The 57,671-nt window shown below is 31.6% G+C and carries 47 protein-coding genes (2 of these 47 only partly in view); 33 read left to right on the top strand and 14 right to left on the bottom strand.

Features of this window, described 5'->3' with window-relative positions:
• The 5 genes from ACNG5D_RS06835 to ACNG5D_RS06855 all read left to right on the top strand — a co-directional run.
• Window positions 1–192 carry the end of a class I SAM-dependent rRNA methyltransferase gene (locus tag ACNG5D_RS06835; protein WP_418182751.1) on the top strand. 1,038 nt of this gene lie to the left of the window's left edge, so 192 of the gene's 1,230 nt are visible here — the last part of the coding sequence; its start codon lies off the left edge, out of view; it ends in the stop codon at window positions 190–192.
• Between the two features lie 118 nt (window positions 193–310).
• Complete coding sequence (locus ACNG5D_RS06840; RefSeq protein WP_418182752.1) at window positions 311–3,988, top strand: efflux RND transporter permease subunit; 3,678 nt, start codon at window positions 311–313, stop codon at window positions 3,986–3,988.
• 2 nt (window positions 3,989–3,990) lie between these two features.
• Entirely contained in the window at window positions 3,991–5,724 is a 1,734-nt protein-coding gene (locus ACNG5D_RS06845; protein ID WP_418182753.1) for an efflux RND transporter periplasmic adaptor subunit, read from the top strand.
• A gap of 83 nt (window positions 5,725–5,807) precedes the next feature.
• The gene (locus ACNG5D_RS06850; RefSeq protein ID WP_418182754.1) at window positions 5,808–6,755 is read left to right on the top strand and encodes an NAD(P)H-dependent flavin oxidoreductase; all 948 of its coding nucleotides are present in this window, start codon (window positions 5,808–5,810) and stop codon (window positions 6,753–6,755) included.
• Window positions 6,756–6,803: 48 nt separating this feature from the next.
• Window positions 6,804–7,409 carry an MSMEG_1061 family FMN-dependent PPOX-type flavoprotein gene (locus ACNG5D_RS06855; RefSeq protein WP_418182755.1) on the top strand — a complete coding sequence of 202 codons (606 nt, stop codon included), beginning with the start codon at window positions 6,804–6,806 and terminating at the stop codon, window positions 7,407–7,409.
• Here the strand turns inward: ACNG5D_RS06855 and ACNG5D_RS06860 are convergent, their stop codons facing one another.
• Window positions 7,410–8,270 carry an AraC family transcriptional regulator gene (locus tag ACNG5D_RS06860; RefSeq protein ID WP_418182756.1) on the bottom strand — a complete coding sequence of 287 codons (861 nt, stop codon included), beginning with the start codon at window positions 8,268–8,270 and terminating at the stop codon, window positions 7,410–7,412. It lies immediately after the preceding gene.
• 158 nt (window positions 8,271–8,428) lie between these two features.
• Between ACNG5D_RS06860 and ACNG5D_RS06865 the strand changes: the two genes are divergently transcribed.
• A complete protein-coding gene (locus tag ACNG5D_RS06865; protein WP_418182757.1) occupies window positions 8,429–8,776 on the top strand; it encodes a YciI family protein in 348 nt (115 codons plus the stop codon).
• Window positions 8,776–10,029 carry an RNA polymerase sigma factor gene (locus ACNG5D_RS06870; protein WP_418182758.1) on the top strand — a complete coding sequence of 418 codons (1,254 nt, stop codon included), beginning with the start codon at window positions 8,776–8,778 and terminating at the stop codon, window positions 10,027–10,029. Before ACNG5D_RS06865 ends, ACNG5D_RS06870 begins: the two co-directional genes overlap by 1 nt.
• Here the strand turns inward: ACNG5D_RS06870 and ACNG5D_RS06875 are convergent.
• A complete protein-coding gene (locus ACNG5D_RS06875; RefSeq protein ID WP_418182759.1) occupies window positions 10,015–10,590 on the bottom strand; it encodes a GNAT family N-acetyltransferase in 576 nt (191 codons plus the stop codon). The genes ACNG5D_RS06870 and ACNG5D_RS06875 overlap by 15 nt on opposite strands.
• The gene (locus ACNG5D_RS06880; RefSeq protein ID WP_418182760.1) at window positions 10,591–11,226 is read right to left on the bottom strand and encodes an alpha/beta hydrolase; all 636 of its coding nucleotides are present in this window, start codon (window positions 11,224–11,226) and stop codon (window positions 10,591–10,593) included.
• Window positions 11,227–11,278: 52 nt separating this feature from the next.
• Here ACNG5D_RS06880 and ACNG5D_RS06885 point away from each other — a divergent pair, with 52 nt between their 5' ends.
• From ACNG5D_RS06885 to ACNG5D_RS06905, 5 genes are all read left to right on the top strand, one after another.
• On the top strand, window positions 11,279–11,701 hold the full coding sequence (locus ACNG5D_RS06885) for a PaaI family thioesterase (RefSeq protein ID WP_418182761.1): 423 nt from the start codon (window positions 11,279–11,281) through the stop codon (window positions 11,699–11,701).
• Window positions 11,702–11,703: 2 nt separating this feature from the next.
• On the top strand, window positions 11,704–12,825 hold the full coding sequence (locus tag ACNG5D_RS06890; protein ID WP_418182762.1) for a chorismate-binding protein: 1,122 nt from the start codon (window positions 11,704–11,706) through the stop codon (window positions 12,823–12,825).
• Between the two features lie 47 nt (window positions 12,826–12,872).
• Window positions 12,873–14,633 (top strand): 2-succinyl-5-enolpyruvyl-6-hydroxy-3-cyclohexene-1-carboxylate synthase, encoded by a 1,761-nt coding sequence (gene menD / locus ACNG5D_RS06895; protein ID WP_418182763.1) that lies wholly within the window; start codon window positions 12,873–12,875, stop codon window positions 14,631–14,633.
• A gap of 97 nt (window positions 14,634–14,730) precedes the next feature.
• Entirely contained in the window at window positions 14,731–15,069 is a 339-nt protein-coding gene (locus tag ACNG5D_RS06900; RefSeq protein ID WP_418182764.1) for a DUF2853 family protein, read from the top strand.
• A gap of 134 nt (window positions 15,070–15,203) precedes the next feature.
• Window positions 15,204–16,034, top strand: a complete 831-nt coding sequence (locus tag ACNG5D_RS06905) for a CvfB family protein (RefSeq protein WP_418182765.1) — start codon at window positions 15,204–15,206, stop codon at window positions 16,032–16,034.
• Here ACNG5D_RS06905 and ACNG5D_RS06910 read toward each other — a convergent pair.
• Window positions 16,026–16,454, bottom strand: coding sequence for a hypothetical protein (locus ACNG5D_RS06910; RefSeq protein ID WP_418182766.1), 429 nt, complete (start codon window positions 16,452–16,454; stop codon window positions 16,026–16,028). The genes ACNG5D_RS06905 and ACNG5D_RS06910 overlap by 9 nt on opposite strands.
• Before the next feature lie 412 nt (window positions 16,455–16,866).
• On the opposite strand from ACNG5D_RS06910, the gene mnmE reads away from it, so the two are divergent.
• Window positions 16,867–18,285, top strand: coding sequence for a tRNA uridine-5-carboxymethylaminomethyl(34) synthesis GTPase MnmE (gene mnmE / locus ACNG5D_RS06915; protein ID WP_418182767.1), 1,419 nt, complete (start codon window positions 16,867–16,869; stop codon window positions 18,283–18,285).
• An 88-nt stretch (window positions 18,286–18,373) separates the two neighbouring features.
• Here the strand turns inward: mnmE and ACNG5D_RS06920 are convergent, their stop codons facing one another.
• On the bottom strand, window positions 18,374–18,985 hold the full coding sequence (locus tag ACNG5D_RS06920; RefSeq protein WP_418182768.1) for an HmuY family protein: 612 nt from the start codon (window positions 18,983–18,985) through the stop codon (window positions 18,374–18,376).
• A gap of 11 nt (window positions 18,986–18,996) precedes the next feature.
• Complete coding sequence (locus ACNG5D_RS06925; RefSeq protein ID WP_418182769.1) at window positions 18,997–19,290, bottom strand: hypothetical protein; 294 nt, start codon at window positions 19,288–19,290, stop codon at window positions 18,997–18,999.
• A 52-nt stretch (window positions 19,291–19,342) separates the two neighbouring features.
• Here ACNG5D_RS06925 and ACNG5D_RS06930 point away from each other — a divergent pair, with 52 nt between their 5' ends.
• The 6 genes from ACNG5D_RS06930 (at window position 19,343) to ACNG5D_RS06955 (ending at window position 24,353) form a co-directional block, all read left to right on the top strand.
• Window positions 19,343–19,510: a hypothetical protein gene (locus ACNG5D_RS06930; protein ID WP_418182770.1), complete on the top strand. Its 168-nt coding sequence runs from the start codon at window positions 19,343–19,345 to the stop codon at window positions 19,508–19,510.
• Window positions 19,511–19,570: 60 nt separating this feature from the next.
• Window positions 19,571–21,334 (top strand): CocE/NonD family hydrolase, encoded by a 1,764-nt coding sequence (locus ACNG5D_RS06935; RefSeq protein WP_418182771.1) that lies wholly within the window; start codon window positions 19,571–19,573, stop codon window positions 21,332–21,334.
• A 143-nt stretch (window positions 21,335–21,477) separates the two neighbouring features.
• On the top strand, window positions 21,478–21,753 hold the full coding sequence (locus ACNG5D_RS06940; protein WP_418182772.1) for a hypothetical protein: 276 nt from the start codon (window positions 21,478–21,480) through the stop codon (window positions 21,751–21,753).
• Window positions 21,754–21,792: 39 nt separating this feature from the next.
• Window positions 21,793–22,488, top strand: a complete 696-nt coding sequence (locus ACNG5D_RS06945; protein WP_418182773.1) for a hypothetical protein — start codon at window positions 21,793–21,795, stop codon at window positions 22,486–22,488.
• Between the two features lie 221 nt (window positions 22,489–22,709).
• Window positions 22,710–23,411: a DUF6624 domain-containing protein gene (locus ACNG5D_RS06950; RefSeq protein WP_418182774.1), complete on the top strand. Its 702-nt coding sequence runs from the start codon at window positions 22,710–22,712 to the stop codon at window positions 23,409–23,411.
• A 3-nt stretch (window positions 23,412–23,414) separates the two neighbouring features.
• Window positions 23,415–24,353 carry an alpha/beta fold hydrolase gene (locus ACNG5D_RS06955; RefSeq protein WP_418182775.1) on the top strand — a complete coding sequence of 313 codons (939 nt, stop codon included), beginning with the start codon at window positions 23,415–23,417 and terminating at the stop codon, window positions 24,351–24,353.
• Between the two features lie 154 nt (window positions 24,354–24,507).
• Here the strand turns inward: ACNG5D_RS06955 and ACNG5D_RS06960 are convergent, their stop codons facing one another.
• From ACNG5D_RS06960 to ACNG5D_RS06970, 3 genes are read right to left on the bottom strand one after another with little or no spacing between them, the layout of a single operon-like run.
• The gene (locus ACNG5D_RS06960; protein WP_418182776.1) at window positions 24,508–24,822 is read right to left on the bottom strand and encodes a hypothetical protein; all 315 of its coding nucleotides are present in this window, start codon (window positions 24,820–24,822) and stop codon (window positions 24,508–24,510) included.
• 14 nt (window positions 24,823–24,836) lie between these two features.
• The gene (locus ACNG5D_RS06965; RefSeq protein WP_418182777.1) at window positions 24,837–25,535 is read right to left on the bottom strand and encodes a LytR/AlgR family response regulator transcription factor; all 699 of its coding nucleotides are present in this window, start codon (window positions 25,533–25,535) and stop codon (window positions 24,837–24,839) included.
• Window positions 25,532–26,410 carry a sensor histidine kinase gene (locus tag ACNG5D_RS06970; RefSeq protein ID WP_418182778.1) on the bottom strand — a complete coding sequence of 293 codons (879 nt, stop codon included), beginning with the start codon at window positions 26,408–26,410 and terminating at the stop codon, window positions 25,532–25,534. The genes ACNG5D_RS06965 and ACNG5D_RS06970 overlap by 4 nt, the downstream gene beginning before the upstream one ends.
• Window positions 26,411–26,867: 457 nt before the next feature.
• Here ACNG5D_RS06970 and ACNG5D_RS06975 point away from each other — a divergent pair, with 457 nt between their 5' ends.
• The 4 genes from ACNG5D_RS06975 (at window position 26,868) to ACNG5D_RS06990 (ending at window position 31,251) form a co-directional block, all read left to right on the top strand.
• A complete protein-coding gene (locus tag ACNG5D_RS06975) occupies window positions 26,868–28,124 on the top strand; it encodes a S41 family peptidase (protein WP_418182779.1) in 1,257 nt (418 codons plus the stop codon).
• 1 nt (window position 28,125) lies between these two features.
• The gene (locus ACNG5D_RS06980; RefSeq protein ID WP_418182780.1) at window positions 28,126–29,178 is read left to right on the top strand and encodes a WD40 repeat domain-containing protein; all 1,053 of its coding nucleotides are present in this window, start codon (window positions 28,126–28,128) and stop codon (window positions 29,176–29,178) included.
• A 119-nt stretch (window positions 29,179–29,297) separates the two neighbouring features.
• Window positions 29,298–29,882, top strand: coding sequence for a GNAT family N-acetyltransferase (locus tag ACNG5D_RS06985; protein WP_418182781.1), 585 nt, complete (start codon window positions 29,298–29,300; stop codon window positions 29,880–29,882).
• A gap of 106 nt (window positions 29,883–29,988) precedes the next feature.
• Window positions 29,989–31,251 (top strand): alpha/beta hydrolase-fold protein, encoded by a 1,263-nt coding sequence (locus tag ACNG5D_RS06990; RefSeq protein WP_418182782.1) that lies wholly within the window; start codon window positions 29,989–29,991, stop codon window positions 31,249–31,251.
• Window positions 31,252–31,306: 55 nt separating this feature from the next.
• Here ACNG5D_RS06990 and ACNG5D_RS06995 read toward each other — a convergent pair whose 3' ends face one another.
• The 5 genes from ACNG5D_RS06995 to ACNG5D_RS07015 form a co-directional block, all read right to left on the bottom strand.
• Entirely contained in the window at window positions 31,307–32,011 is a 705-nt protein-coding gene (locus ACNG5D_RS06995; RefSeq protein ID WP_418182783.1) for a LytR/AlgR family response regulator transcription factor, read from the bottom strand.
• A complete protein-coding gene (locus ACNG5D_RS07000; RefSeq protein WP_418182784.1) occupies window positions 32,004–33,125 on the bottom strand; it encodes a sensor histidine kinase in 1,122 nt (373 codons plus the stop codon). The genes ACNG5D_RS06995 and ACNG5D_RS07000 overlap by 8 nt, the downstream gene beginning before the upstream one ends.
• Before the next feature lie 103 nt (window positions 33,126–33,228).
• Complete coding sequence (locus ACNG5D_RS07005) at window positions 33,229–33,657, bottom strand: nuclear transport factor 2 family protein (protein ID WP_418182785.1); 429 nt, start codon at window positions 33,655–33,657, stop codon at window positions 33,229–33,231.
• A gap of 50 nt (window positions 33,658–33,707) precedes the next feature.
• Window positions 33,708–34,868: an aminotransferase class I/II-fold pyridoxal phosphate-dependent enzyme gene (locus ACNG5D_RS07010; protein WP_418182786.1), complete on the bottom strand. Its 1,161-nt coding sequence runs from the start codon at window positions 34,866–34,868 to the stop codon at window positions 33,708–33,710.
• A gap of 84 nt (window positions 34,869–34,952) precedes the next feature.
• Window positions 34,953–36,020, bottom strand: a complete 1,068-nt coding sequence (locus ACNG5D_RS07015; protein ID WP_418182787.1) for a helix-turn-helix domain-containing protein — start codon at window positions 36,018–36,020, stop codon at window positions 34,953–34,955.
• 196 nt (window positions 36,021–36,216) lie between these two features.
• Between ACNG5D_RS07015 and ACNG5D_RS07020 the strand changes: the two genes are divergently transcribed.
• The 10 genes from ACNG5D_RS07020 to ACNG5D_RS07065 form a co-directional block, all read left to right on the top strand.
• Window positions 36,217–37,101, top strand: a complete 885-nt coding sequence (locus tag ACNG5D_RS07020; RefSeq protein WP_418182788.1) for an ABC transporter ATP-binding protein — start codon at window positions 36,217–36,219, stop codon at window positions 37,099–37,101.
• A gap of 3 nt (window positions 37,102–37,104) precedes the next feature.
• A complete protein-coding gene (locus ACNG5D_RS07025; RefSeq protein ID WP_418182789.1) occupies window positions 37,105–40,671 on the top strand; it encodes an ABC transporter permease/M1 family aminopeptidase in 3,567 nt (1,188 codons plus the stop codon).
• Between the two features lie 278 nt (window positions 40,672–40,949).
• Complete coding sequence (locus tag ACNG5D_RS07030; RefSeq protein ID WP_418182790.1) at window positions 40,950–41,396, top strand: hypothetical protein; 447 nt, start codon at window positions 40,950–40,952, stop codon at window positions 41,394–41,396.
• Between the two features lie 275 nt (window positions 41,397–41,671).
• Window positions 41,672–42,997, top strand: coding sequence for a hypothetical protein (locus ACNG5D_RS07035; RefSeq protein WP_418182791.1), 1,326 nt, complete (start codon window positions 41,672–41,674; stop codon window positions 42,995–42,997).
• Window positions 42,998–43,134: 137 nt separating this feature from the next.
• Window positions 43,135–44,577: a T9SS type B sorting domain-containing protein gene (locus ACNG5D_RS07040; protein ID WP_418182792.1), complete on the top strand. Its 1,443-nt coding sequence runs from the start codon at window positions 43,135–43,137 to the stop codon at window positions 44,575–44,577.
• Between the two features lies 1 nt (window position 44,578).
• A complete protein-coding gene (locus ACNG5D_RS07045; RefSeq protein WP_418182793.1) occupies window positions 44,579–47,236 on the top strand; it encodes a PorP/SprF family type IX secretion system membrane protein in 2,658 nt (885 codons plus the stop codon).
• A gap of 305 nt (window positions 47,237–47,541) precedes the next feature.
• Window positions 47,542–55,797: a T9SS type B sorting domain-containing protein gene (locus ACNG5D_RS07050; RefSeq protein ID WP_418182794.1), complete on the top strand. Its 8,256-nt coding sequence runs from the start codon at window positions 47,542–47,544 to the stop codon at window positions 55,795–55,797.
• Window positions 55,798–55,820: 23 nt separating this feature from the next.
• Window positions 55,821–56,804, top strand: a complete 984-nt coding sequence (locus tag ACNG5D_RS07055) for a PorP/SprF family type IX secretion system membrane protein (protein ID WP_418182795.1) — start codon at window positions 55,821–55,823, stop codon at window positions 56,802–56,804.
• A gap of 175 nt (window positions 56,805–56,979) precedes the next feature.
• A complete protein-coding gene (locus ACNG5D_RS07060) occupies window positions 56,980–57,438 on the top strand; it encodes a hypothetical protein (RefSeq protein WP_418182796.1) in 459 nt (152 codons plus the stop codon).
• Window positions 57,439–57,554: 116 nt separating this feature from the next.
• Window positions 57,555–57,671 carry the 5' end (the start) of a TonB-dependent receptor gene (locus ACNG5D_RS07065; protein ID WP_418182797.1) on the top strand. The gene runs 2,121 nt beyond the window's last position, so the window shows 117 of its 2,238 coding nt (coding positions 1–117); the start codon lies at window positions 57,555–57,557; its stop codon lies off the right edge, out of view.

A 57,671-nucleotide genomic window follows, 5' to 3' on the forward strand; every position in this document is an offset into this window, starting at 1 on the left:
GGATTGTTGGTGCTAGCATCTTGTTCTTCTAGAGTTTTATCTCAGCATTTTTTTGATATTAATAAAAACATTTTAAATGATGCTTCTCGTGGTTATAAAATTATGCTTAAAACAGGGCATGACATAGATCATCCTATAGGTTTTCCAGAAGGAGCTTATTTAAAATGCGGGTATTATAGGTTTAATAATTAAATATTTGCAAATTATTATTAGTAATTTGACGAATAAAAACTACTGTTAAGTACTATTTTTTGATTTTTATGAGGTAATAGATTTAATTTGTTATTGAATTTAAGTAAGGTTAAAAAAAGTGTTGAACAAAAGCGTTAAATATTTAATTGATAATAAGCAAGTCATAGTTTTTGTTATATTTTTCTTAACAATTTTTGGAATACTAACTTCTCCTTTTAGTTCTAAAAATGCTCTTTTATCAAATTATAAGCTTTCGGTAGATGCCATTCCAGATTTAGGAGAAAATCAACAAATTGTTATTACAGAGTGGGGAGGTCAATCACCAGAAGATATTGAAGATCAAATTACATTTCCTCTTACCTCTAATTTATTAGGAATACCAGGAGTAAAGTCGGTGAGAAGTAATTCCATGTTAGGTGTTTCAATGATTTATATCATTTTTCAAGATGATATTGATTTTTATTGGTCGCGATCTAGGATTGTTGAAAAATTAAACGCTATTCCTTACAACCTTTTACCAAAAGGTGTGCAACCAAAATTAGGGCCTAATGCTACTGCTTTAGGTCAGGTTTTTTGGTATACACTTGAAGGAAGAGATCCTAATGGCGAAGTTACTGGAGGATGGAATTTAGAAGAACTTCGTACTATTCAGGATTTTTACGTTAAAAATAGTTTAAATGCCATTTTAGGTGTTTCAGAAGTTACTTCTATTGGAGGGTTTGTTAAGGAATATCAAATTGATGTAGATCCAGAATTGATGCATCAATGGGGTGTTACTCTAGAGCAAGTTGTTGTAGCAATAAAGAATAATAATCGAGATGTTGGAGCTCAAACTATTGAAATTAATAAAGCTGAATATTTTGTTCGTGGTTTAGGTTATATTAAATCTATTAAAGATATTGAAAATGCTAGTATTTTGTCCAATGATTTTACTCCTATACGAATTAAAGATGTAGCAAAGGTAATAATGGGACCTGCCCCACGCCGAGGTGTTTTAGATAAGGGAGGTGCAGAAGTTGTGGGAGGTGTTGTAACGGTGGCAAATGGAGAAAATCCAATGGATGTTACTAATAGTATTAAAGAAAAAATAAAAAAAATAAGTATTGGCTTACCAGAGAAAATGCTTAGTGATGGTACAATATCTAAGTTAGAAATTATTCCTTTTTATGATCGTTCAAAACTAATTAAAGCCACTTTAAATACATTGAGTACCGCATTGTGGTTAGAAGTTTTAATAACCATAATTGTGGTTGTTATTATGCTTCGAAATTTAAAAGTAGCTTTTTTAATATCTGGGTTATTACCATTAACAATTTTAACAGTTTTTATTATAATGAAACTGTTTAGTATCGAAGCAAATATCGTTGCGCTTTCAGGAATTGCAATAGCTATAGGAACTATAGTAGATATGGGTATTATATTATCTGAAAATATTATTAGATATCAACAAAAACATCCGAAAATGTCTATTAAGAGTATTGTAATAAATGCAACTAAAGAGGTGTCAGGGGCTATTATTGCTGCAGGATTAACAACAATAATAAGCTTTATTCCTGTATTTACATTAACTGGAGTTGAAGGGAAATTATTTATACCTTTAGCTTTTACTAAAACTGTAGCATTATTTTCGGCAGTATTGATAACCTTATTTATAATACCTCCATTAGCTTCTGTTGTATTGAAGAAGAATATTAGGAGTAAAAAGTTCATTTCAGAAATTTGTGTGTCTATTTTAGGGGTAATAGCATTGTTTTTAGGATTTTGGGTTGGAGGTCTATTTTTATTTTTTGGACTATTAGCAATAGCTTTATATAAAAAACAAATAAATACTTACCAATATAAAATTATGACACTTGGTAATGTAATATTAATGGTTGCTTTATTGTTAGCAATGCATTGGCGTCCTTTAGGTTTTAGTATTAGTTGGTTTGGAAACTTGTTATTCGTTGTTTTTCTTCTAATATTAATTTTGCTCCCTTTTTATGTTTTTATTAGATATTATCATAAAATATTGAGTTGGGTTTTGGAACATAAAAAAATTTCAATTAGTATACCTTTATTAGCAGTTTTTTTTGGGTTCTTTATTTTTCTTAATTCCGGAGAAGAATTTATGCCTAGACTGGAAGAGGGTGACTTCCTTTTGATGCCTACTTCATTACCTCATGCTGGTGTTTCAGAAAACATTGAAATACTTAAAAAGTTGGATGTAGCAGTTGCAACGCTTCCAGAAATAGAATATGTTGTTGGAAAAGCGGGAAGAACTTCTTCGGCATTAGACCCTGCACCAATGTCTATGTTTGAGAATTTAATTTCTTATAAATCAGAATATATTTTGGATGAAGATAACAATCCAATAAAGTTTAAAGTCAATGAGAAAGGAGAATTTGAAACTAAATCGGGAATAGCAGTTCTTCCTGGGTCTGGCATAAAAACTAGAGAATTGATAGTAGATGAATCAGGTGAATATTTCAGAAATTGGAGGAATCACATTAAAAATGAAGATGATATTTGGAAAGAAATCACAAAAGTAACACAATTACCTGGAGTTACATCTGCTCCTAAACTTCAACCTATCGAAACTAGATTGGTTATGTTACAAACCGGAATGCGAAGCCCTTTAGGAATAAAAATAAAAGGACAAAATTTAAAAGATGTAGAAACATTTGGGTTAGAGTTAGAAAGAATTTTAAAAAGAACTAAAGGGGTTAAAGCAAGGTCAGTTTTTGCAGATAGAGTCACAGGTAAGCCATATCTTTTATTTGATATAGATCGAGATAAAATAGCAAGGTATGGTTTATCTGTAGAGAAAATACAAAGTATAATAGAGGTTGCTGTAGGTGGTAAAATAATTTCAAAAACAATAGAAAACAGAGAGAGTTACGGAATTCGAGTAAGGTATCCTCGAGAACTTAGAAATTCTCCTAAAGATTTAGAAAAAATTTATATTGATTTGCCAAATAAGACATCAGTTCCTATAAGTAATTTTGTTACAATTCTCTACAAAAAAGGGCCACAAAGTATAAAAAGTGAAGATGGTTTTCTTGTTAGTTATGTAATTTTTGATAAAGTAGACAATTTATCTGAAGTTTCATGTGTAACTAAAGCTAAACAAGAAATAAACAAACAAATTAAAGCTGGTAATTTAGAGATTCCAAGCGGAGTAAATTATGAGTTTAGTGGTACTTATCAAGACCATTTGCATGCTCAAAAAACACTTAGTTTTATTATTCCTGTTTGTTTCTTAATTATTCTACTTGTACTTTATTTTCAATTTAAGTCTATTACAACATCATTAATTGTATTTTCTGGTGTTCTAGTAGCATTTGCTGGAGGTTTTATATTAATTTGGTTTTATGGACAATCTTGGTTCATGAATTTTAATTTCTTAAGTGTTAATTTTAGAGAATTATTCCACATAGATACTATAAATTTAAGTGTTGCTGTTTGGGTTGGATTTATAGCTTTGTTCGGTATTGCTACTGATGATGGAGTTATTATGGCGACTTATTTAAAGCAAGCTTTTGAAAAACAAACAAACCAGAATATCTCTGAAATTAGAGCAATTGTTATTAAAGCAGGCAAAAAGCGTTTACGTCCATGTTTAATGACAACTGCAACAACTATTTTAGCTTTATTACCTATTTTAACCGCTTCAGGTAAAGGTGCTAGCATAATGTTACCAATGGCTATACCTTGTTTAGGAGGTATGTTAATGGCATTAATTACATTATTTGTTGTTCCTTTATTATTCTGTTGGAAAAAAGAATTGAGTTATAACCGATTAAGAACAAAATAAAAATGACACGGAAAATAGTAACATATGTAGTTGTTTTATTAATAGGGGTACTTTTGGGATATCTGTTTTTTGGATTATCTGATTCAGCAGTTTCTTATCAAAAACAAACCGTATTAGGTAGTAAAGGAAGTTGGACCTGTTCAATGCACCCAAAAATTCAAAAAGATAATGAAGGTAAATGCCCTTTATGTGCGATGAATTTAATTTATGTTTCAAAACAGAATACTTTACTTTCAGATTCTCAGTTTAAAATGTCAAAAGATGCTATATCTTTAGCAAATATAGAAACTACTACTATAGGTTCAAGTATAGTAAAAGATGCTATAATAAAGCTATCTGGAAAAATAAAAACGAATCAACAAACCGATGGTGTGCAAACTTCTTTATTTAATGGAAGAGTAGAGCGGTTTTATTCAAACTATGTCGGAAAGAAGGTTTTTAAAGGACAAAAATTAGGAGTAATCTATTCACCAGAATTATATTCAGCTCAAGATGAGCTTTTAAGTTCATTAAAATATAGAAAAACACATAAAAATTTATTTACTGAAGCAAGAAACGCAGATGGTCTTTGGAAAGTTTCAGATGCAGAAATAGATTTGATGCTTGCTAAAAAAAAGCCAATGTTTAACTTCAATTTATACGCTGATGTTTCAGGAACAATTACAGAGACATTTGTTAAAGAAGGCAAATTTTACAAAGAAGGACAAATCTTATTTAAAACTTCAGATCTTCGAACAGTTTGGGGGATTTTTGATTGTTATGAAAACCAATTAAAAGGTGTGAAAATTGGTGATAACATCCAAGTTTTAGTAAAAGGTTTAAATCCAAACATAATAAATTGTAAAGTAGATTTTATAGAGCCTATAATTGATGACGTAAAGCGTACTATGGCTCTTCGTGTTATTATGGATAATAAAGAAGGTTTGTTAAAACCAGGTATGCTTATATCTGCTATATTAAATTTAGATGTCTTAGATAACAAAACAATAAGAGTACCAAAATCAGCTGTTTTATGGACAGGAAAACGCTCTATAGTTTATAAAAAAATATTTAATAATGAAGAACCTATTTTTGAAATGGTAGAAGTAGAGCTAGGGCAAGAAATAGGAGATTATTATGAGATTACAGAAGGAGTGTCTATGGGTGATGTAATAGTAGTCCAAGGTGTATTTACTATTGATGCAACAGCTGAACTTAGTGGAAAAAGATCAATGATGTCTATCAATACTATTCAGGCTAATAATATAAATTCTGATACCAACTTAATGAAAAAGAGGTTAGATGTGGCAGTATCAAAAATCAATTTAAGTAATAGCTCTAAAGATAATTTTCTAACAGTATTAGAATATTACATTAAGCTAAAAGATGCTTTAATTAAATCAGATTTCGATAATGCAAACAAAAAATCAATAGCATTAGAAAATAAGATAAAAAGTATGTTAGAGTTAGAAAATCATCAAACGAAAGAACTTAATACTCTTAAATTAAATTTAAATAAAATAACTAATGCCAAGACTATAAAAGAACAAAGAAGGGCTTTTAAATTTTTATCTAAGAATATGGTTTCCATCACATCAAAAATAAGTAATTTAACAACTAGAGTGTTTGTTCAATATTGTGATTGTGTTGATGATTTCACAGGAGGGAGTTGGTTAAGTTTTGATAGTAAAATTTTAAACCCATATTTTGGTAATGCAATGCTTGGTTGTGGTAGAGTAGAGCAAGTACTTAATTAACTTTATATTTTAATTATTTAATTTTTTTTATTATGCACGCATAATAAATTATTGATTATATTTGCTAAAATCAATTTTAAGTCATGACTACTAAACTTACCCAACTTTTAAATATTAAATACCCAATAATTCAAGCCCCCATGTTTTTGGTTTCTAACGTTAGTATGGTTAATGAGGCCATGTGTGGAGGAATTGCAGGTTGTATTCCAGCATTAAATTATAGAACACTAGATGAATTACGAACCGCATTACGCGAATTAAAAGCCGTAAAGCCAGAAGGAGGGTCTTTTGGTTTTAATTTAATTGTAAACAAATCGAATGTTAAGTATAAAGGACAGTTAGAAGTAATTTGCGAAGAAGGTTGCGATTTTATAATTACATCTTTAGGAAGCCCAGAAGAAACTATAAACCAAGCACATAAAGCAGGCATTAAAGTGTTTTGTGATGTAACCGATTTAAAATTTGCTAAAAAAGTAGAAGGTTTAGGAGCCGATGCCATTATTGCTGTAAATAATGAAGCTGGTGGCCATCGAGGTAATGTATCGCCAGAAGCCTTAATAAAAGAGTTAAGTACTCATTGTAATATCCCAGTTATATCTGCAGGAGGAGTTGGGTGTAAGACCGATATTGATAATATGTTAAGTTATGGTGCCGAAGGCGTATCTGTAGGAAGTCCTTTTATAGCCTCTACAGAAGCAGCAGTTACAGAAGAGTATAAGCAAGCTTGTGTTGATTATGGCGCAAAGGATATTGTTATGACAGAGCGTATTTCTGGTACACCTTGTACAGTAATTAACACCCCTTATGTGCAAAAAATAGGTACAAAGCAAACATGGTTAGAGTCTGTTTTAAATAAAAACAGGAAGCTTAAAAAATGGGTTAAAATGATTCGTTTTTCAATAGGTATGAAAGCCACAGAAAAAGCAGCTACAAAAGCTACCTATAAAACGGTTTGGGTAGCTGGACCAAGTATAGAGCACACAAAAAAAATATTACCAACAAAAGAGATTATAAATCGTTTGGTAAGTTAATTTACTTTGTTTTATCACTAAATTTGGCTTGTAATAAAGTTTTGTGATATGAAAATAGAAAATGAGTCTCAGCTTCGAGAATTATACGGATATCCTAAAGGGCGAGCAAAAGATAAAGTGCTTAGTTATATTGAAAAACACGCCTTAAACTTTATAGGAAAGTCTCCATTTTTAACACTAGCTACATCTAATAAAACAGGAAAAATGGATGCCTCGCCAAGAGGAGGCATTCCAGGTTTTGTTAAAGTTATAAATGTAAATACGCTTGTAATACCTGATGCTAAAGGAAATAATAGGGTAGATAGTATTTGTAATATTATTGAAACTGCTAGAATAGGTTTACTGTTTTTTATTCCAGGTATAGATGAAACTTTACGCATTAATGGTAGTGCTTATTTATCTACAAACACCGAGTATATAACGTTGTTTAATAATGAGCAAAATCCTCCAAAAGCTTGTATTATAGTGTCTGTAGAAGAAGCATTTTTACATTGTGCAAAAGCGTTTATGCGCTCAAATTTATGGGATGCATCTGCACAAATTGATAGGGATTTGTTTCCAACAATGGGGCAAATGCTTAAAGATCAATTAGGCACACATGAAACTCCAGAAACTAGAGCAGCCATGATAAAACGCTATAATAAAGATTTGTAATTATTTAATAGGAATGTAAAATTCTGTTTTTAGTTTTTCTTCGGCAACTCGGTCTGGGTGGCTTATGTAACGTTCTCGTGTTGGTTCTTCACGAAGTTCGTACTCGCTATTTAAAAGCCAATCATTAAAAATGTAATTATAAACATCGGCAAAATTTTTGTACGAGCCTTGGTATAAAAACATAGCAAATTTTCCTCCTTTTAAAGTTTTTACTCCAATATCTCCAACAGGTTTAGCATTTTTATGAATTATTAAACAAGCATCATACCTTATTTTTTCTTCATCGGTAACCTTAGGGTCGTCGTGTGGTAAGCCTATCATTTGTATGCCTTTTGTAAAAAGTTTTTGAACTTTTACTTGCCCCCAAAGTTTTTCCCAAGCACTAGCATAATTTAAGGTTTGGTAAGCTCCATGCATACGATAATATAAGCATAGTTTATCATTTTCTTCTATAATTTTAGCTTTCTTAATATTTAAAGTCGTTTTCATAATGTTTGTTTTTTGAAATGTGTATGATTTGTTTTTTCTATATTCTGAAGGTGAAATTTTAAAATGATTTTTAAATGCTTTTGATAGAGACGAAGGCGTTTCAAAACCAACACGGTAAGCAATAACTTCAATATTATCAGTCGAGTATCTAATCATTTTGGCAGCAGTTTCTAATCGTGTTCTAGCAATATATGCGCCTATAGGTTCGCCTAATAAAGCTCTTGTAATTCTATGAAAATGAAAAGGAGAAAAATTAGAAAATTCTGATAAAGTTTTAATATCTATCTTATTGTCTAAATTATTATGAATATACTCCAGAATAACAGCTAAACGCTCTTTATAAAATACTTTATTTGTCTTTTCTGATTTCATATATTATAATTAGATGTCTCAAAAATAGATATAAATTAAATCTAAGACTTTTCCATTCTTGCTGACTTATTATTATTTTTATAAAGTATTTAAAAATATTGTCCCCATAAGTTTTTGGAAGACGTCTTAATAGTATAAACAAATAAATTTTAAAGATTATGAAAAATTTTATGATGATTTTTGTTGGTAAAGAATATGCCGACTTAGGGCTATCTCCAGAAAACATGCAAGGCAGAATGGAAAAATGGTTTGCTTGGGGAGACAAAATGGAAAAGGCAGGAATACTTAGAGGAGGAGAAGCATTAACACCTCAAATAAGACGAATAACTGGCGAAAATAGAACGGTTACCGATTTAACCTCTGCAGAAGTTAAAGAGATAATAGGAGGCTACTATTTAATTACCGCAAACAACTTTGATGAAGTTCAAGAGATTGCTAAAGATTTTCCAGATTACGATCTAGGGAATACTGTAGAAATTAGAGAAGTTATGGTTTTCGATCAATAATGGAGCACAAACTCATAGACCATCTGTTTCGCCATCATAGTGGAAAGATGGTCTCTGTTTTAATTCGAATATTTGGATTATCTAATTTAGATATTATTGAAGATGCTGTTCAAGATACATTTATAAAAGCAAGTATTGTTTGGCGAACTAAACGACCTGAAAATCCAGAAGCATGGCTTACACAAGCTGCTAAAAATAGAGTCGTTGATATTTTTAGAAAGCTTCAAACTGAAAAGCGAAATAGTCCTCATTTATCTCAAGGAATTCATACCATAGCAATACATGAACTTTTCTTAGATGACGAAATTGATGACGCGCAATTACGAATGATTTTTACTGCATGTCATCCAAGTTTAAGTGCAAAAGTTAGAATTGCATTTGCGTTAAAAACGGTTTCTGGTTTTAGTAGTAAAGAAATAGCATCGGCGCTTTTAACAAAAGAAGAGACCATAAAAAAGCGTTTAACTCGAGCACGTCAATCTATTCAAGTCAACAAAATTAAATTTAGTATTCCGCAAGGCAAAACTTTAAAAGCACGTTTGTCTAGTGTTCTTGAAGTGTTATACCTTATTTTTAATGAAGGATTTCATTCTAATTCTAAAAAAAATCTAGTAAGAAGTGATTTGTGTGGAGAAGCCATGCGCTTGTGCCAATTAGTTATTAAGCACAAACAAATGGGAACTCCAGATGCATATGCATTATTCGCGCTTATGTGTTTTCATTCTTCACGATTAAATGCTAAAATTAACTCAAATAACGAAATCTTAGATTTAAAGCAACAAGATAGAAGCCAATGGCATTTTCCGCTTATAAAATTAGGAAACTCAATGATGAATAAAGCTGTTGAAACAGATCAATTCTCAAGTTATCATTTTGAAGCAGCTATTGCTGGAGAACATATGCGCTCAGGAAGCTTTGAAGATACAAATTGGGATAAAATACGGGATTGGTATGAAGCATTATATAAAATTAATCCAATGCCTTCGTACGTGTTGACGCTTGCTGTAATATCTATTCAAGTTGAAGATTATAGTAATGCAAAAGTGTATTTTAATAAATTAAATCCTGAAGATTTGCAACAAAGAATATATTTATATTACGGAGCGAAAGCAGATTATTATGCTGCTACCAATAATTTTAAAAAGGCAATTATATTTATTGATAAAGCATTAGAAACTGTAATTAATTTATCAGAAAAAGAATATCTTCAAAAGAAAAAAGAAAAATTAATTGACAGATTAAAACTTATCTAAGAGTTTAGGTTTTAATTCTGGCCACTCTTCTTTTAAAATACCATAACAGCATGTACTACGTTTAAAACCATCAAGCATTAAAGTGTCTTTGCGTAAAATACCTTCAAGCGTACCGCCAATTTTTTCAACGGCTTTTCTAGAGGCTATATTTCTTTCGTCAATTCTAAACTCTACTTTATCAAAATTTAAAGTTTCAAAAGCATATTGAAGCATTAAAAATTTCATGTTTGTATTTAATCCTGTGCCTTGAAACGATTTACCAATCCATGTCCAACCAATATGTAAAACTTTATTGTGCCAATGTATAAGTCCAAAGCGGGTACAACCAGCATATGCATTGGTTTGTTTATCAAAAATTATAAAAGGTATAGCAGTTTTATGGTTATAGGCATTTATAGCCGTTTGTACATATGTTTTTAAACTATTAGGTGTATTAATTTTATTGGGTGAGTATTGTATTAAATTATCTTGTTTGGCAATTTCTAAAAGATGTATGTAATTCTCTAAATTTAAAGGAGAAAGTTTAACACGATTGTTTTCAAGGGTTGGTGTTTTAAGCATTTATACTAGGTTGTTTATTAAATTTATATTAACTTCATGTTTACCATCAAATAATTCAATATTTAAATTATTACTAAATAGTTCTGAAGCTTTTTTAGTTTCGCTTTTTAAACGCGCTTCAGTTATATATTCATCTTTATTACCACAAATTAAAGTGACTTTGGCTTTTAAAAAAGAAAAATCATCAGTTTGTAATTCTTTAGGAATACCGCCAGAATGTAAAATTAATTGAGCACATTGTAATTGGCGTTTTGCAACATAGCGCATTGCCACACTTACACCTTGCGAGTACCCAAACACAATTAAATTTATATTTTCTGGAATTTTTTCGGCTTTAAAAACAGCATCAAAATTACGCATAACATTCTCGGTATCTTTAATCGTGTTTTCTTTAGTAAGCCAACTGGAACCAACATGTTTAAAACCGGGTTGTATGTAATATTTACTAGCCGCTTGTGGGGCAATAATATAATTTTCGGTAGCATTTAATCCTTTAAAATATTTTAAAAAATACCGACTTAAATACCCCATGCCATGGCAAACAAACCAAATATTTTTGGTAGCGTTAGTAAGTGTGTTTAAAGTCGAGTAGGTATTGGTTATGGTATACGATATTTCTTTTTCTTCTAAACTCATTTACGCTTATGTTTTGTACTTTTGTTAGCAATTTTAAAAATACATTAAATCTATGCAAATATCTAAAAAAGACCTCTTAGAAAAATTTAAAGTTATGGCAAAAAACACGTTGTTAGAAACTTTAAATATTGAAATGGTTGATTTTGGAGACGATTTTTTAATTTTAAAAATGCCGGTAAACTCCAGAGTGCATCAACCAGATGGCGTTTTACATGGCGGCGCTACAGTAGCCTTAGCCGAAACTACGGGTAGTTTTGCAGCCCAATTGTTTTTAGAAACTAACAATTTTTTTGTTCGCGGAATAGAAATTAGTGCAAACCATGTAAAGAGTATACGCGAGGGTAATGTATTTGCTAAAGCTATCTTTATACATAAAGGAAGAACAACCCAATTATTCGAAATTCGTGTTACAGATGATCATGATAATTTAATTTCGTTATGTAAATTAACCACTATTTCGTTACCTAAAAAATAAGAATGACTTCAAACAATTTTTTCGAGTGTATTGAAGCGCATTATAAAAATAAGCTTCCTTTTGTTGTATATAGTAAACCTAATAATGATGAGATTTGTGCGCGTTTACAACAAGACTCTAGTTTAAATTATGCAACAACTTTTACCGAAAGTGGTTTTGTGTTTTCGCCATTTGATGATATTAATAAAACCGTTTTAATTTCAGAAGATAAATCAAAATATATAACCTGTGCTGCGTTTAACACATCACTCGAAAAAAATGTAGAAAACATTCAGCTTAATTCAGATTTAAGTAAAGCTAAAGCTTTTCATATTAATTTAGTAAAACAAGGAATACATTCTATTAAAACCTCGAGCTTAAAAAAAGTAGTACTATCAAGACAAGAAACGTTAAGCTTATCTCAAACAAATCCCATATTAATTTTTAAAAGTCTTTTAAAAGCTTATAAATTGGCATTTGTATATTGTTGGTATCATCCAAAAGTTGGGTTATGGCTAGGAGCAACCCCAGAAACATTAATAAAAATTGAAGGCCCTAAGTTTTCGATAATGGCATTGGCAGGTACACAAGATTATAACGGTAGTTTGAATGTGGTTTGGCAAAATAAAGAAAAACAAGAACAACAGTTTGTAACAGATTTTATAATTAACAACTTAAAACCCTCGGTAGAAAATTTTAAAGTATCGGATACCGAAACAGTTAGAGCAGGAAATTTAGTGCATTTAAAAACTATAATTTCGGCACAGCTAAAAGAAAAAGCATCGTTAAAGCATATCGTCGAGGCTTTGCATCCAACACCAGCAGTTTGTGGCGTACCAAAGCAAATAGCAAAGCAATTTATATTAAAGCATGAAAATTACAATCGCGAGTTTTATACCGGATTTTTAGGCGAATTAAATAATGAAAAAACAATTGCTCCACGTACAAGTAAGCGTAATATTGAAAACAGAGCTTATGCAATAAAACGAAAAAGCACTCAGCTTTATGTTAATTTAAGGTGCATGCAACTTAAAGATAAAGAAGCCATTATTTATGTTGGAGGCGGAATTACCAAAAGTTCTAATGCCAATAGTGAGTGGGAAGAAACCGTATCAAAATCATTAGTAATTAAAAACGTTTTATAATTTTTTTAGCCTGTTTTTAAGTATTTTTGAGCATAGAAAAAGATTACATGACTTACCCAAAAATTCCACTAGCACAAACCGTAATTCAGCTTTGTAAAGCCAAAGGCATAAAACACATTGTAATTTCTCCAGGAAGTAGAAACGCACCTTTAACTATAGGTTTTACGCATGATAGTTTTTTTAAGTGTTACAGTATTGTTGATGAGCGTTGTGCTGCTTTTTTTGCTTTAGGTATAGCACAACAATTGCAAGAACCCACCGCTGTAGTTTGTACTTCTGGAAGTGCATTGTTAAATTATTATCCAGCAATATCTGAAGCTTTTTTTAGTAATATTCCACTAGTAATTTTATCTGCAGACAGACCAAAACACCTTGTTGGAATTGGTGATGGGCAAACCATTAACCAGAAAAATGTATTTGAAAACCATATTTTATATTCTGCAAATTTAAAACTAGATATAAAAGATGAAAAACAAGTGCCAAGCCATGAAGAACTTCCAATTTTTAAAAACTTAGAAGATAAGTTTGAACGCTTATTAGGTTTACAAAAAGACATACAAACACATAATGAAGAAGAAATTAATACTGCCATTAATTTAGCAAACTACAAAAATGGCCCTGTGCATATTAATATTCCGTTTGATGAACCCTTATACGAAACAGTTGATAAACTTAGTGTTTCTCCTAAGGCAAAAGAAACAAATGTAAAATCTGAAGATATAGAAGATTATTTATTACAATCTTGCTTTGAAGATTGGAATGAGTCCTCAAAAAAAATGATATTAGTTGGGGTTAATGGGCCAAACTTAGTAGAACAAAAATATTTAGATGAACTAGCCGAAGACGATAGTATAATTGTGCTTACCGAAACAACATCAAATATACATCATCCAAGTTTTTTTTCAAGTATAGATAAATTAATAGCACCGCTTACACATGAAGAAAAAAAACAACTACAACCCGATATTTTAATAACCTTTGGAGGGCTAATAGTATCAAAAAAAATTAAGCAGTTTTTACGAAAATACCAGCCAAAGCAGCATTGGCACATAGATTCTAAAATAGCAAACGATACGTTTTTCTGTTTAAATAATCATTTTAAAAAAACGCCAAACCAATTTTTCGAAGCCTTTTTACCTAGAGTTACACATTATGTAAAAAGCAATTATAAGCTTACATGGACAGCAGTAAAGCAGCACAGAATAAAAAAGCACAAAGCATATTTAGAACAAATTCCGTTTTCAGATTTTAAAGTATTTAGTAATGTTATAAAAACAATTCCTAAAAACTATATATTGCAATCTGGAAATAGCTCAGCAATTCGTTACACACAATTATTTAAAATAAATAAAAGTATAGACGTATTTTGTAATAGAGGCACAAGTGGTATAGATGGAAGTACATCTACAGCCATTGGTTGTGCAGTTGCTAATAATAAACCTACAGTTTTAATAACTGGCGATTTAAGTTTTTTTTACGATAGTAATGCCTTATGGAATAATTATATTCCTAAAAACTTTAGAATTATTGTAGTAAATAATCAAGGCGGTGGTATTTTTAGAATTCTGCCAGGACATAAAAACACCGATAATTTTGATACTTTTTTTGAAACAAACCATAATTTAACAGCAAAGCCTTTATGCGATATGTATGGCTTTAAATACGAATCTGCTAATAACGAAGCTAACCTGAAAACAATTTTAAATACTTTTTACTTAAATGAAGATAAACCAAAATTGTTAGAAATTTTTACTCCTAAACGTATAAACGATGAGGTACTTTTAAACTACTTTGAGTTTATTAAGTAACATGTGACTTGTCTAGTTTTGTTGTGTCTAAAAAATAGTTATCTTTAGAACGGTTATCAATTTAAAATTATTTTCTAACACATTAAACGAAATCATTATGAGTAAAAGAGATGAGCTTATTGCAAAATATGCTGCAGATTTAAAAGACAAATGCGGAGTAAACGCAGATATGGATTTATTAACTAAAGTAACAATTGGTTGTGGACCATCAATTTACAATGCAGATGCTTCAACAGTTTCTGGTTCTGACGAGTCTGAGTTAGCTACCGTAAAAAACAACTTTTTAATTAAAAAATTGGGTTTAAGTGATAGTGCTAAGTTAGATGAAGGCATAGCATCTGTAATGGAAACCTATGGTAAATCTAACCGTAACAAATACAGAGCAGTAGTTTATTATTTACTTACTAAACATTTTGGAAAAGAGTCTGTTTACTAGTAATTAGTCTATATAAAACATTAAAACGTTACTTGTTAGTAACGTTTTTTTTTGCTGAAAATAAATGTGAAATATATTAAAACTAGGGTGGTTTTAAGCTTAACTTAACATATAAAAAATGTTACCTTTGTGGCATGATTAAATTAGGAGAAATAAATACATTAGAAATACTTCGAGAAACCGACCATGGAGTTTATTTAATTGATAATGAAGATAACCAAGTGTTATTACCAAATAGATATGTGCCAAAAGATTTTAAAATTTGGGATAAACTTGATGTGTTTGTGTATTTAGATAATGAAGAACGCCCAGTAGCAACTACAGATATGCCATATATTAAGCGTGGCGAATTTGCATTGTTAAGATGTAATCAAGTTACAGATTATGGAGCCTTTTTAGATTGGGGCTTGGTAAAAGAGCTATTTTGCCCTTTTAAAGAACAAGCATTTAAAATGAAACCAGGCGGATGGTATCTAGTGCATTGTTATTTAGACTCTAAAACCGAAAGATTAGTGGCTTCAAGTAAAACTAATCGTTTTTTAGATAATAAAGAACTTACTGTGAAAGCTTTTGAAACGGTAGATTTAATAGTGTCCCATCCATCCGATATTGGAATGAATGTTATTGTAAATAAAAAACACATGGGGCTTATTTACAAAGACAGTATTTTTAAAGATTTAAGTATTGGCGATAAAATTAAAGGCTTTGTTAAAAAAATACGACCAGGTAATAAACTTGATATAACCTTAGGTAAGGTTGGATATAGAAATATTGAGCCTAATGCCGATAAAATTATGCTACACTTACAAGACAATAGTGGTTTTTTAAATTTAACCGATAAATCTACTCCAGAGGCAATTAAGGACCAGCTACAAATGAGTAAAAAGAACTTTAAAAAAGCTATAGGTACGTTGTATAAAAAACGTTTAATTAATATAAAACCAGACGGTATTTATTTAGTTTAAAGTAAATGAACTACGCTTTATTATTTTGTTATTAACACCGTTAAAGGCTTCATTAATGGTGTCGTAATCTACTTTTTCCGAAATGCAAAAATCGTTTTCCATTTCTGCATTCATTTTACTACCCAAATCATGACCAACCACACCATAAGCATATAGGTTTTTTGCTTTTTTTCTAAATAAAGGTGTTTCAATTAGGTTTACAGAGTACGAATTAATTCTGTTAGCTACCACACCGTAAGGCGTAGAGTTTCCAAAGTAAGAATTAAGTTCGTTAATAATTAAAGAAGCGTTACTCATATCAAAATGTACACCTTCGTTAAGTTCTACAACAGCTAGGTGTTTAAAAAAGAATATGTTGCCCAAACGACTTTCTACAGATTTTATAATTTGATTAGAAAAATCAGACTCTATTATTTTCATTTTAAATTCAAATTTATACCCCGTTGCTCTAGGTAGATTTAAGTTTGTTTTGCTAAACTTTTGTTTATGTGACACATATAAGTTAAATAAGTCACTTTTTTTATTAAAAAAACGCCCGCAAAGATACTGTACATAAGTAAAGTATATATGTTAATTTTTATTTAGTTATAATTATTATGAAAAATGTTGTTGTATTAAAGAGAATATCATTAATTGTATGCTTGTTGGTTTATATTCATATCATATAAGCATTTTTTTTCTTGTTTTGTTATGTTTTATTCATCTAATTACTCGATAAATAAATCTTCATTTTTGTTAATTTTATATATAATAGGGGTATTTAAAACCTTATTACGGTGTTTTGTAATATAAGTTGTTACATATATCATTTACTAATTAGTATTTTTGTGGCATGATAAATCAAGATACTATAGTCGCATTGGCAACGCCATCGGGAGCTGGTGCAATAGCAGTAATTAGACTCTCAGGGAAAGATGCTATAGCAATAGCAGATTCGTGTTTTAAATCGGTTGTTTCTAATAAATTATTGTGTAATCAAAAAACGCATACCATTCATTTAGGGCATATTATAGATTCAGGACGCACCATTGATGAGGTACTAGTATCTGTTTTTAAAAACCCTAATTCTTATACAGGAGAAGATGTTGTAGAGGTGTCTTGCCATGGTTCAAATTACATTCAACAAGAAATTATACAATTGTTTGTTAGAAAAGGATGTAGAATGGCTACTGCAGGCGAATTTACTTTACGAGCTTTTTTAAATGCTAAATTAGATTTATCGCAAGCCGAAGCGGTAGCCGATTTAATTTCTAGTGACAATGAAGCATCTCATCAAATAGCAATGCAGCAAATGCGGGGAGGTTTTTCATCTGAAATTGCCAAACTTCGCGAAGAACTTTTAAACTTTGCTTCTTTAATAGAGTTAGAACTCGATTTTGCTGAAGAAGATGTTGAATTTGCAGACAGAACCCAATTTAAAGAGCTAATAGAGCGTATAAGGTTTGTATTAAAACGCTTAATAGATAGTTTTGCTGTAGGTAATGTAATTAAAAACGGAATACCTGTGGCTATTGTAGGTGAGCCTAATGTAGGGAAATCTACACTTTTAAATGCATTGCTTAATGAAGAACGAGCTATAGTTTCGGATATTGCTGGTACGACCAGAGATACTATAGAAGACGAAATAAGTATAGGAGGTGTAGGTTTTAGATTTATAGATACCGCTGGTATTCGTGATACTAAAGATGTGGTAGAAAGTATAGGTATAAAAAAGACGTTTGAAAAAATAGAACAGGCTCAAGTTGTTGTATATCTTTTTGATGCCGCAGATTTTAAAACCAATAGTTCGAAATTTAAAGTTGAAATAGAAAAAATTAAAAATAAGTATCCGCAAAAACCACTTTTAATAATAGCTAATAAAATTGATACGCTTACAGAAGAAGAAGTTCAATTTTTAGATAATGAACTAGCTATGATTTCTAATATAAGTGAAAGGTCTTATGGGCAGTTACTATCAGCAAAGAAAAATATTGGAGTAGAGGAGCTTAAAAATAACCTTTTAAGCTTTGTAAATACAGGAGCATTAAGAAATAATGATACTATTGTAACTAATTCTAGACATTACGATTCGTTATTAAATGCTTTTGAAGAGATTGAAAAAGTTAAACATGGTTTAGAGTCTGGTTTGTCTGGCGATTTAATGGCTATAGATATTCGTCAAGCTCTATATTATTTTGGTGAAATTACAGGTGAAATTACTAATGATGATTTATTAGGTAACATATTTGCTAATTTTTGTATCGGGAAGTAATTTTTTAATAAAAAAACTTAGTTGCTTCTAAAAATAGAAAAGAGGCTTTATTAGCCTCTTTTCTGGAATTAACTAAAACAAAATGAGTTTAAAAAGTAGTTTCGCCCTCATTTGGATTATACACATAATTAAACGTATAGTATTGTGAGTCTTTATCTGTATCTGAGTCTTTATAATAGCTCAAAATTTCAAATTTAGCATACTTGCCATTATTCGTTTTAACAACAATAATTTTTCCTGTTATAGGAGAAATTAAATGATTACTTGGATTATAATCATACCAACCATTTCCAGAACCAGTAGTTATAGCTAAACCATTAGTAGAGTCGTCTTGTTTTAACAAAGAAGTGTTAACATTTTCAACACCACTTAAGGATCCATTTGTGATGTAAATTTCTGCATTTCCAGTTCTTGCGGGTTGATCGTCTGCAGTAGCCGAACCTCCATTTACCAAAATAGTAGTTCCTCTAAAGGCAACATCCCAATTATCTGTAGTTGTAGTGCTACCAGTTTCAAATGAGAACCTCACATAGTCACCCGAAACTGTAGGAGGATTAGTTGAGTAATCTGATGTTTGCTCTGCTTGCAGGTTAACCACTTGCATAGACTCTACAGGTAATAGCTTTGGGGCGTCATCATCGCTACAAGAGAACATTATTATTGATAGTATTGCTAATGATAAAAATTTAAAAGATTTCATAATATATATAATTAAAAATTAAAATTAAGTTTTGCATAAAAAAGTCTTCCCGAAATATTGCTAATATTTTGGGTGTCTTTAAACCCAAAAACATTATCAACACCAATTCCAAGCACATAATTTTTATAAAATGTTTTATTAATAGCTATATCCCATATGGTATAGCCTTCAACAAACTCATCGTATTTATCTAAATATAAGTTGTTGTTACTGTCAAAAAGACCATATTTACTTCTATAAGTTCCTCTTAAATTGGTGTTGAATTTAAGCTTAGGGCTTGTATAGGAAAGTTTAATATTTGCCATATGCCTAGATCTATTATATAACCAAGAGGTAACTGTAGAAGCAGGTGCTTTTATGGCTTATACGATTGAGTATAAAGGTAGTATTACTAATAATAGAGGATTAAATGCTAGAACAGATGATGTGGGGATCTATGCTCCAAAAATTAAAAACTTTATCTATATGACTCAAGATCAAGATGGCTTTTCTTATACAGAAGAATTAATTGAGTACTCAAAATAAGGTAGTCACAACATGAAAATAATTCAAATTAATAAGTTTCTGTTTTTTCTGCTGCTAGTAGTGTTGTCATCTTGTAATTCTATAAAAGAAGAACAGCAAGAAGAAAGAATTGTAAATAGAGAAGGAAAAGAATACTTGGTGCAAGATTCTTTATTAATCACCACACGAGATGGTGCAAAAATATCAGCCATCGTTGTTAGAAAAAAAGCTAATACAAAGCCACAACCAGTTATATTATTCCATACAATATATACGCGTAAAGATGATATTAATAGAGCCTTTGAAGCAGCCGATAAAGGTTATGTAGGAATCGTGTCTTATACTAGAGGAAAAAACTTAAGTCCAGATAAAATAGTGCCATATAAGCATGAAGGCAACGATGTTTACGATGTTATTGATTGGATTACAAAACAAACATGGAGCAATGATGAAGTTGGTATGTATGGCGGTAGTTATGTAGGTTTTGTACAATGGGCTTCAATGAAAGAAAAGGTGCATCCTGCTTTAAAAACTATTGTACCATCAGTAGCTGCGGCACCTGGTATTGCTGAGCCTATGGAAAATGGGGTGTATTTAAATTTTCATTATCCTTGGTGGCATTATGTAACCAATAATAAAACGTTGGATACGGTTTCTTACTTCAACGGAAAGCGTTGGAATGATTTGAATTTCGATTTTTATAATAAAGGCATCGCTTATAATAAATTAGACAGTTTAGATGGCACACCAAATCCAGGATTCAATCAAAAATTAAAGCACCCAACATTTGATGACTATTGGAAAGGTATGTCCTTGTATAAAGAAGATTTTTCGAGAATAAATATTCCAATTTTAAGTACAACAGGGTATTATGATGGCGGACAATTTGGTGCGATGTACTATTTGAAGTCACATTATAAATTCAATAAAAATGCGGAGCATTATCTTGTAATTGGGCCATATTCTCATTTTGGAGCGCAAGAGCTTCCTGAAAAGGATATTTTAGGATATACCATAGATCCAGTAGCGCAGATAAATATTAAAAACATCATCTTTGATTGGTTTGATTACATCTTTAAAGGCGCTGAAAAACCAGCATTATTAAAAGATAAAATCAATTATCAAGTAATGGGAGCTAATACATGGAAACATGCGTCATCATTAGATAAAATTGCTTCTGAATCATTAAGATTTTATTTTAACAAACAACGTTCTGGTGTTGCTTTTAAATCAACTTACAATACAGGAAACTTAGGAATTAATAAACATTTTAGCTTGTCAAACAACCCTGATTCAACAGCGTATTTAGAGCAAAAGATTGATTTTGCGGATCGTAGTCAGTACTCTTGGAGTTTAAGTGGTGATAGAAACATAGTAACAGAAACATTAACTGTAGGAGAAGGATTTTCTTTTGCAACTGAACCCTTTGAAGAAGATGTAGAATTGAGTGGTTCTGTGACAGGAATATTGAATGTATCCATCAATAAAAAGGATTTCGATTTAAACGTTTTAGTCTACGAACAAACAGCAGATGGTGAATTCTTTAGTTTAACAATTCCTTTTACAACCAGAGCAAGCTTGTCTAAAGATATTGCAAAAAGAAACTTGCTTATACCTAATGCGAAGACTTCAATACCTATTAATAATTTCAGAATGACAAGTAAGAAAATAAAAAAGGGTAGTAGAATAGTGGTTATGCTCAATGGCATTAAACATCCTTTTGCACAAATTAATTACGGCACAGGAAAAGACGTGAGCCAAGAAACAATTGTTGACGCTAAAGAACCATTAATTATTAAATGGTATAATGACAGTTTTATCAATATCCCGATTAATAAGTACTGATTTTAAAAACAGAACTTTTGCACCATAGCTTTAAAATAGTTTTGTAAAACAATAAATCAAGTAAGTCATCAATCAAATGAAACGCTTAAAATGAATCTATTAAAAATAAGGCAATCTCATTTTTTTTGTTAATTGTTTTGATATTGTCTTTTAGTGCGTATACGGTTAAAGAAAACAGTACAAGAACTAATAGACTATTACATAGAGAAGATGTTTATCTTGGTCAAAAGCCACCAGGTTTAATCCCTAAGTTATTTGCGCCTGATATAATTAGAACGGAATATAGAGAAGCAACCGTAGCTTTCATGTCTAATTTAAAAGAATTATATTATTGTAGAAGAGGAGGTGAGCATAAAAATAATGCCATGGTTGTTGGTACTGTTTCATCAAGAGGTTACAACTTTCAAAATATTATTTAATTAGAATCTATAATAATAGTTTGTATAAATACATTGACAATGAAAAATCACACACTAAAAACCTTAGCATTTATACTATTAATTTCTTTAAACGCTTGTAAAACTAATAAGCAGAATTCAGTCAATAATGATTCCCTTATTAATGTAGAAAAGGATCATTGGTACATGTCATATAATAGTTCAACAAAGGAGAGATTCATTCCCGTTGAACTTTTTACTGGGGAAAAATGGGATGGAAAGCATGAATTAATCCTAAAAGAGGTTTCTGCCTCTACCACTTCTTGTGACTCTGTTACTGGAAAGCGATGCACTACTTATAAGATTACCGGGCCTTTCAAAACAGAAAAAAATGACACTAAAATTGAATGGGCTGGTAATGAAATTTCCTATTATCGAAGAACATATAATACCCAAAGCGGAGGGAATGTTGAATCTTTTTTTACTATTAATGAATCAAAAGATGGTCTAGTAAGAATTTATGATAATAGAAAACAATGGGGTACAAGAACTTATGATGGATTAGGAAGTAAATTCCCGCTTGGTTATTGGAAGCAAGGCGAAGTGCGGACTTATCCCTCTGGAAGACCAACTAGAATTGAAATAATAGAACTAAATGGACCAAATAATTGCCTTACTTTTCGATGGACAGTTGGACAAGGAAAAGGAAGAAATTCTGATAATATTTACACTTTTTGTCCTGAACGCGGCTTAACATATTTTCGTCATAATAATTAATAATATACAGGTGAAAAATTAAGTCCCTACAGAATTTTGTGTTTATGAAGAACTATTTAATAAACCAAACACAAAATATTTTATAGTTTAATAAAAGACAGAATTAACCTATTTGTTATCATAAAGTAACAATTCATCATCAAGAAATAACAGTTCGTAAATATTAGTAAAATCATTTATAAATAGTTTATAAATTTACAACTTCAAAAAGCAAATAAATAATGAAAAATCTTCTTCTTCTGTTATACATCGCTCTTTTTTTTATAGGAATTTCCTGTGCTAACAAAGACCAAGCTAAAAAGTCAAATCAACAATCATCAAAACCTTTAAACTTTATAGCAACGCTAGATTCGGTTTGGACTATGGAACAAATTCCTATTAGAAAACGAGACTCTGTTATGCGTATTCATGGTGACGATTCAGAATTGTTTAAAAAATACCAAGCCATCTACAAGAAAAATCATATCATAAACGAAAAGAAAGTACGATACATTTTAGATACCTACGGTTGGCCAACTAAAGCTATGGCAGGTGAAGATGGTAATTGGACCATTTGTAATGTATTGCAACATTCTAGTATTGATGTGAGAGTGAAATATTTACCAATGATGGAACAAGCTGTAAAAGATAAAAAGCTAGAACCGCGTTTTTTAGTTAGAGCAGCTGATAGAATTGCTACAGACAATAATGAACTTCAAATTTATGGCGGACAAGTTAAATATTACCCAGAAACAAAAAGTTTTAATCTGTGGCCTATAAAAGATCCCGCTAATGTCAATAAAATAAGGGCAGAAATAGGTATGAATTCTATTGAAGAGTTTTTAAAGCAAAAGCGAGTGCCTTTAGAGTGGAATGTAGAAGAACAAATAAAAAGAACTGAAGCGTTTATTGAAGCAAAACGTCAAAATATTAAACAAAAATAGTAAATGAGCAATCTTAATACATGCTTTAGAGAATTTCCCCAGCCTAATATAATTTCTGTAAATAATGTTCAGCTAGAAGTTTTTGAAGCTGGAACAGAAAATAAAAATCCAATGGTGCTTTGTCATGGTTTTCCTGAGCACGCGTATTCATGGCGTTATCAAATTTCAGCCTTTGCCGAAGCTGGTTATCATGTTATAGTTCCAAATCAAAGAGGCTATGGCAATTCTTCTTGCCCTGCAGAAGTCTCAGAATACGATATAAAACATTTAACGAACGATTTAGTTGCATTGCTAGATTATTACGGCTACAAAAATGCTGTTTTTGTTGGTCATGATTGGGGCGCCAATGTCGTTTGGAACCTTGCTCTTTTGCATCCAGAACGCGTAAATAAAGTCATAAATCTTGCATTACCTTATCAAGAAAGAGGCGAAAAACCTTGGCTAGAGGTTATGGAAACCTTTTTTGAAGACGATTTTTATTTTGTGCATTTTAATAAGCAACCAGGAGTTGCAGATGCTGTGTTAGAAGAAAACACTAAAAACTTCCTTAGTAATTTATTTCGTAAAAATGTACCACTTACGCCACCAGAACCAGGTATGTTAATGATTAATCTTGCTAAAGCAAAACATCCACTAGGTGAACCTATTATGTCTGAAGACGATTTATCAGTCTTTATAAAAGCTTTTAAAAATTCAGGGTTTACAGGTGCAATAAACTGGTACAGAAACCTAGATTGTAATTGGCATGTAATGGCAGATGTTGTACCAAAAATAGAACATCCAACATTAATGATATATGGCGAGAAAGATATGATTCCAAAATCTGAAACATTAAAAGAATTTGCACTAAATTTAGATGTGTTTAGTCTATATTGTGGCCATCACATTCAGCAAGAAAAACCAGAAGAAACTAATAAGCTAATATTAGATTGGTTAAAATAGCACCATAGTTGTGAATAATATTTTACGGAAATAATGTCGAGGTAGAAACTTTTATTTCCGTAAAATAAAATTAATCAGGTAATCAATCTTTATTCTTTTTAAGTAATAAAAGACCAGCTGCTACTTCAATAAATTCAAAGATTAAAAAATTTAACTACACAGAACTTAAAAAGCCAACCATTATACTTCCTACAATTCTAAAAAGTATAAAAGAACTAATAACTGAAGTAATTAAAATAACTGAATATTTCCAAGTTTTACTAAAAAACTGAATGAGTAATATTGAAACACCAATCCCTGTCATTAACCCTGTGTAAATCAGTAAAAAAGCAATTTCGCCATCGGTATTAATAGCACTTAAATCAATGCGTTTAAGCTTTGCTGGAATATCAAACAATACAGAAAGTCCAGAAATTAAAAAATAAAGTGCCATTCCATAAGAATATATGTAACCAATTTTTCTTTTCATTTTATAGTTGTTTTTTAAGAATTTAATAGCTTACTAATTTTACTTTTATACGTCTGCCCAATAGGAATTTTATGTGTATCGATTATAATTCGGTTCCCTTCAATATATTTTATTTTATCCTTGGCTACAATGAATGATTTATGCACACGAAAAAAGTGATTAGAAGGCAATAATGTTTCTAAAGCTGATATTTTATGATTACTTAAAAGCATTTTATCTGTTAAATATATTTTTGTGTAATGCCCGTAAGCTTCAATAAATAAAATATTTTCAGAATGAATTTGATGCTGTTGTTTATCGGTCTTTACAAAAAAACTAACGTTTTTAGTGGTTGAGGTTTCTGCTAAATCGGATTGTGGTTTTGTACTAGTTATAGCCTTATTTACCGCTTTTATAAAACGTTCAAAACTAAATGGTTTTAATAAATAATCTGAAATATTGAGTTCGTAACCTTCTAAAGCAAATTCTTTATAAGCAGTAGTTACTATTATTTTTGGTGGATTAGCTAGTGTTTTTAAAAACTCAAAGCCTGTTAATTTGGGCATGTTAATGTCTAAGAAAAGTAAATCTACACTATGTTCGTTTAAAAACTGCATAGCTTCAAAAGCATTGTAACAATTTCCTTTTTTTTGTAAGTGAGGCAAAGCATCGCAATAGTTTTCAATAATACGATGTGCAATAGGTTCGTCATCTACAATTATATATTGAATCATATTGCGTGTATTTTAAGCGAGAGTTTATAATTGTTTTCTTTAACTTCTATTTGAAGATTATGCTTATTAGGGTACAATAATTTTAAACGTTGTTTTAAGTTTTCTATTCCAATTCCTGCTTTTTTAGTTGCCATACTCGAATCAAAATTATTTTGAATAGAAAAGTATATAATCCCGCTATCGGTTTTTATATCTATATGAATATAAGCCTCTTCAGCTAAATGCTCTACACCGTGTTTAAAGGCATTTTCAAGTGGTAGAATCAACAATAAAGGTGCAATTTTAATAGTGGGATTACTATTATTTTTAAATCTAATATCTACAGATTTATGGTGTCTAATTTTATGTAAATCAATGTAGTTTTTTAAATACGTTATGTCGTCTTTTAAGAATACGTTTTCTTCCTGTCCCATATAAATGGTATAACGCATCATGTCTGATAATTTTAAAACTACATTGGGTGCATCATCAGATTTTTCAATAGTTAATCCGTATAAATTATTTAAAGTATTAAAAAAGAAGTGAGGACTAATTTGACTTTTCAATAAGGCTAATTCTGCTTTAGCTTTTTTAGATTCTACCGATTTCATCCATTTCCATTGCTGATAAATCCAACCGATTAGTAACACAAAAAGAGGAACGGATAATATAATTTTTAGTTCTTTTTCTTGCTGTAAATAACGATTGATGTCATTTATATAAACTCTTATATAATAGAAATAGCTTAAGGTTACAATATAATAGCCAACAATAATGAGAGCATATTTTTTAAAATATGAAGGTGCAATAATTGAAAAAAAACCAAGCGCTATAACAATTAAACCCTTAAAAGTTAAAGGATTATCAATTATTTGTGATTGATTATCGTTTGCCATTACCAGAATAAATAAGACAATTAAGAATAAAAGTTTTACGCTTATTGTTTTGTGTTGTTTTAAGAAAGAAAAAAAGTGAATAGGCAAAGATGTGATTAGCCAACCAAAAATGAAACTTAAAGTATTTGCTAAAACTTCCGAATTGTCTATGTGAATAATTTCAAAGTAGGACAAACACACTACAACTATCCTAAATAGCAGTAATCCAATTATAAATGCTTTGTACTTTTTTATAATGGCAATCATAAATCAAAATTAATGATAATTGTCTTTATGCCATCAGAATTTACACAAACACATCTATGGGTTCCATCAACAGCATCTTTTCATGCGTAAACAAGATTGTGCGCTTTATGGAATAATTTACGATTAAAGTGTGTGTGTTGGTGAAATATAGTTTATAAAGAAAGAATCTCATAATACGTTTGCTTCAAATTATTTTAATACACATAAAATCATGAAGTTTTTTTTTAAATTTATAGTAATCGTTACATGTTGTTTTTGGTTTCAAACCATTTCAGCACAAGTAGCAAACAATATATTAACCCAAGATGAAAAGCAAAATATTGTTGCTACAATTCAATCACACTTAAAAACGACTTATGTAAATCTAGAAAAAGCCAACAAAATGATTGAGGCTTTGAATATTAACCTAAAATCAAAAAAGTATAAGGCAATAAATAATCCTGCTGAATTTTCTAAAGCCTTAACAAAAGATCTTCAAAATAGTAGTAAAGATTTGCATTTTAAAGTAAATTATAAGCTAAAACGAATAGCTAAAAACAAACAAGTGTCTTCAGAAGATATGCGCTTGAAAAAAGAACAAATGATGGCGAAGAAAATGGCGCAAATCAATTTTGGTTTTATGGAAACTAAAATATTGCACGGTAACATAGGTTATTTAAATCTTCGTCTATTTGCAGATACTAAATACGCAAAAGAAACTGCTACAGCTGCAATACGTTTTTTAAGCAACACCAATGCAATAATTATCGATTTGCGCTATAACAAAGGAGGTGTGCCAAGTATGATTCAATTATTATCAAGCTATTTTTTTAAAGATAATCCTGTTTTGTTAAGTAATTTTTATGAGCGCAAAACAAATACCGAAACACAACTTTATACATTAAATATAGATGAAAAATCAAAAATGGTTAACAAACCACTTTACATTTTAACAAGTAAAAAAACTTTTTCAGCAGCTGAAGCTTTCGCTTATAGTTTAAAACATTATAACAAAGCAATAGTAGTTGGTGAAGTTACCAAAGGAGGAGCTAACAGAACCAAACGTATTACTATTAACAATCAGTTTTCAATTTCAATTCCATATATCGAAGCCATCCATCCAAATACAAAAACTAATTGGGAAGGAACAGGTGTACAACCAAATATTAAAACGTCTAAAAAAGATGCGTTTGCAACAGCGTATTTAGAAGCCTTAAATAATACTATAAAAAGAAATAAAAAAGCAGTTTTAAATCAAGTTGGTTATACGTTATTACAAGAAAGTAAAACAAAGGATGCTATTTTAATTTTTAAATCAAATACGCTTTCTTTTCCAGAAGATGCAAATACTTGGGATAGTTTAGGTGAAGCCTATGTTATAAATAAACAACTAGAAAAGGCTATAGAAGCATATAAAAATGCGATAGCATTAGACCCAAATTTAGAGTCGGCAAAACGTATGATTCAAAAGTTACAATCTAGGAATTAAGATGAAAAAGAAACAACTAAAAAAATGGAGTTTATCCGCAATAATAATAGTTTTAGTTACCACTATTTATTTTCAATTATTTAAGCAGCCTGCTTTAGTTGAAGGTAATGACCTTAGGTTGATTAAAACCTATACACATCATACCAACGAAGTTTGGGAAGTAAAGTTCGGACCAAATGATAGCTTAATGGTTAGTGGCGGACTTGAAAGCAAAGCTAAAATCTGGAATAGAATTACAGGTAAGGTGTTACATAATTTACCTCACGAATACGGAACACCTTCGGTTGATTTTAGCCCAAACGGAAAAACAGTTTGTACAGGTTCTTATGACGGAAAAGCTAGAATTTGGGATGTGCAAACAGGAAATTTAATTCATGTGTTAGGCGGAAATGACGGCACATTATGGTCGGTAACATACAGTCCTGATGGAAAACTAATTGCTGCAGGTGGTAATGATGATAAGGTTTCAGTTTGGAGTGTAGAAACTGGTGAGTTAATCCATGAGTTTAAAGATGCTAACCATAACATTTGGGAAGTAATATTTCATCCTTCAGGTGAGTTGTTGCTAGCTTCTGGAAGTGATAATGCTATTAGAGTTTATGATATAAAATCAGGTAAATTAGTTAAAACAATTCTAGGGCATTCGCAAGTACCATTATCTATGGATTTTAGTCCTAATGGAAAATATTTAGCAAGCGCTGGTGATGATAAAACTGTAAGAATTTGGGATACAAAAAACTGGAAACTTTTGCATACTTTAAAAGGAGATAATCAAGCCATTCATTCGGTAGTTTTTATTGATGATAATCGTGTATTAGCTGGTGGAACAGACAAAAAAGCCTTAGGAGAGTTTTTAGAGTATCATTTTAATTTTACAGGTTTTACAACACCTATAATAGCAACGTTTTGGGATGTTGAAAAGGAAAGGGTTATACAAACCATTTCAAATCACACCAATGATATTGGTTTAGGCATGGACATTAGTTCTGATGGAAAGCTAATTGCAACACCAAGTAAAGATAAAACCATAAAATTTTGGGAAATACAGAACTAAAATAACTAGTTCGTTACCATGAATTAACTATTCATCTTCAAAAGATAGTAGTTCGTGAATATTTTTAAAAAGGCATACAAATAGAGAATAAATTTATAACGTCTATAAGCAGATTAATAATGAAAAGTATAGAATTCAAACTTATAAATCCGATTAATTATAAAAAAGATGTACTACAATTAGTGCATCAATTAAATCCTAATAAGGATATCAATTTTTTAGATGAAACTCTAAGTAAAATGGTTAAACTTCCTAATTATAATTGTTTTGCCGTATTTAGTAATACCAAATTAGTAGGAATTTCTAGTGGTTGGACAACTATTCGCATGTATAGAGGTAAGCATTTAGAGTTAGACAATGTAGTTGTTGATTCTAAAATTCAATCTAAAGGATTAGGGAATTACTTAATCAGTCAAATAAAAGAATGGGCATTAAAAAATGAATATACATGTATTGGTTTAAATACTTATGTAAGTAATTTAGATAATGTTCCTAATAATTTTGTGGGAAGAGAAATTTCAGTAGGAAATACAGAAAAATTTATATCAAAAGGTAAAATGCCCGAAGCCATTTTAAAAACATGGTCAGAGATTTGGGAAAATAAAAAATTAAAAAGAGCTTATCGTGCAGATGTTAGTGTACATGGTAAAAAATACTTTGATGGAAACAATGCAGAGGTAACAACATTTATTTCTATTGTATAGTTTGTTAACCTTCATAGAATCTAATATTCTAAAAAACAACTAATAAACAATATAAAATTTTAGTTTAACATATGTATTTAATTACATTCAAATTCAAAAGAAAATAATGAAACATTACATTTACTTATTTGTACTTATCGGATCGATTTTAATGGTAAGTCAACATGCAATTGCTCAAAAAACTGATTTACAAACAGCACAATTTCAAAATAGAATTGAGGATTCCATATTTTCTAAAACTTTAGGTGAAAGCCGTGATTTTTGGGTAAAATTACCAGATAATTTTAAACCAGGTAATGATGAAAAATATGCTGTGATTTATCTAATGGATGGATTTTCACTAGAAAGCACTTTGGAAGCCGTTTATGGTAATTATTGGGGGCATTACCTACCGCATATGATACTTGTTGGAATTTCTAATCGCAACAACCGAACAAGAGATTTAACTACCTCACAGATAAAAATGAGACGCGGTAGTACATTTGATAATGAAACTGGAGGAGCAGAAGCCTTTACTAAATTTATGGAAGAGGAGCTCATTCCGTATATTGATAGCAAGTATCCAACTATGGCTTATCGTACCTTAATTGGGCATTCTTATGCTGGTTTGTTTACCTTAAATATGTTGGTTAACCATAAAGATCTTTTTCAAAATTATATAGCCATAGATCCAAGTTTAGATTGGGATAACCAAAAATTATTAAAGGAAGCCAAAGAAAAGCTGAGTACAGAAAGTTATGAAGGCAAATCTCTTTATGTGTCTTTAGCAGCAGAGCAGCTACATATAATGAATGAAGAAATAACCATGGAGAATATTATGGATGATTCTTCAGAATTTACTTTGTTTGCGCGTTCAATTATTGAGTTTTCAACTTTTGCTGAAACTAAAAAACAAAATGGACTAAATTTTTCATGGAAGGTTTATAATGAAGATTTACATGGTACTGTTCCGTTACCATCAATAAGAGATGGGCTTATTTTTCTTTTTAAATGGTATCAGTTTAAATCTCCGCAAAAATATAATAATCCAGAAACTCCTATAGAAGAATTGGTTTCGCTATTAAAGAAGCAGGAACAAATTTACACCAAACATTTTGGTGTTCCTACTGCGCCAATGATAGACGAAATGCTAAACGGTTATGGTTACATGAATATGCAAATGGGACAACCTGAAAAGGCATTCATGTTTTTTGAAATGAATATTAAGTATAATCCAACAAGTGCAAATGCTTATGATTCTATGGCAGAGTATTATCAAGTTCAGAATAATAAAGAGAAAGCTTTAAACTATGCTTCTAAAGCTTATGAATTAAGCGGGAGTGATTATCATAAAGAACGAATAGAAGCGATAAAAAATATAAAAGAATAAGGGATAGGAATTTGAGATATTTAAAGTTAAGCCATGTTGTTTTTCGTTAATTTACTTACATGAGGTATAATTTAGTGACCTTGTTCTTATAGGTTTGCCCTATTGGAATTTTATGTGTATCGATTATAATTCGGTTGCCTTCTATGTACTTAATTTTATCCTTGGCAACAATAAACGATTTATGAACTCGAAGAAAATTATCAATAGGTAATAGTGTTTCAAACGACGAAATTTTTTCATGGCTTATCAACATGTTATCTTTTAAAAAGAGCTTTGTATAATTCCCATAGGCCTCAATATAAAGCAGGTCGGCTAAATCAATTTGATGGTGTTTTTTATCGCCTTTTATAAAAAATCGTGAAGTTGTATTAGCTTCACTCGTTGTGGTGTTAATAATGGTATTTGTCGATGTATTTTCAGAAACTTTATTAACTGCTTTTACCAAGCGGTCAAAACTAAAAGGTTTTAAAAGGTAATCGACCACATTAAGTTCGTAGCCTTCTAATGCATGTTCTTTATAAGCAGTAGTAATAATAGTTTTTGGCGGATTGGTTAATGTTTTTAAAAAATCTAGACCTCTTAATTTTGGCATATTAATATCTAAAAACATAAAGTCGACCGTATTGTCATTTAAAAACTGCATGGCTTCCATAGCGTTATAGCAATTTTTTTCTAACTGTAAATGCGGCAATAGGCTACAAAATTCTTCAATAATTTCGTGTGCTAAAGGCTCGTCGTCTATAATAATATATTTAAGCATGTTTCGAAATTTTTAAAGTGGCTTTGTAAGTATTAGCTGATTTTTCAACAGTAAAATCATGTTGGTTTTTATACAATAAAGATAATCTTCTTTTTAAATTTTCTAAGCCAATACCTTTTGATGACGCTATTTCTTTTTCATCGAAATTGTTTTCAATGTCAAAGCAAATATGGTTTTTATCATCATATAAATTAATATGAATATAGGCGTTTTCCGAAAGCGTTTCCACACCATGTTTAAAGGCATTTTCTAAAAGAATGATAAATAATAATGGTGCTACGGTTAAACAGGTGTCTATATTGTGATTAAAACGAATATCTACTGATTTTTTATAACGGATTTTATGTAGTTGAATATAATTATTTAAATATGTTATTTCATCCTGAAGCGCCACTTGTTCCTTTTCGCCTTCGTAAATGGTGTAACGCATCATATCGGATAATTTAAGAATAACCTCTGGTGCAGCATCCGATTTTTTTATAGATAATGCATATAAATTATTTAAAGTATTGAAGAAAAAATGCGGATTGATTTGGCTGCGTAATAAAGATAATTCGGCTTCCGATTTATCGGCTTTTAGTTTTTGTACCCATTTCCATTGTTCAAAAATCCAAAGCATAAACAACACAGGAATTGGAATAAAAAAAATATATAACGGAAAGTCTGCTTTAATTTTTAAATAGGCATCTAAACCGCCAGTAAACAATCTTAAATACAAGAAGTAGAGTAGTAGGGTTCCATAAATAAAAACAATAAGACGCCAGTACTTTTTAAAAAAAGTTGGCACAAGCATATAAACAAACCCAAGCCAAAACCCTAGCATTAGAATAAAGGTAATTGGGTTGTCTGGCAAGCTCATTTTTGAGTCTATAATTAACGCTATAAAAAACAACGCCATTAAACCTAAAATACTGATAATCGTTTTTTTCTTCTGTTTATAAAAGTGAATAGGTAAGGCAATGAGTGTTCCCCAAAACAATCCGTAAATAAATATTTCGTACGATTGCTCTTCGGGTAAAAGAATAAACCCAAAATAATCTAATATATAGAAAATGGGAACAATAACGACATATCCAAATACAAAGGCTTTGTATGTTTTTAAAAACTGAATCATAACTCAAAATTACCAATGTTATCCTATTTGTACAACTATTTGGATAGACGTTACTGTTTTTGGTTTAAACACCTATGTTTTTAGGATAAACCTTATTTTGAGTTTAATTCGTAACTGTTGCCGTTTTACTTACTATTTTCCATTCATTAGTGTTTAATCTTTTAAGCAAAAAGAGATCTACATAACGCTTGTTGGTGTTTTCAAAAATAATTTCTGCTTGCGCTGTGGCAATATCATTAATCACTTCAACCGAGAGAAATGTTCCTTTTCTACCATTGTATTTACCGTATTCACGTTTGCTAAATAAATCGGCATAAAAATCGATGCTCCAAAGAATATCTTCACCATCACGGTTTTTTAAATATAAGGTAGCATCTTTAGTGAAAGCTTTTTTTATAACGTCTGTTTTGTTATACGAGGTGCCTTCTAAATAATAATTAATAGTTGTTTCTATAAGTGCTTTGTCATTAGTTTGAGCTGTAGCTGCGCTAAAAGCTAGTAGCATACAGCATAGTAAAAAATAGTGTTTCATATGTTAGTATTTATTGTTTATAGATATTGAAATAGGAAATTGATACGTTGTTATTTTATTAACCAATCCATTGTTTTAACAGCTTTTAAATAGTACGCCATATCTTCTTGTGTACTAATGCTAATACGCGACCAATTAGGGTAGTTTTTACCAGAGCCTCCAATAGGTTCGATGCCATAGGTTTTTAGTCTTTCCCTATATTTAGTAATGTCTTTTACATTAATTAGGATAAAGTTTGTGTAACTTGGAATATATTCAATCCCCAAACGACTTAAATTATTTTGCACGTAAGTTTTAACCGCATCGTTCTTCACTCTAAAATCCTCTACATAAGCATTATCCTTCAAGGCAGTTATAGCAGCAGCTACACCAATATTATTAAGCAAACCACCAAAAGTATGGTATTCACTTTTAATACGCGCAATAGTTTCTGGTAAGCCCAGAGCATATCCTATACGCAAACCAGCCATTCCGTAGGCTTTAGAAAATGTTCTCACGATAAGAACATTATGCTTTTCTTGAAGTAATTGAACAGTTTTTGGACGCATATTAGGTGTTAGCATATCTATATACGCTTCATCTACAACGACCAAGCAGTTTTTAGTTGCCACCCATTTGCAGAAGGTTTCTAATGTTGATGCATCTAAAATTTTGCCTGTGGGATTGTTAGGATTGCATATAAATACCAGTTGGGTTTCTGAAGTTACTGCTTCTTCAGTTGCCTTTAAATCGATACTCATATCTTGCGTTAAAGGTATTTTCTGTTGTTTATGGTCGTAAACTTTATCGGCAAATCGTCCCACCACATTAAACGTGAGTCCAGGCATAATAAGGCTATTTTTTGTTTTACCGTAAGCTCTGGTTAACATACGTAAAATATCAAAAGACCCATGACCAATAATCACCTGATTGTTGTCTAAACCATGTTTTTGAGCAATGGTTTCAATTAAATGATCGGTATCAAACGGGTTAAAAGATGAATAACGATTAACACGCGATACTTGTTGCGCTATAACTTCTTGTACTTTTTTGGAAGGCCCATACGGATTCTCATTAGAGAACAAACGTATTTTTGGTTCTTTTAAAGGTTGTATCTGTTCGTTTGTATGTGCAAAAGTTGAAGCATATAATGTAGGCGAAATAGTAGCAGCAGCTGCAGCCATTCCACCAAATTGTAAAAACCGTCTTCGGTTAAAATTTTTGGATTCCATAATCTTGATAATTTTTAACAAAGCTGAAATAAATTCAGCATATTGACTACCAACATCACGATTTTGGCATACAAAAAGACGATTTTAGGACTCTAAATACTGCTTTCTATACTGCGCAGCGGTTTGATTGGTCAGCTTTTTAAAAGCGGCGTTAAACGAAGAAAGACTATTAAATCCACTATCATAAGCTATGGCGGCAATTTTATGATGCTTATTAGCCTCGTTAACCAATAATTTTTTTGCTTCTTCTATTCTGAAGTGTGTAATGTACTGTGAATAATTGATACCTTTTACTTGATTAATAGCCTGCGATAATTGTTTGGAAACAACATTTAGTTTTTGACTCACTTTCGAAAGTGTAAGATCAGGATTCAAATACAATTTTTCAGATTGCATTAAAGCGTCAAGACGTTCTACTAGATTAGAAGCTTTTACTAATGTTAAATTGGAATTGGAATATTTTTCGGTTTCAACTTTAAACAAATACGGATGTTTTAGCGCCCAACCCGAAAAGAATAAAATAACCAACGAAAAGAAAAACGCCATTCCTAAATAATACGGAATAACACCTATGGAAATCAAAAAATAAACGCATACAATAATTAATGTAACCACTAAAAAAGATTGTAACCACTTTACAATTTTCGACTTGTCAGGTACAGAATTTACTTGTTCTTGCTGATGTAACCAATACAAAGCGTAGCTCGTGTATAAGACAATATGAATAATATAGGATATATAAAACACACGAGCCAAAAGCGTTTTATTGTTAGGAATTAGCCAACAAAAAGCTATCACCAAAAACATGGGTGCGTAATGCCACAATACCTTGGATACCTGAATGCTATCGTTAGGTTTATATCGCAATTTAGTGTACCACAAAAGCGATGGGCCTATGGCCAGTAACACACCTAAAAACACATTTCTAATAACAGGGTCTATAGGGAAATAGTTAAAAAATAACGATTTACCAATACGTAAACTAAAGGCTAATAAATAAATAGCCAGAAAACTGTTGGCTAAAGGTTGATTCTTTCTAGTTGAAAGTAAGAATATCGAGAAAAATAAGCCTAAAATAACGCCAATACTACCAAAAAGTAGCTCAACATGTTTAAATATTTCTGGGTTTACATCCATAGAGCAAAGAAACAAATTTTATAATAGTTCTGTAAACATAATCTTGATAAACAGTATCAATTTCAGTACAAACAATTCAGTAGCATAGCCAAACTCAAGGAGAACATTAATTTGAAACAATATGTATCAAAAAACACCTTGTTGGTCATCTTTTATTTATAGAACGTACAAAAGCTATCATATTTGTAAACATATTAAAATCAATTAAAAAATGAACACACTATCAATAAAAAATCTAACCAAAACCTATCCAAACGGAGTTAAAGCCTTAAACGGAATTAACCTAGAAATTACCAACGGAATGTTTGGTTTATTAGGGGCAAATGGTGCCGGAAAATCATCATTAATGCGAACTATTGCATCGTTGCAAGAACCATCATCTGGAAGTATTACGTTTAATGATACTGATATTATAAAACAACCGCAAGAAGTTAGAAAACAGTTAGGTTATTTACCGCAAGAGTTTGGGGTGTATCCTAAAATATCAGCAGAAAAACTACTTGACCATTTAGCAGTTTTAAAAGGGGTTTTAAATAAAAAAGAGCGTAAAGAACAGGTTACTGCGCTATTACAACAAGTAAACTTATATCAGCATAGAAAAAAATCAGTATTCACTTTTTCTGGTGGTATGCGTCAACGTTTTGGTATTGCACAAGCCTTGTTAGGCAACCCTCAAATAATTATTGTAGATGAGCCTACTGCAGGTTTAGATCCAGAAGAAAGCAATCGTTTTTTGAATTTATTAAGTGAAATAGGGGAGAATGTTATAGTGATTCTATCCACACATATCGTAGAAGATGTGCGGAATTTATGTCCTAAAATGGCCATTCTTTCTAATGGTGAAATCATTTCACAAGGCAATCCAACCCAAATGGTTGCGAGTATTGACGGTAAGGTTTGGTCTAAAATTATTGCTAAAAAAGATTTGGAAGTCTTTAAGAAGACCTTTAGTGTTATTTCAACAAAATTAGTGGCTGGCGAAACTCAAATTAGAGTGTTATCAGATAATAAACCAGAAACTGGTTTTACTAGCATTACACCAAATCTAGAAGATTACTACTTCGCAACCTTGTTTAACCATAATCAAAACGCTTAAGCTATGTTAATTAAGTTACTACAATTTGAAGTTTTTTATCAGTTTAAACAACGAGCGTTTCCGTTGTTTGCCCTTTTGTTTTTAGTATTGGGTGTGTTTGTTGGTCAACAAGGCTTTGCGCCACAGGGCGTTAATTTCAACTCGGTATATCAAGTGTACTTTCATACCAGTTTGTTTACTTTGGGTAGTGTGTTTATCATTATGTTTTTTGCCATTAGTGCCATGTTAAGAGATGAACAGCACACCATGGAAGGTATTGTTTTTAGTACTTCTATTAAAAAGCAGCATTATTTTTTAAGTCGTTTTTTAGGCACATTCATTTTTAGTGTTTTAGCGTTTTCACCCTTTGTTTTAGGTTATATTTTCGGCAATTATTTTTTCGGTTTAGATGCAGAACGTATTGCTGAATTTAAATTAATTACCTATTTACAACCTTGGCTATATATTGTATTGCCCAATGTTTTTATTTGTTCGGCAGTAGTATTTTCGGTATGTACCTTAACCAAAAAGAGTATTGCCACTTATGCGAGTGCCGTATTTATTTACACCTTATATTTTATAAGTTCCATGGTTTTAAATTCGCCATTATTGGCGCAAGCCACACCAGCATCACCAGAAAGTATGGCTATGGCAGCACTTGCAGACCCATTTGGAATTGCAGCTTTCTTTGAGCAAACACAATTCTGGACACCTTATCAAAAAAACACTCAATTATTATCGTTCTCTGGCTTGTTTTTAATGAATAGAATGATTTGGATAGTAGCCTCTATTGGATTGTTAGCTGTTACTTATAAAATATTTTCATTTAGAAAACTGACCAAAAGAGTAAAGAAAGAAGCACGTAAAGTGGAGAAAAGCGTATCTAAAATAGCTTACAGACCTTTACAAACGATTAACAATATTAAAGCACAAACTTTAGCTTTTACAAACTTATTAAAGCTAGAATTAAAGAGTGTGTTTAAGAGTTTGCCTTTTATTGCAGTACTCATTATGTGGTTGCTAATTGTGTTTTCCGAGTTGTTTTCAACTGCAGTCCGTGGTGGCGAATATGGTGTGAGTTTATATCCGTTTACAAGCGAACTTATTTCATTAATCGTAGATCCGTTAACCATTTTCAGTTTAATTCTAATCGTGTTTTATAGTGCAGAAATGGTTTGGAAAGAACGCAGCTTAAACTTCAACCTAATTGTTGATGCCACACCTGTACAAAACTGCGTATTCTTTTTATCAAAATTTACAGCCTTATTGTTGTTACCTTTTATTTTGATTACTTCAGGAGTTGTAATGTGCCTCTTGTTTCAAATAGTATTGGGTTATTCTAATTTCGAATTTGGTTTATACGCTTCGCTTTACTATTTCTATGGATTGCAACTGGCTATATTCTGTATGATTGCGTTATTCATCAGTAGTTTTTCAAAAACAAAATTTATGGGAATGGGCTTATTTGCGCTAGTGGTAGTGTTAACGTTAAAATCAGGCGCATTAGGTTTAGAACACCCATTAACCAGTCTTGGATTTTTACCAAGAGTGTCGTATACCAATATAAACGGATTTTATGGTGGTGTTATTCAATATCATTATTTGGGCATGTATTGGTTAGCTTTTGGGCTGCTATTAACCTTAATGTCTTTTAAGATTTGGAATAGAGGAGTGGTTGCTTCGTTCAAGGTGAAATTACAACAGTTAGTTTCTAACTGGACCATAAAACAACGTTTGGCTGTTTCTGTATTGTGCCTTCTTTTCATCAGTTTCGGTAGTTTGGTGTTTTACAATACCAATATTGTTTCAGAATATACAACAATAAATGACAAGCTAATTTTTAGTGAAAACTATGAAAGAAAATATAAGAAATATGAAGTGTTAGAACGTCCTATTCATATTTCAAAGAAAAATGAAGTAGCAATATATCCATCTGAAAAAAAAGTAATGGTAAAGGCAAGTTATATGTTGAAAAACAAAAGCGAGAAATCTATGAAAAAGGTGTTTGTTACAGAGAGAATACCTCTTGAAAATATTAGTTTTGAAAACGCACGTTTAATAGAGAATGACACGGTTTATGGTATTTATCTATTTGAATTTAATAAACCTTTACAACCAAACGATTCTGTAAAATTTAGATATCAGTTAAAAAAAGAAATTAAAGGCTTTGAAGAAGATTACTCTATTGGAGAGCAGAGCACTTATATGAACCGATTTAGCAATTTCGAGCCTATTCTTGGATATAGTGCATCCATCGAAATTAAAAATAAAGCAGAACGTAAAAAAAGAGGTCTTCCAGAAAGAATGGAGGAAGATATTTCAGATAGTCATATCTCATTAGAAGATTTTAAATATGAAAAAGTACCGTTTGAAACTATTATATCAACAAATGGTGATCAAACAGCCATTAGTTCTGGAAAATTGGTGAGTACGTGGTCAAAGAACAACCGAAACTTCTTTCATTATAAATCGGATAAAAAAATAATTCCTGAAGTGGGATATATTTCGGCTAAATACACAACGAAAAAAACGAATTATAAAGGAATTTCAATAGAGCAATATTATAATGAAAATCACGGTGTTAATATTGATGATATGGAAAAGAGCATAAAAGAAACATTAGATTATTGTCAACAGAATTTCGGGGTTTATCCTTTTGATTATATAAGAATAGCCGAAGTGCCATCTTACTGGCCATTTGGCGGATTCGCACATCCTGGTGTGATTAGTATGACCGAAAATCGATTGTATTTAACCAATGTTAGTGACTCAAGTACATTTAATTTGGTAGCAAAACGTACTATTCACGAAGTAGCTCATCAATGGTGGGGACATACTTTATCGGCCAAACCTGTAGCTGGTGGTTCGCTATTTGTAGAAGGCTTTGCAAAATATACCGAAGCCGTTATTATGGAAAAAATGTACGGTAAAAGAGCGGTGTATACCTTAACCGAAGATGCAAGAAGAAAATACTTTAATTACCGCTCGTTTGCCAATGGTATAGAGCCACCAGTTTATAAGGTTCTTGGGCAATCTTATATATCGTACGGGAAAACGCTAAACGTAATGCTAGCAATGCGTGATTTAATTGGCGAACAACAACTAAATAAAGTGCTTAAAACAATTACAGATGGTAATCGTTATAAAAATAATTTTGAAATTACTTCTTTAGATTTCTTAAATGAAGTGTACAAAGTAACACCAGAAAAGCATCACACTTTAATTAACGATTGGTTTAAAAAAGTGATTACTTACGATTTATCTATTGATGAAACGAGCAGTTATAAAGCGTTGCCAAATGGCACCTATGAGCTAACTGTAAAGGTAAATGCAAAACGTTTTAAAATGTTAGAGACTGGAGAAATATTACCAGAAACAATAAACGAACCTATTAAAATTGGGGTGTTTGCCAAACATCCGTCAAAGGTGGAAGACGATAGTTCTGTGTTGTATTACAAATCGCATCAAATAAACAAGGAACAAACAGAAATTAAAATTATTGTAAAAGAAAAACCAACTCATATTGCTATTGATCCTTATGGTACACGTAGTGATGAGAATTTGGTGGATAATGTTTTTAATATCAATTAAGCTAGGGTAAAAACGATAGCAAACAAAAAATGTATGAGTATTAAATTAGATAGTTATAGCACATTAATTATATAAGCTTTAAGATAAGTAGCTAGTAATAACCTTATTATTTAAATACATCTTTATGTTTTCATAAATAAGCTATATAAAGATTTAGTAAAGTGCTTATATATTGATTAGCATTAAAAATTTAACAAGCAGCTTAAAATAAATCGACAAAACGCTTGTTTTTAACGATTAATTGCATAAATTTGTGTTTTAATCCCTAAATCTATAACATGAAAGTGAAGATTATTTTATTCAGTTTAGGCTTATTTTTGTTTACAGGCATTGGTTATGCTCAAAAAGGTAAAGGCCCAAAAAGTTTTATTAGCGAAAAAGTTACAATAAAAAAATACCATAATAAAGGAGAATTAGAACGCATGCAAAAAGGAGAATTAATTGCCTTATATGCTGAAAGAATACAAGTACTTATTAGAACTTTACCTTATGTTGCTTTTGCTACTAAACCCGGAATAACAATGGCTACCTTAGGAATTCCTACTAGTAATGATAATACTAAAGCATTAGACAATCAATTTGAAGCTACAGACGATTACCTTAAAAGTGCTGGCGAGTTTCATAGAGAATATTTACCTTATTCTGATACTGGCAATTTAATAGCTGGCATATTATTTTATGAAGAGATTATGAAATCCTTACATCAGTATAACGATTTTCGCTAAATAGTTGTATCTTAAAAGTTAGTATGGTATTTATTTTTGATAACAAAGAAATCAAAAATAAATACCATTTTCATTTTATAGAATTTTAAGCTTATAACTCATTAAAATATTCTTTTTTGTTTTCATATAAAAGTGCATTTTGTCGATTTTATTTGTCTAAAAATCACTTATTTAGTGTATTTCAGCGAAATAATTGGTATTTCATAGATTTTTTTTTATTTTTGAACATGAATTAAATATGCAATTATATTTAGTTTTATTTAAATATTTTGATTATGAAAAACATGACCCAAATCATTTTCATGCTTCTTTTTGTTATAGCAAATAGTTTTGCTCAACAAGAAAAAGGTATTGTTGGAGAAGAAAACTGGCTAAATAACTGGACAGAGTTTAGACCTAACCAAAAGGAATACGGAGAACCTACAAAAATACTAACAGGAAACATATCTGAAAATACGACACTTTATAAAAAAGAAGTGTACTTATTATTAGGTAGTGTTTTTGTTACTAATGGAGCTACATTAACTATAGAATCTGGTACTGTAATTATAGGAGATTATGATTCTAAAGGGTCATTAACTATCTCAAAAGGAGCTACAATAATTGCAGACGGACATCAAACAGATCCTATTGTATTTACATCAAACAGAAGTGTTAAAAGAGCTGGTGATTGGGGCGGATTAATTATACTTGGCGATGCGCCTTCTAATAAATTTGGTTATGGTTCGGTTGCTTCGTACCATAATAAATTGAGCCCTGCTTTTAATGGTTTTGTAAATTATGGAGGCGAAAATGTTGATGATAATTCGGGTGTTTTAAGATATGTTAGAATAGAGTTTGCCGGAAAAAGAGTAAATAATGGTAGCTATTTTAACGGCTTATTATTAGCAGGTGTTGGTAACCAAACCATATTAGAAAATATAATGGTAAGTTATGCAGCAGGCAATGCTTTTGAAGTTCTTGGAGGAAATATTAATATGTATAATATGGTTTCTTATAAATCAAATAGTAATGATTATAAGTTTAATTTTGGTGCTCAATGTACTTTGCTAAACTCTTTAGCTGTTAGGTCTCCATATGTTTCAAGTAGCGATGGGTCTAGATGTTTACAGGTATTATCATATAACAAAAAAGATGAAGTAGACTTTGCTAAAAGTGGCACTTTTGTAGTTGCTAAAAATTTAACCTTATTAAATGATAGTAAAGATTTAGAAACAGATATAAAAATGAATTTAGTTCAAGAAGCAATTTATGTAGGCGAAAACACATCGCTAGACATGAATAAAAGTGTAATTTCTGGATTTAATCCTGCTGTAATATTGGACGAAAAAATTTCATTAAACCAACAAAATTTAGAGCGAATTGGCTTAAACGCTATGTTGTTTAATAACTGTAATGGCAATATTTTTATTGAATATAATTCTAATAATGAAGACTTAGAAAACTGGTACGGAAATAGTGCATTTTTTAATGTATACTCTAAAAGCGATAATTATGAAACTTTTATTGATACAAGAAACGAAAAGAAACCAGATTACAGATTACGAATTAATAAAATAATTGCATCAAACGAAGTCGATCCAGATTTAAAAATGGATTAAATAAATGTGTTGTAAAACCCTAGGTATTTATACTTTCCTGTTTATACTCTCATAGATTTTGGAAATTCTTTTTACTCTAACTTATAAGTTGGTTAGTATTAATTTCTAGTAGTTTTTTAAGAATGAAATGAAATTGAATGAGAAAAATTACTCTTTTATACGTTATCACTTTTTTTGTTTTAATATTAAGCAAAAAAAAGATATATGCTCAAGTAGTAATTAGTAAGCCTAATTTAGGGTTTACTCAGGCTTGTGCTAGCCCTTCGTTTAATACTTATAATTTAACGTTCTCGTTCTCGCCAGAATCAGCTTTAGAAGCATCAAATCAATTTATTGCAGAATTATCAGATCAATCAGGTAGTTTTTCAAGCCCAACTGTAATTTATGCTTCAACAGCAGGATCGGTAACCACATCGCCAGTAACATTTGGCTTTTCACTTCCAACAAACATTTCAGGCGAAGCCTTTAGAATAAGAATAAAAAGTACTGCTCCCAATTCTATTAGTTCAAGCTCAAGTGCATTTGCTGCATATTATAAAATTCAAGACACACCGTTTTCTATAAATAATTTAATTGAAACAGGTGTATATTGTTCTGGTGGTAGTTATGTATTAACTATTGATAATCCTGGTAGCGAATCAAACGACTCGCCATTGCAATACGAATCGTTAACTTTTAAATGGTATAAAGAAACAGGACCTACAACATCTGTTTTTGTGGCAGATGGCGAAACCTTATCGGTAAATCAGCCAGGAACGTATTTTGCCGAAACTAATTATGGTACTTGTACATCAAATTCATTTTCTAACCGTGTAACAGTTAGCGAAGCCGCTTCTGGTTCTACAAGTAGTATTAATTCTAGTTTAGGCAATCCTTATTGTGTAACAGAAGGTCCTACGGTTTTAAGTGCCATTAATGCCAATGCGTATCAATGGTTTAAAAATGGTGAAACTATACCTGGAGCTACAAGCCAGATGTATGAAACAAACGAATCGGCCGAATATTCGGTAAGTATAGATTTAGGGAGTTGCATGACAAGCGCGTCTATTAATCTTGAAAACACAGGGTTTTCTAGTAGTATTGATGTGGATGATGTTGTAAATATTGATGATGATGAAACATTTATAGCTACGGTAACAACAACAGCCAATAATCCAGAATATAAATGGTTTTTAAATGATGTTATAATTAGTGGTGCAACTACTAATAGTTTTGAAGTAACACAAACAGGAACATATAAAGCGGTTGTAACTCAAACAACAGGTTGTAATGCCTCAACCGAGTTGGTTTTTGTAGTTCAATCTGCATTTCCAAATGTAGAAAATATTCCTAATTTAATAAGTCCTAATGGTAACGGGGAAAATGATACTTGGGTAATTCCGCAAAAATATGTTAGTGGAACAAATACCGAAGTTGTTATTATAAACTCTCAAGGTAAAATAGAACTAAAAACTAACAATTATCAAAATAATTGGCCCAATAACCAATTAGATTTTAAAGATGTTAACCCTCTATATTACTATATAATTACCACGACCGATGGTAAAATAAAAAAAGGTACAATAACAGTTGTAAAATAGCATGAAAAAATATTTACTACATATAGTTTTGTTTTTTTGTATTTCACAACAAATTTACAGTCAGGACAATGGGGTTGTTGCTTTTAATATTCCAGCAAGAAGTTCTTTAAAATTTAACAGGCAGTTTATTAATCCAGCTTTTAGTTTTGTAAGGGAACAAAATAAATTTATTAGTTTTAATAATAAAAAAGAATGGGCACAATTTGATGATGCTCCTCAAACTTATTTATTCGGATATTCAGGCCGATTTAGCGAAAACATAGGTGCTGGCGTAAGTTTGTTTCAGCAAAACTACGGCGTTTTAACCACTTTTGGAGGGGTAGTAAATTTTGCTTACAATGTTGTGCTTAATAGAGATAGTAATTTAACTTTTGGAGTAAATCTTGGTGCTTATAAAAGTGGCATAAATCAAGGTCATGTTGTAACTAATTTTCCAGACTCATCGCTAGAAAATTTTCCTTCTAATTCAATAATTACAATAAATCCAGGTATAAACTATGGCACAGAGTTTTTAGATTTAGGAGTCTCAATTAAAAATTTAGCATCATATAACTTTACAACGTCTAAGATTATTGAAGACGACCCTGAACAAGCTTTTCAAGCCCATATTATGTATACAGGTTATATGGATAGCCGTGGTTTTTTTGATGAGAGTAAATTTACTGGTATAATAAGCTCTGAGTTTAAAAAAGATCAAACGGTATTGTCAGGAATGGTAATGCTAATGGTTCCTAAAGGTATTTGGGCTCAAGCAGGTTATAATACATTGTATGCCTTATCTGCAGGTCTAGGCTTGAATATAAGTTCTCAAATAGCTATAGAGTATAATTATGGTAAGGGTGTGGGCGGATTTTCAACTTTTGGAAACTCTCACGATATAACTTTGGCTTATAAGTTTAAAAATAGATATAGATACGATTATAGTGGCGATGATGATGAGGAAGCTTTATTACTACCTTCAAATAGAAGAAAAGTTATGGTTTCTAAACGAAGAAAGTCATCTAAAAAAGTACAATCTCGTAAAGAATCAAGTAGTGTTGTAAGTAAAAAAGAAACGAATTCTAACAAAAAAGATTCAGTTAAACAAGCGCAACAAGTAAGAGTTAAAACTGAAAAAGCCGCCGCCGCTGCTCAAGCTAAAAAAGAAGAGCAACAAAGAGTAGAAGCCGAAGCTGTCGCTCAAGCTAAAAAAGAAGAGCAACAACGAATAGAAGCCGAAGCTGCCGTTCAAGCTAAAAAAGAAGAGCAACAACGAATAGAAGCCGAAGCTGCCGTTCAAGCTAAAAAAGAAGAGCAACAACGAATAGAAGCCGAAGCTGCCGTTCAAGCTAAAAAAGAAGAGCAACAAAGAGTAGAAGCCGAAGCTGTCGCTCAAGCTAAAAAAGAAGAACAAGAAAGAGTAGAAGCCGAAGCTGCCGCTCAAGCTAAAATAGAAGAGCAACAACGAATAGAAGCCGAAGCTGCCGCTCAAGCTAAAATAGAAGAACAACAACGAATAGAAGCCGAAGCTGCCGCTCAAGCTAAAATAGAAGAACAACAAAGAGTAGAAGCCGAAGCTGTCGCTCAAGCTAAAAAAGAAGAACAAGAAAGAGTAGAAGCCGAAGCTGCCGCTCAAGCTAAAATAGAAGAGCAACAAAGAGCAGAAGCCGAAGCTGCCGCTCAAGCTAAAAAAGAAGAACAACAAAGAGTAGAAGCCGAAGCTGCCGCTCAAGCCAAACAAACAGAAGAAACTCAAGCTATATTAGTAGAAGATAATGTAAATACTGATAAAGAATTGCCTATTGAAGAAATAGCTTTAGATGAAGTCTTGTTAGCGTTTAAAAACACAACAAGAGCATCTAGTAATGCACAAAAAACATTATTAAATCAATTAAATGAAAAAGTAGCTATAAAGCAACAAGATTTAGACGATTTAAAAGAGGAAAATGATTTGAGCGAGCAAGGTATAGTTAGTGCTCCAAAACCGTTTAAAAGCGTATCGTCTGAAAATGCCGAAATAGAAAGTTTAAAATTAGCTATAGATAATTCAATAGTTTTTGGTGAAGCTAAAATTACCGAAATAGAGAAGCTTTATAAGCAAAGACTTAAAAAGGTTAAAGATAAAAAGGATGCTATAAATATTGAGTATTTGAAAACTATTAAAAAATTAAAATCCGAGCAATTACAAGCTAAAAATATGAAGCAAAATTTAATAGCTAAACTTGACGATATTAAAGTAGCTACAGATTTTGAAAAAAATAGAAGAATAAAACGCGCTGCTTATGATAATGAAGATGATAGATATAATAAGGATAGAGCAGCCTTAGAACGCATTAAGAAGTTTACAGAACCTAGTTTGCAGCCATTAACAAATGACGATTTTGATTATGGTGAAACACTAAGCAATATTCAAATAGTTAAAGGAGGGAATCATACAGAGCCAGGGTATTATTTAGTAGTTGCGGTACATAGTGATGTAAGTAAAAGAGATGAATTTTTACAAAAAGTTGTTGCCTCTGGCCAAAAAGATATTAACTTCTTTTTTGATGTAAATACAAGTAAATATTATATATATTACGATGTGTTTGACAATATCAATGAAGCCAAAAACTCATTAGATGCCAATAAAGGAACTAAACCCTTTAATGGAAAAATGTCTATGGTTAAAATTGAAAATTAATAAGTAAACTTTACAATATTATTGTATTAATTATTTATTAAATAACACTAAAAAAGTAAGAATTAAATTACTTTTTTAGTGTTGTTTATCGATTAAAGTAGTTATATTTCGTCAAACTACTTAAAAATATGCGCCTCTTCTTCATGGTTACAAATATATTTACGATATTTATACCGTTTAATAACACTAAACAAAGGTGAGAAGTTTGTTTTGTAAGATAAATTCTATTTTGTGTGGTGTTAAATAATAGGCAACACTTCTTATTAATTAGCCTCAATTAATAAGAAGTAAAAATATAACCAACCATGAATAAAACTACTTATGTAAGCAATGGACTTGTTTTAATGCTACTCTTATTGAGTTTGCAGTTGTTTGCACAGAATTTTGTTCCTTTTACACCTAGATTTAATCAAGATTTAAAAGGAGATATTCAGCTTATTGGAAATAATATATTAGGTCCAGATAACAATGCATTTAATGATGGAAGTGTTTATAATCATAATGTAGATATGGTTTACATTGATATTGATGGAGATGCTTCAACATTTAATTCGTCGAGTGCAGATTTAACTATACCTAACCCCGGATGTTACAGAATAATACATGCTGGGTTGTATTGGGGAGCGGTAACAGAAGGCACAGAGCCTTTTACAAATGTTAAGTTTAAAGGGCCTTCAGGTGGTTATCATGATATTGTTGGAACAGTAATTTTCGATGCTAATGGAAGCTCGGTAGATGGCGGAGATAGTTTTCCTTATGCTTGTTTTGCAGATGTTACAGATATTGTAACAGGTTTAGCAACAGATCTTGGAACGTATACAGTAGCAAATGTATCGTCTTTACAAGGCGAGACGGCTAATTTTACTCCGTATAATGGTACAGGTAACTCAGCTGGTTGGTCGCTTTATATTGTTTATGAAGATCCTACATTACCGGGTAAATCTATTACTAGCTTTGATGGTTTTAGTGCTATTAGTGTACCAGGAGGAAATCCAAATTTAGATGTTCCTGTTTCTGGTTTTAGAACCATCCCTGCGCCAGCACCAGTAAGAGCAAATTTTGCATTTGCAACCTTAGAGGGTGATAGCCCAATACTTGGCGATCAATTACTGCTTAATGGTTTAAATTTATCAACTGCCGATCGTCCTGCAACAAACTTTTTTAATAGTTCGGTAACACAGCTAAGCGCTTTACCAGTTACAAATAGAAATCCAAATAGTACTAATACCTTAGGGTTTGATACTGGTGTAATTGTAGTTCCAAACCCATCAAATACTGTAATTGCAAATGATGCTACTTCGGCAACAGTTAGGTTAGAAACAAGTGGAGATACATATTTTCCTTATTTTTTCTCTTTAGCCGTAGATATAATAGAACCTAATATTGTTTTAACCAAAATTGTTGAAGATGCAGCAGGTAACGATATTGGAGGCATGCTTGTTAACCTTGGTGATGAGCTAAACTATGTTTTAGGTTTTCAAAACACAGGAAATGATAATGCAACTAATCTAATTATAAGGGATATCCTACCTACTAATATTGTATTTAATTATCCGGCAGATATTGGAGTTCTACCACCTGGAGTAACTGTTCAAAGTTATAACCCAACAACCAGAGAGCTTGTTTTTAGTGTAGATAATTCTGTAGTCGAGGAGAACGATCCAGTTCAAGAAATTCGTTTTAAGGTTACAGTTGTTTCTACTTGTAGTTTGTTAACAGACGCTTGTTCTAATATTATTAGTAATCAGGCTTTCTCTACATATAATGGTACATTAAATCCAACATTTACCATATCAGACGATCCAAGTTTTAATACAAATACAGGATGTTTATTAACACCTGGCGCAACAAATTTTTTAGCAGATATAGATTGTGTGTTTGAAGAAGAAGTTATTTTATGTGGTGCAAGTACGGTTTTAACATCGGGTAGCGGCTACGATTCATATTCATGGTCTACAAGTCCATCAGGAACACCAGTAATAGGAACCACGCAATCTATTACTGTAACAGAAACAGGAACGTATTATGTAAGTAACACGGCATTAGCTCCGTGTCAATCTACAGAGCAAGTTTTTGAAGTTATAACTTTTGGTGCAGGTGTAACAAATCCTGTTATTCCTTATGCTGATGAAGTTGTTATTTGCCCAAATGATGGTAAAGAATTACCTAATATATTCTTATGTGGAGGCAATGGCCCTAGGCTTATAGAAACAAACATAACAGATACAACATCTATAATTTGGGAACAGTTGGATGAAAGCAGTTGTACAGCGGTTGTTAACCCAGATTGCGCTAATGAAGATGAAGCGTGTACATGGAATCAAGTTGAAACAGGCCCTAACTTTTTAGCGGATACAGCAGGCGAGTTTAGGTTAACTTTAAATTATGATGGAGGTTGTTTTAATCAGTTTTACTTTAATGTATATACAAATTTATTAGTGCCAACAGTAAACTCAAGAGATATTTATTGTACAACTCCAGGTGAAATTGTTGTAGGAAGTATTCCTAGTGGATACGAGTTTAGTATTGATGGTGTAAACTATCAAACAAGTAATGTGTTTTCTGTTACTACTCCTGGCATTTATACGGTTTATATTAAACAAATAGGGGTAGATCCCAACCCTTGTGTTTTTACTGTGCCCGATGTTCAAATAAGACAAACCAATTTTACAGTATCTACATTAATTAATCAACCACTTTGTAATGGAGATTTAGGAAACGTAACTATAGCTGCTAATGATGTGCGACCGCAGTATTACTTTTCAATATCGCAAGGCGGAACTGTTGTAAATAGTGTAGGCCCAATAACCCCAAACAATTATACGTTTTCTAATTTAAACCCAGGAACATATACTATTAATGTGTCTACTGAAGATGGTTGCCTTTATTCTGGAGATATAGATATTATAGAACCCGATTTATTAGAAGCAACAGCAGCATTAACAACACCGTTAACGTGTACCGATGGAGAAATTACAGTATACCCAACAGGCGGAACTCCACCGTATTTTTATTTTATAAATGGAGCAACCGATTTTCAAACAGTACCAACAATTGCAGTTACAGCTCCTGGTGTTTTTAATATTAGAGTTGTAGATTCTAATAATTGTAGTGCAGAAACTTCAATTACGGTTAATGCCATTCCTGCTCCAGATTTTACGGTTAATGCAACAGATATTGCATGTTCTGATACTGGCGATGTAGGAACCATAACTTTTAACGTTACAAACCCTAATGGAAATACCTTAGCGTATAGTATAAATAATGGAGTAACATTTACCAATTCAAATGTGTTTACAGGTTTAGCAGAAGGAACTTACGAGGCTGTAGTTCAGTATAGTATAGGTCCCGATGTTTGTGTAACTACACCTCAAACGATCACTATTTCAACACTTGCAACAGTTACAGGTACGGCTACATTAACAACACCTTACAGTTGTATTTCCGATGGAGTTATAACCGTTTCTGGTGTTTCGGGCGGTACAATACCATATTCTTATAGTTTAGATGGGGTTAACTTTCAAACAGGAAATACATTTACTGGTTTAACCGCGGGCACATATACAGTAACAATAAACGATGCAAGCGGGTGTGCGTTTATAGCCGCTCCAATTACTATTACTTCGCTTAACCCACCTACAGATATGGATTTTAGTAGTACAGCTTTAAGTTGTCCTACACTTACATCAGATGTTACAATAACATCGGTGTCTGGCGGAACACATCCTTTAGAATACCAAATTACAGCACCTTCAAGTGCAGTTACTGCATACCAAAATTCAAATGTATTTTCTGGGTTATCTCCAGATACATATACCTTTCAAGTTAGAGATGTAGATGGTTGTACATATAGTGAAACTTATACTATTGCATCTTTACCACCTATAGCTTTAAATGCTGTAATTACAAAAGATTTAGATTGTACAGCATCTCCAGATGGTATAATAACAGGTAATGTTTCTGGTGGAGTAGCTCCTTTTACATATACCGTTTCATTTAACGGTGGTGCATTTAGTGGTGCGAATGCTGTTACAGGAACTTCATTTACACACGCGGCACCAACAGATGGAACGTATCAGTTTCAAGTTACCGATGCTAATGGATGTATAGCAGAATCTGGAGTACAAACAATTAATACTATTTCTTTGCCAGAAATTATATCTGTACTGCAAACGCAGCCTATTTTATGCAATGGAGATAGTAACGCTGCTATAGAAATTAATATAAATAATGCTGTAGGAACTGCTCCATTTGTTATTAATGTAAATAACGATACCACAACCACAGATTATGGCACGCAAACATCTAGCTTGCCAGCAGGCGATTATACAATAACATTAACCGATGCAAACTCTTGTGTTGATACAGAAACTATTACAATAACAGAGCCAAATCCTATAGATTTTGCATTAACTAAGGTAGATATTACTTGTAATAATCCAGGCGGTTCAAGTTTAGGGTCAATTACTGTACAAAATGTAACTGGCGGAACCGCGCCGTTTACTTATTATATTACAAATAATTTTGGCGATGCAATTTCAGGTAATCCTTATTCGGCAACTTCAAATGAAGATCATACCTTTAATATTATAAATTTCGGAACGTATACCGTAAATGTGGTTGATGCTAATGGTTGTAGTTTTTCTAGACAGGAAACCATGGCATCTCCACCATCAGACTTATTAATTGATGTAACTAGTGTAGTTCCAAATTGTACATCTGGCGGAACTGCTATAGTAGAGGCCATTTCTACAGTTGGAAGTGGAAATTATGAATTTGCTATTTTAGAGTTTAATACATCGCCTTATGCAGCTGCTACATCGTATTTGCCACCAGATATAGGGTTTCCAAACCAAAGAACATTTGATAATTTAACTCCAGGTGTTGTTTATACGTTTGTAGTACATGATTTAACAACAGATTGTTATTATGTGAAATCTGCCGATTCACCTATAGCTCCAGCATCAACATTAACATCTACCGTCGTGCCTAATCATGTTGAATGTCTGGGAGAAAATAATGGTAGTGTAACATTTACAATTGATAATTTTGATAGTACAACAACATCTGTTGATTATGAGATATTTACAGCGTTTACTAACGTTTTAATTGATGGACCAACAAACATAGCAGTAACTTCTGGAACACCAGAAACAGTTACAACGCCTACTCCAGGTACATTATCGCCAGGCCAGTATTATATTCGTTTTACAGAAAACGGGACAGGAGCTTTTAATGGTTGTGAGTCGGCATCAACAATTTTTGAAATAAGAGAATCTGCTGTAGCTTTAGATATATCTGCATCGGTTACTAAAGATGCTAATTGTAACCCTAATTCAGGAGTTATTAACGCTATTGCAACTCATGGTACGCCTCCTTATTTATATCAAATAACAACAGTAGCTACACCACCATTAGCTACAGATCCAGCATGGGCATCGGCAAGTACTTTTAATGTAAATGCTAATAGTTATTATGTACATGTGCAAGATGCTTATGGTTGTATTCAATCTACACCAGTAGTTGTATTGCCTTCAGACCCATCACCTGTAATTTCGGCATCTGTAAATAATCAATGTACCACTACTGAAGGTCATTTCGAAATAGATGTTACTTTAACTAGCGCAGGTATACCGCCTTATAGTTATAGTATTAACGGAGGTGCATTTCAAACCAATACAGCACCGTTTACTATTTCTAATTTATCTTCAGGAACACATACTGTTGAAATTCAGGATGCTAATGGATGTGGTAACTTAGTTTCTGTAGATATTGCTGCGCCAATAGAAATTATTCCTACCACAACCGTACTACCAACTTGTAATAATGATGATGGAGAAATAACTATAGCAGGCTCTGGAGGAACAGGTTTTTATACCTATTCCATTAGCCCAAATCCAACCTCTATTACTTTATCAGGAAATGTGTTTTCTGGTGTGCCTTCAGGAACATATATAGTTACAATAACAGATACGGTAACGTCATGTTCAGAATCTGTAACAGTTGTTTTACCAGAAGCTACGCCACCATCATTTACAGCATTACCAACTGCTGTTACTTGTTTTGGTGATAATAATGGAGCATTTCAATTACATGTTAGCGGATATTCTGGAGCATATACTTATGAAGTTTTCGATAGTGCATCAACATCAGTTTTTGGAGTTGTAAATGCAAATACATCTACAAATCCTCATTTAGTTTCTGGACTTTTAGCTGGAACATATTCTGTTGTTATAACAGAAACTGCTAGTCCGTTTTGTACAGCAACAAATACTGTTATTATACCATCTCCAACCGAGGCGCTTGATTTGGTAGCTTTAGAAACATCGAACGTAACTTGCGATGATGATAAAGGAACTATTACAGCTACAGCTACAGGAGGTTGGGGAACTTATGAATATGAATTAACTGGAGCGGCTACAGTAGCGTACTCTTCAAATGGTGTATTTACTAACTTATCGGCAGGTTCTTATACAGTAAATGTTAGAGATGCTGGTGGTTGTATAGTGTCTGAAAATGTACCACTTAATTTACCTACACCAATAGACGCAACAGTAACAGCAACACCAAGTTTGTTGTCATGTTTTGGTGATGCTAATGCTACAATAGAAGTAAGTGCAGTTACAGGAGGTGAAACAACAAACTATACCTATACACTTAATATGACGGCTCCAACGGTAAGCTCTTCTGGACCGCAAACATCTCCAATTTTTAATGGATTAAGTGAAGGTACTTATCATGTTATTGTTTCCGATGGCTATAATTGTGAATTTACTTCTGCTAACATTGTTATTACCCAACCTACAGAAGTAGAAGCTAATTTAATTAAAGCAACATCTCAAACTTGTACAACGCAAGCAACATTAACATTAAGCGCAACTGGAGGAACAGGAGCTTACGAGTATAGCGATACAGTCACTTTTTCAACAATCTTAGGAACGTTTGCATCTTCAATAACCTTTCCAGTATCAACAGGAACTTATGCATATTATGTAAGAGATGCTAATAGCTGTGTATCTGCAGTTTCTAACGAAATAACAAACGAACCATTATCTACTTTAATGGTGAGTTTAGATACTACAAATGCTGTTATAAATTGTGCTGGAGACGATAATGGTGTTATTATAGCAACCGCAGAAGGTGGTTTAGGAAGTTACGTATATACATTGCAAGATATCTCAGGAAACCCAATTACGCCTGTAACCGAAACTAGTCCGGGTGTATTTACAAATCTTCCAGTAGGAGATTACCAAGTTCAAGTAAATAGTGGCGATTGTATAGAAACCTCTGTAGTAGCTCCAATTACAAATGCAGCATCACCTTTAGATGTGTCTTTCAATCCTATAGATGTAACTTGTAATGGTGAAAATGATGGTATGTTAGAAATAATAGCCTCAGGAGGCACAGGAATAATTAAATATGCTATTTCGCCACAATTAGATCAGTTTTTTGATGTTGATACCGTTGAAAATCTTGCTCCTGGTAATTACGATATTGTAGTTCAAGATGAGCTAGGTTGTTATGTAACGTATAATTTTAATATAGGCGAACCTTTACCATTAGGCTTTACATATACAATTAATAGTGAAGCGCCTTGTGAAGGAGATTCTACAGGAGAATTTACTATAGAAATTTTAGGAGGCCAACCACCATATAGTGTTAGTTTAGATGATGTAACTTATATATCATTACCACCAGGAACAACAACATACACATTTTCTGGTTTAGAAGGTGGAGAAAAAATGGTTTATGTTTTAGATGGTAGTAGTTGTATAGGAGACAGCCCGTTTTCTATTCCGTTACAAGATCCTATAGTAATAAACCCTATTGCAGATATTGATTACGAATGTATTAATGATTTTACAAATAACTCTAGTACAGTAACTAATAGCGTTACCGTAACAGTAGATGAGGGTATTACAGATACTTCTGTTTTAGAATATGCGCTTGATGGTGGTGCTTTTGCAACAGGAACAGGTGTTTTTGAAAATTTAACTCCTGGACCTCATACTATAGAAGTACGCCATCCAAATGGTTGTGTGCAAATTACAGATAATGGTATTCCTTTTGTTATAGAAACTTTTCAGCCTCTAGCTTTAGTTTTAGAAGATGGCGGTTTAAATGAAATTGTTGCTGTGGCTTCAGGAGGATCCGAACCTTATGAGTACAGACTTAATGGGCAATCTTACGGAAATGAAAACACGTTTTTAATTTTTGAATCTGGCGATTATACCGTTACAGTTATTGATGCTAACGGTTGCGAAGTATCTGCAACACGTTTCTTTGAATATATAGATGTGTGTATACCTAATTATTTTACGCCAAACGGTGATGGAAATTTAGATGAATGGGGACCAGGTTGTGCAAATCAATATAGAAACTTAACATTCGATATTTTTGATAGATATGGTCGTAAAATAGCCACCTTAAAAATAGGAGATAAATGGGACGGTAAGTATAGAGGTGTAGAATTGCCAACTGGCGATTATTGGTATGTTGTAAAGCTTAACGAACCGAGAGATAAAAGGGAATTTGTAGGACATTTTACTTTGTATAGATAATTAAAACCCTTAAAGAAAGTAATATGCAATTAAAAAAAATATATATAGGTTTGCTTCTTATGGTTATAACAAACGCGTTTGGCCAAGAATTAAACCTGCCTGTTTTTACACAGTATTTGGCAGATAACGATTTTGTTGTATCGCCAACTTATGCAGGAATAGGCGATAATTTAAAAATAAGAGCAAATGGTTTAACCCAATGGGTTGGTATAAAAAACGCACCCGATAATCAATCTATTTATGGTGATGTTAGAATTGCAGATCGTTCTGGTGTAGGTTTATCGTTTTATAATGATAGAAACGGAAACACCATTCAAACTGGTGGAAAAATATCGTTTGCACATCATTTGGTTTTAGATTATTATTCAAAACTATATCTGTCTTTTGGTATTTCTTATAACATAAATAATTTTAGAATAGATATTGATAATTTTAATACCACTTACGAAAATCCAATAATAGACCCTTTTGTTACTGATGATAGAAGAACAAGTAACAATAATTTTGATGTAGGTGCTTTGCTGAGGTATAAAGGTGCATTTTTTAGTTTTAACGCCAATAATATTCTAGATAAAAATCTAGATAAAACGATACGAGTTTCAGAGCCTAATTTGTTGTTAAATTATCAAATATATTCTGGCTATACATTTAAAGGACCTAAAAAAAGTGGTTTAGAATACGAACCTTCTATTTACTACCAAATGTTTACCAGCGATAAACGTTCGAGTACCGATGTTAATTTTAAGTTTAGAAAATACAATAGAAATTACGATTATTTCTGGGCAGGAATTTCTTATCGTTTTTTAAACGACCAATTTTTTAAACCTTTAAATATTGGACCAATGGTAGGGTTTCAAAAATCTATTTTTTACTTTGGCTATGCTTACCAAATTACTACAAACGAGCTATCTGCTTACAATTCTGGAACCCATGTTGTAACTATAGGATTAAACTTTTTACAAGGTATTAGTAATTGTCCTTGTACACAAAGTGCTGTTCGTAAATAATTAAAGTTATTAGCTATTTATCTTTTTTTTAATTTTTTTAAAACCAGTTGTATTATTTTTTCGTTAGTATTATAAAGTTAGTTAAAATGTAAAATTAATTCAGTTTACTGTTTTATTTTCGTTTTTAATATTTTCTACTGTAAAGGCATTAGAAAAAATTATAATTTAAGATTAAATGTATACAAACACTTGCAAGCAATTAAAATCGTTGTTTTTAAACGTAGTTGTTATAACTATGAGTGTTTGTTATGTGTTTGGTCCAAATTATAAAGTGGTTAATAAGTTGTTGCATTCGCTTTCGCATCAAATTAATATTCAGGAAAATTTAAATTCGACAACTTTTAGTAAAGTGCATCATCACCATCATCATTCTAAAAATGTTTCAGAAATCAACCATAATCACGAGTTTTTAGAAATTTTAAATGAAGTATTAGAAGCTTCAAGCACAAAAAACAATCCTGAAACTCCAGAAATATTAGAGTTTAAAATAGATAAGCATATAAAAACAAGGGAAGATTATTTAACCAGGCATCTTTTTTGGTTTTCAACATATAAGAAAGTTTTTTTTGCTCCATATCAAAAAGTTTCAAAAGGTTTTTTAAAAGAAATAATTAAACCTCCGCAATTTGGTTAGTATTATAGTTTGTTGTGTTTAATTAGCAAACCAACAACTAAAAAATAATTTAATCACACAATTTTTATTCAATACTCTGCACATTTTTATTGGCTGTAGAGTAAAATACAATTACAATGTTAAAAAATACAATAATACTATTATTGTTGCTATTTAGTGTTGGGATAATAAACGCCCATGAGTTAAATGGAACAGTAATATCAGAAGATAATGGGAAACCACTCCAAGGTGTT

It is taken from the genome of Algibacter ulvanivorans (assembly GCF_048381495.1).
Classification (GTDB): Bacteria; Bacteroidota; Bacteroidia; order Flavobacteriales; family Flavobacteriaceae; genus Algibacter_B; species Algibacter_B ulvanivorans.

Bases quoted from the DNA above. Each gene is read 5' to 3' on its own strand.
- ACNG5D_RS06845 (WP_418182753.1), top strand. From the start codon at position 3,991: ATGACACGGAAAATAGTAACATATGTAGTTGTTTTATTAATAGGGGTA.
- ACNG5D_RS06850 (WP_418182754.1), top strand. From the start codon at position 5,808: ATGACTACTAAACTTACCCAACTTTTAAATATTAAATACCCAATAATT.
- ACNG5D_RS06855 (WP_418182755.1), top strand. From the start codon at position 6,804: ATGAAAATAGAAAATGAGTCTCAGCTTCGAGAATTATACGGATATCCT.
- ACNG5D_RS06860 (WP_418182756.1), bottom strand. From the start codon at position 8,270: ATGAAATCAGAAAAGACAAATAAAGTATTTTATAAAGAGCGTTTAGCT.
- ACNG5D_RS06865 (WP_418182757.1), top strand. From the start codon at position 8,429: ATGAAAAATTTTATGATGATTTTTGTTGGTAAAGAATATGCCGACTTA.
- ACNG5D_RS06870 (WP_418182758.1), top strand. From the start codon at position 8,776: ATGGAGCACAAACTCATAGACCATCTGTTTCGCCATCATAGTGGAAAG.
- ACNG5D_RS06875 (WP_418182759.1), bottom strand. From the start codon at position 10,590: ATGCTTAAAACACCAACCCTTGAAAACAATCGTGTTAAACTTTCTCCT.
- ACNG5D_RS06880 (WP_418182760.1), bottom strand. From the start codon at position 11,226: ATGAGTTTAGAAGAAAAAGAAATATCGTATACCATAACCAATACCTAC.
- ACNG5D_RS06885 (WP_418182761.1), top strand. From the start codon at position 11,279: ATGCAAATATCTAAAAAAGACCTCTTAGAAAAATTTAAAGTTATGGCA.
- ACNG5D_RS06890 (WP_418182762.1), top strand. From the start codon at position 11,704: ATGACTTCAAACAATTTTTTCGAGTGTATTGAAGCGCATTATAAAAAT.
- menD (WP_418182763.1), top strand. From the start codon at position 12,873: ATGACTTACCCAAAAATTCCACTAGCACAAACCGTAATTCAGCTTTGT.
- ACNG5D_RS06900 (WP_418182764.1), top strand. From the start codon at position 14,731: ATGAGTAAAAGAGATGAGCTTATTGCAAAATATGCTGCAGATTTAAAA.
- ACNG5D_RS06905 (WP_418182765.1), top strand. From the start codon at position 15,204: ATGATTAAATTAGGAGAAATAAATACATTAGAAATACTTCGAGAAACC.
- ACNG5D_RS06910 (WP_418182766.1), bottom strand. From the start codon at position 16,454: ATGAAAATAATAGAGTCTGATTTTTCTAATCAAATTATAAAATCTGTA.
- mnmE (WP_418182767.1), top strand. From the start codon at position 16,867: ATGATAAATCAAGATACTATAGTCGCATTGGCAACGCCATCGGGAGCT.
- ACNG5D_RS06920 (WP_418182768.1), bottom strand. From the start codon at position 18,985: ATGAAATCTTTTAAATTTTTATCATTAGCAATACTATCAATAATAATG.
- ACNG5D_RS06925 (WP_418182769.1), bottom strand. From the start codon at position 19,290: ATGGCAAATATTAAACTTTCCTATACAAGCCCTAAGCTTAAATTCAAC.
- ACNG5D_RS06930 (WP_418182770.1), top strand. From the start codon at position 19,343: ATGGCTTATACGATTGAGTATAAAGGTAGTATTACTAATAATAGAGGA.
- ACNG5D_RS06945 (WP_418182773.1), top strand. From the start codon at position 21,793: ATGAAAAATCACACACTAAAAACCTTAGCATTTATACTATTAATTTCT.
- ACNG5D_RS06950 (WP_418182774.1), top strand. From the start codon at position 22,710: ATGAAAAATCTTCTTCTTCTGTTATACATCGCTCTTTTTTTTATAGGA.
- ACNG5D_RS06955 (WP_418182775.1), top strand. From the start codon at position 23,415: ATGAGCAATCTTAATACATGCTTTAGAGAATTTCCCCAGCCTAATATA.
- ACNG5D_RS06960 (WP_418182776.1), bottom strand. From the start codon at position 24,822: ATGAAAAGAAAAATTGGTTACATATATTCTTATGGAATGGCACTTTAT.
- ACNG5D_RS06965 (WP_418182777.1), bottom strand. From the start codon at position 25,535: ATGATTCAATATATAATTGTAGATGACGAACCTATTGCACATCGTATT.
- ACNG5D_RS06970 (WP_418182778.1), bottom strand. From the start codon at position 26,410: ATGGCAAACGATAATCAATCACAAATAATTGATAATCCTTTAACTTTT.
- ACNG5D_RS06975 (WP_418182779.1), top strand. From the start codon at position 26,868: ATGAAGTTTTTTTTTAAATTTATAGTAATCGTTACATGTTGTTTTTGG.
- ACNG5D_RS06980 (WP_418182780.1), top strand. From the start codon at position 28,126: ATGAAAAAGAAACAACTAAAAAAATGGAGTTTATCCGCAATAATAATA.
- ACNG5D_RS06985 (WP_418182781.1), top strand. From the start codon at position 29,298: ATGAAAAGTATAGAATTCAAACTTATAAATCCGATTAATTATAAAAAA.
- ACNG5D_RS06990 (WP_418182782.1), top strand. From the start codon at position 29,989: ATGAAACATTACATTTACTTATTTGTACTTATCGGATCGATTTTAATG.
- ACNG5D_RS06995 (WP_418182783.1), bottom strand. From the start codon at position 32,011: ATGCTTAAATATATTATTATAGACGACGAGCCTTTAGCACACGAAATT.
- ACNG5D_RS07000 (WP_418182784.1), bottom strand. From the start codon at position 33,125: ATGATTCAGTTTTTAAAAACATACAAAGCCTTTGTATTTGGATATGTC.
- ACNG5D_RS07005 (WP_418182785.1), bottom strand. From the start codon at position 33,657: ATGAAACACTATTTTTTACTATGCTGTATGCTACTAGCTTTTAGCGCA.
- ACNG5D_RS07010 (WP_418182786.1), bottom strand. From the start codon at position 34,868: ATGGAATCCAAAAATTTTAACCGAAGACGGTTTTTACAATTTGGTGGA.
- ACNG5D_RS07020 (WP_418182788.1), top strand. From the start codon at position 36,217: ATGAACACACTATCAATAAAAAATCTAACCAAAACCTATCCAAACGGA.
- ACNG5D_RS07025 (WP_418182789.1), top strand. From the start codon at position 37,105: ATGTTAATTAAGTTACTACAATTTGAAGTTTTTTATCAGTTTAAACAA.
- ACNG5D_RS07030 (WP_418182790.1), top strand. From the start codon at position 40,950: ATGAAAGTGAAGATTATTTTATTCAGTTTAGGCTTATTTTTGTTTACA.
- ACNG5D_RS07035 (WP_418182791.1), top strand. From the start codon at position 41,672: ATGAAAAACATGACCCAAATCATTTTCATGCTTCTTTTTGTTATAGCA.
- ACNG5D_RS07040 (WP_418182792.1), top strand. From the start codon at position 43,135: ATGAGAAAAATTACTCTTTTATACGTTATCACTTTTTTTGTTTTAATA.
- ACNG5D_RS07045 (WP_418182793.1), top strand. From the start codon at position 44,579: ATGAAAAAATATTTACTACATATAGTTTTGTTTTTTTGTATTTCACAA.
- ACNG5D_RS07050 (WP_418182794.1), top strand. From the start codon at position 47,542: ATGAATAAAACTACTTATGTAAGCAATGGACTTGTTTTAATGCTACTC.
- ACNG5D_RS07055 (WP_418182795.1), top strand. From the start codon at position 55,821: ATGCAATTAAAAAAAATATATATAGGTTTGCTTCTTATGGTTATAACA.
- ACNG5D_RS07060 (WP_418182796.1), top strand. From the start codon at position 56,980: ATGTATACAAACACTTGCAAGCAATTAAAATCGTTGTTTTTAAACGTA.